Raw genomic sequence first — 54,430 nt, forward strand, 5'->3', positions numbered from 1 at the left:
GCTTTCGGCCAGCCAGGGATGATAGGACAGATCGGCGGCCTGACTGACCATGCGGTCAAAGATCAGCGTCGTCGCGGCGTTCAGGTTGGTGGCCTTGATCGGGTTGTAGGTCGGGGCGCCCACCTCGTTGGTGGCGAAGACGAAGGTCGCTTCCTGCGCCAGAACGGGGGCGCCCAGCAGGGCGGCAAGGCTGACGCTCGCGGCCAGCAGGCTTTTGCGGAAACTCATGGTCATCTCGTGGTCCTCTCTGTTGGTCGTGTTGTTATGCGTTGGATCAGCCGTCGCCGCGGGTCTTGGCGCCCGCCCCGGTATGGCCGATGAATTCTCCGTAAAGCGCCGAGACGCGGGCCATCCGTGCCTCGACCCGGGCGCCCAACTCGCGGAAGACACCGCCCACCATCAGCCCGATCAGCGAGGACATCGCCGAGGTGGTGTCCCAGAACTGGTTGAGGTCGGTCGGCACGGCAAAGACTTCGGCGGTCACCTCACGCGCCCAGTCGCAATAGGGGTCGGTGATCAGCGTCACCGGAATCCCCTCGTCATGGGCAGCCTGCGCCAGATCGCGGGTCAGCCGCGAATAGCGCCGCCCGTCGATCAGAACCAGCGCGGTATCCGCCGGATCAGACAGCAGGATTTCCGCGAAATGCCCGCCCGCCACATCGGCCAGATGCACACCGGGCCGCAGGTATTGCAGGTTGTGGACCAGTTCCGCGGCATGGCCCCGCTCGGTCTGGAACCCAGCAACCCAGACGGCACTACGATGCGACAGGCGCTGCACCGCCCGTTCAAATTCCGGGCTGGCAGCCATTTCATAGACCGCGACCAGCGCAGCCATCTCGCGCTCCAGCGCCTGCGCCAGCTCGCCCTTGCCCTCTTTGCTGCGGCGGTGAAAATCCTCAAGCCGGTCGCCAATCAGCCATGCTTTGTCACCCAGATCGGTCTGCAATGACCCTTTCAGATCCTTCAGATGCCGGTAACCGATGCTGCGGCAGAACCGCCCGACCGAGGCTTCGGACACCCCGACCTTGGCCGCCACCGCCGCCGCCGTCTCGAACGGCACTGATTGCAGATTGGTCAGGATATAGCTTGCCAGCGCCCGTTCGGTCGGCGTCCCCTCTGCCGCCGCGCGTGCCAGCCGGGCACGCAGATCGCCCGAGGGCTGCCCCTCGGCATCGGCGGGAATCTCGGGCTCGTCAGGGTTGGACAAGGGGCACTCCGGCACATCGGCAAGGCAAGCGTGACAGTAATCTTTCAATGAGTCAATCTTGCCATAAAACTGAAATTCGCCTAGCCTGCACCCACCCTTTCGGAGGACGCCATGCCCGCCACCCCCCAAACCCGCGCGCCCCTCCGCATCGAGGCGGCAGAGCTTCGGCTGGTCCGTCTGCCGCTGGTGACCCCCTTCACCATCGCCACCGGCACCATGACCGAAAAGGTTTTTCCGCTGCTGGTGCTGAAAGCCGACGGGATCGAAGGCTATGCCGAAGGGGTGATGGACCCGCTGCCGGACTATCTGGAAGAAACCGTCGCCGGCGCCATGGACCTGCTGCGCAACGTGCTGTTGCCGCAGGTTCTGGGGCAAAGCTTTGCCAATCCGCAGGCGCTGAACCACCTGCTCGCCCCTTGGCGCGGCAATCAGATGGCGCGGGCCACGGTCGAGATGGCCTTCTGGGATCTTTGGGCGAAATCGCTGAACCTGCCGCTGCAAAGCGTGATCGGTGGCACGGGTGACGCGATCGACGTCGGGGTGTCACTGGGCATCGGGCCGATTGACAGCACGCTGGAAAGGGTCGCGGCGCATCTGGATCAGGGTTACAAACGCATCAAGCTCAAGATAAAGCCGGGCCATGACATCGCCCTTGTGCAGGCTGCCCGCGATGCCTTCCCCACGGCGCATCTGACGGTGGATGCCAACAGTTGCTATACGCTGGCCGATACCGCGCTGTTGCAGCGGCTGGACGGGTTTGACCTTGACTACATCGAACAGCCGCTGGCCTGGGACGATATCCATGACCACGCCACCTTGCAGGCGCGCATGGCCACGCCGCTGTGTCTGGACGAAAGTATCCGCACGGTGGAACATTGCCGCAAGGCGCTGCAAACCGGGGCGGGGCGGGTGATCAACATCAAGGTGGGCCGCTCGGGCGGGATTCTCAATTCGCTGCGCATCCACGATCTTTGCGCCGCCTTTGCGGTGCCGGTCTGGTGCGGCGGGATGCTGGAAAGCGGTATCGGGCGGGCCCATAACATCCACCTCTCCACCCTGCCGAATTTCACCAAACCGGGCGACACCTCTTCGGCCAGCCGCTATTTCACCCGTGACATCATCGAGCAGAAACTGGAAACCAGCGGCGGCCGGATGCCGGTGCCGCAGGGCGCCGGCATCGGTGTGACGCTGGACCATGATTTCCTGCCCCATGCGACACTTTCCCATGAAAGCCTGCGCGCATGAGCCATGTGACCTTCCGCGACCTGCACGGAATGCGCGAGTTCCGCGCCGCCGAAGACCTGCAACGCGCCGTCTGGGGCGAGGGGGATCTGTGCGATCCCGCTGACCTGATGATGGTCATTCAGGCCGAGGGCGGGCTGGTCGGTGGTGCCTTCGTGGACGGGCGGCTGATGGGCTATGTCTTTGGCTTTCCCACGCGGGCGCCGGGGATACAGCATTCGCACCGGCTGGCCGTGCTGGCCGAGGCGCGGGGGCTTGGCCTTGGTTTGCGGCTGAAGCAGTTTCAGCGCCGCTGGTGCCTTGGGCGGGGGATTACCCATGTCCGCTGGACCTTCGATCCGCTGCGCGTGCCCAATGCGGCGCTGAACATACACCGGCTGGGCGCGCGGTCGAACACCTATCTGGTCGATTATTACGGCGAGATGGAGGGGATCAACCGCGGCATCCCGTCAGACCGGCTGATGGCCGACTGGCATCTGGACGATCCGCATGTGGTGGCCATCGCCGAGGGCCTGCCAAAGCCGCCACCGCTCGTTGATGCGCTGCGCATAGCGGTGCCTGCCGATATCGTCGCGCTGCTGGCCACCGATCCGGGCAAGGCCCATGCCGAACAGGCAAGGCTGCGCGCCGAACTTCAGGCCGCCTTTGCAGCGGGCTTGCAAATCGGCGATTTTGACCCCGCCACCTGCGCCTATCTTCTGACCAATCCCGGGGATTGAACCGCGCTCAGGCGGCGACCCGGCCTGCTGCGGCAACGGCTTCCCGCCGCAAGGCAATGGCGGGTTCTCCAAGGAAAGCGGGTTCACCCTGCCCCGGCAGATCGGGGCCAAAGTCCCAGCCGAGGCGGGCGGCCAGCGCGGCGGCCTCGGGCGTGTCGCCGCTCAGAAAGACTTGCGGCGCGGCAACATTGGTCCGCGCGGTCGCGCCACGGGGCAGCGCGGGCTGCGATGCCGGTGACAATAGCCGCGCCAGATCGATCAGCACCGTTTCGGCATGATCCGCGGCGGTCACAGCCAGATCGACCCGCCCGGGCGCCAATGCCGACAACAGCCGCAACACTGCGGCCAGTTTGGCCGCCCCGTGCTGCCGCAGAAGTCCGTCGCCCAGCCCGATGCGCAGGTGCCGCGTTTCCAACAGCAGCCGCGCCGCCACAATGTCGGAAGCGCCGCCCTGAGCATCGTCCAGCCAGAGCCGGTGATGACCCAGCCGCTCGGCTGACAGCGCAAGGCGGGTCAGCGCCTCAAGCTCGGGCAAGGCATCGGCGGCGGGGCATTTTGCGACAAGGCTGGTCTCGTGGGGCATGGGTCTCTCCCGCAGGGGGTGGGCGGAACAATCACGACTTACTCACTAGATTTAAGCACAGACGGGCCGCAGAGTCCTTCTTTAATTCGGCGGATAACAGGTGTTTCCTTTCCTTTTCGGAGCGATTTCCAAAAAATCTTCCACCGGGGAGAGCGTCTGCGACGCAAACCGTCAAAGATGGCCACAGTGGCATTGTGAAATCAATTTACAGAAGTATCGCCATATTCGGCCATTCTGCTTGATGAACGCCCTGTTTTCCGCATATCGTGAAAATCAATTACCGGAATGGAGCCCAGCCATGGCCGACTCGCCCGCCCACCCCCGACTGATCCGTTACGACACCGCTGATGCACAGGCGGGCGGGCAGAAACGGCCCTTTGCCAAGGCGGTGCGCGCGGGTGACTATGTGCATGTGTCGGGTCAGGTGCCCACTGTGGCGGGTGAGGTGGTCACCGGCGGGATCGTCGCCCAGACCGAACAGGTGATCGAGAATATCAAGGCGGTGCTGGCGCTGGCGGGTTGCGGGCTGGAAGATGTGATCAAGGTCACCTGCTGGCTGGACGATCCGCGCGATTTCTCCAGTTTCAACGCGGTGTTTGAACGGCATTTCGCAGCGCATCCGCCGGCCCGCTCCACCGTGCAGTCGCGGCTGATGGTCGATGCCAAGGTCGAGATTGATGCCATCGCGTGGAAGCCGCTGTGAAGGTTCTGATCCATGACGATGCCGGCAAGGCCGCCGATTGCGTTTCCGGGCTGATCACGGCGCGGTTGGCGCGGGCGCCGGCCTCGGTTCTGGGGCTGGCGACGGGCGGCACGATGGAGGCGGTCTATGCCCGGCTGATCGCGGCCCATCGCGCCGGAACGGTCAGCTTTGCACAGGCCCGCAGCTTCAACCTTGATGAATATGTCGGGCTGGCGCCGGACCACCCCTGTTCCTATTGGCGCTATATGGCCGAGCAACTTTTCGACCATGTGGATTTGCCCGCCGGTGCAGGCGCCCTTCCCCGCGGTGACGCCCCCGACCCCGAGGCCGAGGCGGCGCGTTATGAGGCCGCCATTGCGGCGGCGGGCGATATCGGGCTGCAACTGCTGGGTCTGGGCGCGAACGGGCATATCGGCTTCAACGAACCGACCTCAAGCCTGTCCTCGCTGACCCGGATCAAAACGCTGACGCGCGCCACCCGTGCCGCAAACGCCCGGTTCTTCGCACAGCCCGAAGAGGTGCCACGGCTGGCCATCACCATGGGGATCGGCACCATCCTGCGCGCCGAAGAGGTGGTGCTGCTCGCCTATGGTCCGGGCAAGGCCGAGGCGGCGGCGGCGATGATCGAGGGACCGCTTTCCGCCTCTTGCCCGGCGTCGGCGCTGCAACTGCACCGCAAGGTGACCGTGGTGCTGGACCGGGCCGCCGCCGAGGGGCTGGCGCTGCGCGAATATTATGAGGATGTTCACCCCGCAGGCCGCGACGCCGCGATCTGATCCAGCGCCTGCCGCAGCGCCCGCACGGCGGCGGCATCGGTGCCCCTTGCGCCGGGAGGCTGAAAGCCGAATTGCATCACCCGCGGGTCCGCCGCCGCAGCCAGCGGCGCCGAGGCCGAAGCGTGGATTTCCCGCAGCGGCAGACGGCCGGCGAAAAGGGCGGCATTGCCCGCATTCACCCCGCCGCCCGGCATCACCGAAACCCCCTGCCCGGCCATCGCCGCCAGCCGGTCAATCCCCGCCGCCGCCGTCAGCGCCCCGCCCGAAGACAACACCCGCCCGATGCCCAGCCGGGCGCAAAGTGCCATCGCTTCGGCCACATCCGGCGCAAGGTCAACCGCGCGGTGCAGGGTGATATCCAGCCCCCCAGCCTCTGCCACCAGTTCCTCAAGTGTGTCGCCATCCAGCCGCCCATCGGGCAGCGAAGCGCCGATCACCACGCCCGCCAGCCCCGCCGCGCGCACGGCGGCAATCTCGGCCCGCATCGCCCGCCGCTCATCCCGGGTAAAGACGAAATCCCCGGCGCGGGGCCGGATCATCGCCATCGCGTGCAGCGGCCCCTCTGCCGCCAGCGCGATCAACCCCGCCGAGGGCGTAAGACCGCCCAGCGCCAGTGCCGCACAAAGCTCGATCCGGTCAGCACCGCCTTGCGCTGCGGCGGCAATCCCCGCCGCATCGTCCACACAGATTTCCAGCGTGATCCGCGTCATCCCCGCCCCCTCTCCAACGCAACCAGCAACCCGGCCCCGGCCACGCCGCCCAGCCCGCTGATCACCGCGGCCATCGCATAGCCGCCCATGGCGGTGCCCAGTCCGAACACTCCGGCGCCCAGCGCGCCGCCCGCGAACATATTCACCGCGATCAGCGAAGCCGAAAGCCCCGGCCGGTCGCGGATCAGGTCCAGAAGATAGCTGATCGGCAGCGAAATCATCCCTGCCGCGGCAAACCCCGCAAGGCAACTGGCAAGGTAGACCTGCCAGGGCGCCGTGGCCAGCGCGATGCCCGCAAGATAGACCAGATAGAGCCCGGCACAGATCAGCAGGGCATGGGTCATCGCAAGGTGCCGCGTGGCGCGCACCCAGAACACCATGAAGATCACCTCCAGCACCGCAACCAGACCGACCAGAAGACCCACATCCTCGACCCGCCCATGGGCCGGGCCGGTCACGATCAGCGGCAGCACCGCCGAATTGATGTGCAGCATCTGGCTGATCAACGCCACGCCCAGCACCCGCGCCAGAAGGCCGGGCGCAAGGATCAGCCGCAAATCGTGCAAGGCCGGGCGGGCGGTGGCGGTCGCCGGGGTATCCGGGGTCACATCCGGTTCGAGCCAGAAGGTCACGGTCAGCAGGATACCCCCCGCCACCGTTGCCGCAATCAGATAGGCGGCAATCATGCTGGGCTGCCCCGACAGCGCCACCCCCACCGCCCCCGGCATCACCACCCAAGAAAGCGAAATCATGATCCGCATCAGCGCGTTGGATATCCGCGCCTCTTCGGCGTCAAACCGGGCGGAATGCGCCCGGACATTGCCGAACAGCATCGAGTTCAGCGCATGAAACAGCGCCAGCGGCCCCAGCGTGGCCAGCACAAAGACGGGAACCACGGGCAGCGCCCAGACCAGCCCATAACCCAGCACACCAAAGCTGCTGACAAGGATCAGCGGGCGGCGATAACTCTGGAACCTGTCCGAGATCATCCCCACCGCGACCGCCAGCAACACATTGGCCACCGACGAGGCCAGCGCCAGCGCGGCATAGGCCCGGTCGCTCATCCCCAGTTCCCGAATGGCGATCATGGATTGATAGGGCGAGGTGGCCGCGCCAGCGAAACCGTAAAGGAAAATCGCCGCCGCCGAGGCGCGCACCACCCGGTGGCGGCGCAGGATCGTCAGCCAACTGCTCATCTTGCAAAGCGGGCCGAAGGTTGGGGTGCGGCGGCAAACCCTGCATCCGCCTCAAAGGGCAAGGTGCCCCGGGGCCGGTGCAGGTTGGGCAGGCGGGCGATGTCCTGATTGACCACGCCGTCGGTCAGCGCCATCAGGTTGGGATTGGCCAGCGGCGCCAGTTCGGGCGAAAGATAGCCCGATTTCACCACCAACAACCGCACCCCGGCAGGGTCCAGCCCCAGCCGCGTGAAATCGGCAATGTCATGGTAGGGCCGCCGCCGCGCCGCCAGAACCAGCGTGATTCCCCCCAACCGGATCACCGCCTGACGCTCTGCCGCCGTGCCCGGATCGTCCAGCCGCAAGACCTCGGCTTCGCCCGTCACCGAAACGCCCGCCGGATCAAGGCTCGCCCCGATGCGCAGCGACAGGCGGGCACCCTCCCCCGCCACGAAACAGGCTTCGACTGCGGGCCGGTCGGTGATGCCCGCCACCAGCGCCCCCTGCCAGTCCCGCGCGATCAGGGCCGCCAGCACATCGGCCCGGTCGCCCACGCCGCCGCCGGTAGGGTTGTCGCCGCTGTCGGCAAGGATCACCGGCGCGGTGGTCGCGGCCTCGGCCAGCCGCAGCATGTCTTCCAGCGGGCCGGTGACCGGGCCAAAGCGGAAATCATCGCGCGCCGACCAGAAGCTTTCCGCAATCCGCAGCGCCGCCGCCGAAGCCGCCGCAAGGTCGGTTCCCGTCACCACGGCGCAGGCGGTGGCGCGCGGCTCATCGGCCCAGACGTAGCCGATCATCAGATCGGTGCGCCACACGCCCGGCCCCTCCAGCCCCGGCAGCGCGGCGTAAAGGCTGCGGCCCGGTTCATCCTCGGTCGAAGACCGCTCTCCGGGCAGCAACAGCGGCACGGGCACCCGCACCACGCCGGGCCGCGCGCCATTTTCCAGCGCGCGCAGCAGCATTGCATAGGCCGCCCGCATCGTTTCGGGCGTGTCGATATGCGGGGCGGTGCGATAGGCCGCGAAAATGTCGATCTGATCCACGATCCGCGCCGACACATTGCCATGCAGATCATAGGATGTGGCAATCAGCATGTCCGGCCCAACCGCCGCGCGCACGGCGGAAATCCAGTCGCCCTCGGCGTCAAACATGCCCTCGACCTTCATCGCGCCATGCATCGCAAGGTAAACCGCATCAAAGGGCCGGGCCGCCTCCAGCCGTTCCAGAAACTCGGCCTTGAACGCCTCATAAGCGGCGCGCGAAACAGGGCCGCCCGGGACCGCGCGGGAGTGCAGAAGGGGCGCCACCTCGGCCGGGAAATCGCGCAGGAAGGCGAAATAGTCGTGATCGGTCAGCCCCGTTCCCCGCAACACGCGGAAATCTTCGGCCTGCATCAGGACGGGGGAATAGGTCGAGCATTCGGTGTGGATACCGCCAACGGCGATGCGCATGGGTCATGTCCTTGCAGGAAAGGGGGCGGGCGGGAACACCCCGCCCGGGAAGTGTCACAAGACCGGATGCAGCCGGACCTGCGCCGCAAAGCGCAGCCAGTCCTTGTTGGCCCGCTCGGTCCAGCCGGCCTCGGCCACCGCCGACAGGCGTGGGAAGACCAGATCGTTGAACCAGCCGGTGGTGGTGAAATGCTCGCACCAGATGCAGGCTTGTATGCCGCGCATGTGGCGGCGCAGCCGTTGCGGAAAATCGCCCTCGGCCTCATAGGCATAGGTCTTTTCGGGCGGCACTGGTCCGGCCCAACCCGCACCATTCTCAAGCCAGTCCGGCCCCTGCACCATGTCAAGGTAATAGGCTTGCCCCGGCGTCATCACCACGTCATAGCCCTGACCCGCCAGTTCGATGCCGACCTGCGGATTTTCCCATGCCATCAAAAGCGTGTCCTCGGGCGGCACACCGCCGCCATGGGCAACCTCGTTCCAGCCGACCAGCACTTTGCCCCGCGCCGTCAGCATGTCCTTGATCCGTTTCAGGAACCAGCTTTGCAGCTCGAACGTGCCCGCCAACCCCTCACGCTGCATCAGGACGCGGGCGCGCGGGCTTTGCAGCCAGGCGTTCTTGGCCACCTCATCGCCGCCGATGTGGAAATGGCGCGAGGGGAAGATCGCGCACAGCTCGTCAATGATCGCTTCCAGCACGGTGAAGGTTTCGGGAATGCCGGGGTTCCACGAATTGTTCGGATAGCCCTGCACGGGGTAATAGCTGTTCGGCACCTCGTCGGGGTCCACCAGAAACGGCAGGGCGGCCACCACGCAGGCGGCATGGCCCGGCGTTTCGATTTCCGGCATCACCTCGATGCCCAAGGCGGCGGCATGGGCCACCACGGCGCGCATCTGATCCTGCGTATAAAACCCGCCCACACGCTCCGGCCCGTCGCCCAGTTGCGGCAGCATCGCGTCCGTTTCGGCGCTGCGATGGGCACCCGTGTCGGTCAGTTCGGGATAGGCTTTGATCTCGGCCCGCCAACCCTCATCATCGGTCAAGTGCCAGTGGAACAGGTTCAGCTTGTGCCAGGCCAGGATATCGACCACCCGCTTGACCTCGGCAAAGCTCCAGAAATGCCGTGACACGTCCAGATGGCAACCGCGCCAGCCATAGCGCGGCGCATCCTCGATCCGGCCGCTTGCCGGGAACAGAAACTTCTGGTCGGCAAAGGCGCCGTGCAGCATCTGCGCCAGCGACAAAAGGCCAAAGCGGCGCCCCGCCTCGGTGCTGGCGGTCAGGGTAATGCTGTCTCCGAAGTCCAGCCGATAACCCTCGGGCGGCAGCGCGGCATCCACCGCAAAGGCCAGCGCCCGCGCGCCCGGCGCCGGGGAAATCTGGAACAGCCGCCGCGCGGCGGGGAAGAGGCGCGCGTGCAGCGCATCAACCGACAGCATCAACCGCAGATCGTCGCGCCCGGTGCCGGGGGCGGCGTGCAGGATCACCGGCGCCGGGCCCGGGGTTGCTTCAATCGCATTCGGCCATGGCAGCAGGGCGAAGGGCAGCGTCAGCCGCCCCTCGGGCAGGCGCGGCGGCGGCAGGACCGGGGCACCGGAAGACTGGATCAGATCGCCCACCTGCACCGGCAGACGGGTGCCCGCCACGGTCACCCAAGCCGTCTTGGCGGCATCGTTGCGATGGAAGGGGGACCGGAACAGCCCCTCGGCGTGAAAGGTCCAGCTTGCCCCGGAGGCAAGGCTGACACCCTCCAGCGGCGCGAATTCGTGGTAATTCGCGGTGCGCCGCAGAAAACGGGCGCCGGTCACCTCATGCTCGGGCATGATGCGGGTGATCGTGGTCACCGACAGGGTGAAATCGCGCAAAACCTGATCCGACAGGTTGGTCAGGGTCAGCGTCCAGGTGCCCGCCGGAGCAGGCTCGGGCGCCCAGGCGTTTTCCAAAAACAGGGTCATGTCGGCCTCAGAAATCAGCGGATTGCGAAAAGGTGCGGGCCAGCGCGGGAATGCCCGCCGTCAGCCCGCAATCGACCGGCAGGCAGATGCCGGTGATCGCCGCCGCAAGAGGCGAGGCAAGGAACCCCACCGCCTCGGCCACATCCTCGGCCCGGGCGATGCGGCCAAGGGGGTAATGCGCGGCGGCCTCCTTGAAGATATCGGGATTGGCCGCAGCCCGCGCCTCCCACGCCTGCGTGCGGACGGTGCCGGGCGCGACCGCATTGGCGCGGATGCCGAATTTGCCATATTCCACCGCAATCAGCCGGGTCATGTGGATCATCCCCGCCTTGGCCGCCGAATAGGCCGGATGCCCGTAAACCCCCATGCCATTGACCGAAGCGATGTTCACGACCGAGCCTTGGGTTGCCTTCAACTGATCGGCCAGCGCCGAAAACAGCAGGAACACCGCATCAAGGTTCAGCGCCCGGTCCGCCTGCCAATCTGCCACGCTGGTCGATTGCAAGCTGGCGGCCTGCACCCCCCCGGCGTTGTTCACCAGCGTCTGCAACGCCCCCAGCCCCGCCACCTTCTGCGCAAAGGCTGTGCAGGCCGCAGGATCGGTCACGTCCAGTTGCAGGGCCACATAGCCCGCGCCCAAGTCTGCCGCAGCCCGTTCTGCCGCCACAAGATCGCGGTCGGCCAGCACCACCACCGCATGGTCGGCGCGCAGGCGGCGCGCGATGGCCCGCCCGATATCACCCGCCGCACCGGTCACAATGGCCAGGGATTGCCCCATGGGTCACTTCCTTTGCGGCAAGAAGAAACCGAGGGCCGGGGCGGCCGCCTGCGCCCCGCTCGGGGGTCAGTCGCCCAGAAGCTGGCGGTCGTCGCCGTCCCGGTGCTTGATCAGTTGTTCCTTGATCCCGCGCAGGATCCGGGCCGAACGCGGGCGGTCGGCATAGGCGACCAGATTGGCGATGATGTCCACCACCGCCAGAAAGGCAAAGCGCGTCGAGGAGGCGCGGAAGATGTTCTGGCCCTCGGGCAGGTTAACCGGAATGACCACATCCGCCGCCTCGGCGACCGGCGAGGCGCTTTGCGTCAGGGCGATGGTCGGAATCCCCCGGTCGCGCAGCAGGCCAAAGCAGCGCACCAGCTCTTGGTTCCGCCCGGTGAACGAGGAGCCGAACACCACGGTCCCCGGCTCTGCCGCGGCGGCGAGCATCAGGCTCATCCCGTGGTCGTTCGAGGCGGAAATCCGGGCGCCAAGGCGGAACAGCCGGTTCTGCAACTCGTTCACGATCATCGAGGAATTGCCGCCCGAGCCGAAGGCATAGATCATGTCGGCCTTGGCCAGCAGCCGCACCGCGCGCTCCACAGCGGCGAGGTCAAGGCCGCGGTGGGTCTCGAACAGGGCGTTCTGCGCCTTGGTCACGATATCTTCGGCCACCTCGGCAGCGGTCGAGGTCACCGACTCGGGTTTCAGGTAGCGCAGCCCGACATAGGCGCTGCGGGCAAGCTGCACCTTGAAATCGGAAAACGACGCGCAGCCCAGACGGCGGCAGAACCGCGTCACGGTGGGCGGCGACACGCCCGCCCGCTCGGCAATTTCGGTGATCGAGGCATTGGTGGCAAAGTTCACATCGGCCAGCACCGAGGCCGCAAGTTTCTTCTCCAGCGCCGAGAGTTTGCCTTCCTCATCACTCAGAGCGACGATCAGGTCGGGGGCACTCAGCGGCCCTGCGGAAAGGGCGGTATCCTGCAATTCGTTCATGGTGTTCCCGTGCGGCAAAGGGCATTCAGGCGGTGTTCCTCCGCCACGAAGCCTGTGATGATCGCCCGGTCAAGCATTTGCAGGAATCCAGAAATTCATTTTCGTTCCGCCTTGACATTTAGCCATATCAGCCCCGAATATTCCAGAAGATATGCAGGCTGACTGAAATTTTTTTCATGGGACACCCGGAATGACGGCAGAGCGTGATCCGTTCAAGAATCCCTTTCCCGAGGGCGACAGCGACCGTCGCGCCATCTGGGAGATGCTGGTGCCGCGCGACATCGATGCCTTTGTCAGTGCCGACTGGGCCTCGGTCGCGGGCGATTTCATTGCCGCGAATTTCACCGGCATCAGCGGCAACTTTCAGGGTGAACCGGATGGCTATACCCTCGCCTTCCCGACGCTGGACGCCTATCGCACCGAATGGCTGCGGCAGGCGGCTGAGTTTGGCGCAGCCCGCGCCGCTGGCGCCTTTGCCGGTGACCCGCGCGCCGGCATCTATGCCGCGACCCGGCTTGAGGTGATCGAGATCACCGGCGAGGCCGCCATGGTGCGCAAGAAGTTCGATGGCAGGCTTGCCAAAGCCGACGGCAGCTTTGACCGGATGAACTGGCAGACGCTGTATATCTGCCGCAAGGAGGGCGGACGCTGGAAGATCGCCGGTTTCGTCGGCTACCTGCCGCATATCAAGGAGTGATCATGGCCCCCCTTGCCCCGAAGCGGATCTTCGTTGCGGCGCTGGCGACCGAGACCAACACCTTCTCGCCGATCGTGATCGACCGGAAGGGGTTCGAGGATTCGCTTTACGCCGCGCCGGGGCAGCATCCGGTGACGCCAACGCTCTGCACCGCGCCGATCCCGGTGGGGCGGCGGGTCTGCGCCGAAAAGGGTTGGACCCTGATCGAGGGCACGGCCGCATGGGCCGATCCGGCGGGCCTTGTTTCACGCGGGGCCTATGAGGGGCTGCGTGACGAGATTCTGCACCAGCTTCGTGCAGCGCTGCCGGTGGATGCGGTGGTGCTGGGGCTGCATGGTGCGATGGTGGCGCAGGGGTATCTTGACCCCGAGGGCGACCTTCTGACCCGCGTGCGCGAAATTGTGGGGCCGGATATTCTGGTTTGCGCCGAGTTGGACCCGCACAGCCATCTGACCGCGAAACGGGTGGCGGCGGCGGATTTCTTTGTCGTCTTCAAGGAATTTCCCCATACCGATTTCGTGGAGCGGGCCGAAGACCTCTGGCGCATCGCGGTCGATACGCTGGAAGGCCGGGTGCGCCCGGTGATGTCGGTGTTCGACTGCCGGATGATCGACGTTTTCCCCACCTCGCGCGAACCGATGCGCGGCTTCGTGGACCGGATGATCGCGCTGGAGGCGACCGTGCCGGGGCTTTTGTCACTGTCGGCCATCCATGGCTTCATGGCAGGCGATGTGCCCGAGATGGGCACCCGGATGATTGCCGTCACCGATGGCGATGCCGCCCTTGGCGCCGAATGGGCCGAACGGCTGGGGCGCGAGCTTTACGCCAACCGGGGCCGCCACATGATGCCGCAGATCGACGAACAGGTCGCAGTGGCGCAGGCCATGGCCGCCCCCGCGGGCCCGGTGGTGATCGCCGATATGTGGGACAATCCGGGCGGCGGCACGGCGGGCGATGCAACGGTGGTGCTGAAGGAACTCATGGCGCGGGGGGCGCGCGGCGTGGCCGTCGGCACAATCTGGGATCCGGTGGCGGTGCAGCTTTGCTTTGCTGCGGGCGAAGGGGCCGAGATGCCGCTGCGCTTTGGCGCCAAATCCGCCCCCGAAACCGGAGAGCCGGTGGATGCGCTGGTGCGCGTGCTGCGGCTTGAGGCGCTGGCCGAGATGCGCTTTGGCGAGAGCGTGGTGCCCTTTGGTCCGGCGGCACGGATCGCTTTGCTGGACGGGACCGGGGCAGAGACCGGGATCGAGGTGATCCTGAACACGGTGCGGGCGCAAAGCTATGACCCGTCGCTCTTCACCGCGCTGGGGATCGACCCGTTGCGGCAGAAGATCCTCGTGATCAAATCGACCAATCATTTCTATGCTGCCTTCCAGCCCATCGCGGCGGAAATCCTTTACTGCGCAGCGGGCAGGCCCTATCCCAATGATCCGGCCACCACCCCCTACCGGCTGGTCCGGCGCGATATCTGGCCGCGCATGGCCGATCCTTTCGGCGAAGGTGCATGACATGGCATTCCCCTGGCCCGAGACGGGCAGCCCGCTTGACGATGTGATCACCCCGATGCCGGTGATCGACGAAGACCGGCTGGCGGCAAACATCACCCGGGCCCAAGCCTATATGAACCAGCACGGCCTTGCTTTCCGCCCGCACATCAAGACCCACAAGATCCCCGCCGTCGCCCGCCAGCAGATTGCAGCCGGCGCAACCGGCATCAATTGCCAGAAGCTGACCGAGGCCGAGGCTTTTGCCGATGCCGGGTTTCAGGACATCCTGATCACCTACAACCTTCTGGGAGCGGCGCGCATTCAGCGCCTTCAGGCGTTGAATGTGCGCCTTGCCCGGTTGCAGGCCGTGGCCGACAGCGCGGTCACGGTGGACGGGCTGGCGGCAGCCTTTACCGCTGATCGGCCGCTTACGCTGCTGGTGGAATGCGACACCGGCGGCGGGCGCTGCGGCGTGCAGACACCCGAGGCGGCGGCAGAGCTTGCCGCCCGCATTGCCGCAGCCCCGGGCCTGCGCTTTGGCGGTTTGCTGACCTATCCGGCGGCGGGCGGCGCGGCACGGGTGGAAACTTTCCTGCGGGATGCGATGGCGCTTCTCGCCGCGCGGGGGCTGGATTGCCCGGTGCGATCAAACGGCGGCAGCCCGGATTTGTGGAAGGCGCATCTGGTGCCCAGCGCGACCGAACATCGGGCCGGAACCTATGTCTACAACGACCGTTCCATGGTCCGCGCCGGGGAATGCGGGCACGGCGATCTGGCGATGCATGTGCTGGCCACGGTGGTTTCACGCCCCACACCGACGCGCGCCGTGCTGGATGCCGGGTCCAAGGCGCTGACCTCGGACCTCCTGGGCTTTGCCGACCATGGCGAGATCGAGGAACTGCCGGGCGCACGCATTGTTTCCCTGTCCGAGGAACATGCCGTGGTGGACCTGACCGACTGCACCGGCCCCCTGCCCGGGGTGGGCGCGCGGGTCCGGGTGATACCGAACCATACCTGCGTTGTCTCGAACCTGTTCGACCGGATGGTGTTTCACCGGAGCGGCGTGGTGACGCGGGTGGAAGAGGTCGCGGCGCGGGGCACGGTCTGGTAACCATGGGTGACGGGCTTTTCCACGCGGAACGGATTTTTGACGGCACGGTCTGGCATGAGGATGCCAGCCTGCGCGTTGTCGCGGGTCGCGTCGCGGGCATCGAACCCGGAGGCAAGGCGGCGGAACATCTGCCCGGCTGGATCGTGCCCGGGCTGATCGACCTACAGGTGAATGGCGGCGGCGGGGTGCTGTTCAACAATGCGCCCAGCGCCGAGGGGATTGCCACCATCGCCGCCGCCCATGCCCGGTTCGGCACCACCGCGATCATGGTCACACTGATCACCGACCGGCCCGAAGTGACCGCGGCGGCGGCGGCGGCGGTGGACGCGGTGCCCGGCCTGCTGGGCCTGCATCTGGAAGGGCCGCATCTGGACCGTGCCCGCAAGGGCACCCATGACGCCCGGCTGATCCGCCGGATGGAGGCGGAAGACCTGGCGCTGATCCTGCGCGCGGCGCAGCGGGGGCCGGTGATCTGCACGCTGGCGCCGGAATCGGTGACACTGACGCAGGTCGGGGAGCTTGCCGCCGCCGGTGTAGTGGTCAGCCTTGGCCACAGCGATTGCGACCTTGCCACGGCCCGCGCCTATGCCGATGCCGGTGCGCGGATGGTCACCCATCTTTTCAACGCGATGAGTCCGCTGACCCACCGCGCGCCGGGGCTGGTGGGGGCGGCGCTGGACGACGGGCGGCTTTGGGCCGGGCTGATCGCTGACGGGTTCCATGTGGAGGATACCGCCCTGCGGGTGGCGCTGCGGGCCAAGCAGGGGCCGGGCGGGATCTTCCTTGTGTCTGATGCCATGTCCACCATCGGCAGCGACGAGACGGGCTTTACGCTGAACGGGCGGCAGATTTTCCGGGCGGGCGGGCGGCTGACGCTGGCCGATGGCACATTGGCGGGGGCGGATATCGCGCTGATCGACGCGGTGCGCCATGTGCATCGCGCGCTGGGCCTGCCGCTGGACGCCGCGCTGCGGCTGGCATCAGAGGCGCCCGCCAAGGCCATGGGCCTGACCGACCGGGGCCACCTGCGCCCCGGCGCGCGGGCCGATTTCCTGTGCCTGACGCCAGAGATCACCGCCGGGGGAACATGGATCGGCGGAGGGCGCGTGGCATGATCCTGTGTTTCGACATCGGCGGCACCGCCATCAAGATCGCCGAGGCGTTTTCGCAGGAGGACATCCGCCCGCAGGGCCGCGTGCCCACCCCGGCGCAGGATTATCCGGCCTTTGTCGCCGCCCTGCACGGTGCGATTGCGACTGCCTCGCAGCCGCCCGAGCGGCTGGCCTTTTCCATCGCGGGGGTGGTGGCGCCAGATACCGGGCTGGCCACCGTTGCCAATATCCCCTGCCTGACCGGGCGTCGCCTTGTGGCCGATCTTGAAGCCGATCTTGGCCTGCCGGTCGATCTGGCCAATGACGCCGACTGTTTTGCACTGGCCGAGGCGGCGGTGGGCGCCGGTCGCGGGCATGAGGTGGTGTTCGGCATCATTCTGGGAACCGGGGTGGGCGGCGGCGTTGTGGTGCGCGGCCAGTTGATCAACGCCGGGGGCGGTTTTGCGGGCGAGTGGGGGCACGGCCCTGTGGCGCAGCGCATTCTGGGCGACCCTGAGGTCACCCTGCCCGCCTTTGCCTGTGGCTGCGGCCAGATCGGCTGTCTGGATGCGGTCTGTTCGGCCCGGGGGATGGAACGGCTGCACGCCCATCTGCATCCGGGGCGCGAGGCCGACAGCCTGACCATCGTTGAAGGCTGGTCCGCCGGTGAGCCGCGCGCGACCCGCACCATTGCCATCTGGCTTGAGCTGCTGGCCGGGCCGCTGGCCATGGTCGAGAATATGCTGGGCGCGGGAATCATGGCGGTGGGCGGCGGGCTGTCCAATGCGCCCGCGCTGATCGCGGCCTTGGATGTGCAGGTCCGCGCCCGCATCCTGCGCAAGCTGGACCGCCCGCTGATTGTGCCCGCGCAATGCGCCATCGAACCGGGGCTGGTGGGTGCCGCCATTCTGGGCCTTAGCCGCCGCGCGGCCTGAAATCACCCAGCGCCGTGAAAACGAATTACACAAATCAATCTTCCGTGTGAAAATTTCTTGACGTATGCCCGCATACTGACCATGATCCAGAAAAAGAATTTCTCCGCAGGGAGCGCAGAATGCGAGTCGCCATCATTGGTCTGGGCTTTCGCCTTGGCTATCTGGGTCATGTCTTTCGGGAAATGGACCCCGATTTTCAGATCGTGGGCTATCATGACCCCGCCCCTGCCGGCATGGCCGTGCTGGAAAGCCATGGGATTTCGGCGGGCAAGTCCTATGACAGCGCCGAAGCTCTGGTGAAAGCCGGCGGATATGACCTTCTGATGGTCGGCTCGCCCAATCACCTGCACCTTGACCATATCCGGCTGGGTCTGCAGACCGGGGTCAAGGTCTTCTCGGAAAAGCCAATCGTTTCCAGCATCGAGCAAACCTATCAGATGGCCGCCCTGATGGGGCAATACGGCCATGACAGCCTGCTGGTCGGCCTCGTGCTGCGCTATGCGCCGCTTTACCGCGACCTTCTGGCGGCGCGTGACAGCGGACAACTGGGCAAGATCGTTTCCATCGAAGCGGCCGAGCATATCTTCCCCTATCACGGCGCGTTTTTCATGCGCGACTGGCGCCGCTATGAAAAATGGTCGGGCAGCTTCATGCTGGAAAAATGCTGCCACGATCTGGATCTCTATAACGGCCTGATCGGCGCGCGACCCGAGCGGGTGGCAAGCTTTGGCGGCCGCAAGACCTTTGTCCCCGCCAACGATCCGCGCAACGAAGGGGTGAACGATCTCAGCCTTTATCACCGCAAGCCTTCGGGCTGGAACGGGTCGGACAAGGTGTTCGATTCGGATGGCGATATCATCGACTATCAGGTGGCGATCATCGAATACGCCAATGGCGTCGGGATGAACTTCCACACCAACCTGAACGCGCCCGACCAGTTCCGCCGCTTTGCCGTCTTTGGCACCAAGGGTCAGGCCGAGGGCGATTTCATCCGCGGTTTCCTGAAAGTCACCGATGTTCTGTCGGAAAAGCGGGTTACGGAAACCGAATACAAGGCCACCGCCCTGTCGCAGCATTACGGCGCCGATGAGAAGATGGCCGAAGAGGTCATCGCCCATGTGATGAAGGGCGGCCCGCTGCCCGTCTCGCCGCTGGACGCGCTGGAGGCCGGGATTCTGGCGCTCGCCACCGACGACGCCCGCCGCACGCGGCAGGTGGTCGATCTGCGCCCGGTCTGGGACCGTTACGACAACGCATTCGCCCGCAAGGTGGCCTGAACCATGATCAAGTCGCGCTCCAGTCTGATCTTTGCCTGGGCGCTTCTGGCCCCGGCCATTCTTTATGTGCTGGTGATCGTGGCCTGGCCCTTGGTCGAAACTTTCCGCCTTTCGTTCACCGACGCCTCGCTGCGCAAGGTGACGAACTATGTCGGCTGGCGGAACTATGACAAGATCTTCAACGAGACCTTCCTGACGGTCATCACCCGGACCTTCACCTGGACCTTCTTTTCGGTGCTGTTCAAAATGGTGATCGGCACCTTTGGCGCGGTGCTGCTGAATGCTGCCGTGCCCGGGCGCAACCTGTTCCGCATCCTGACCATGCCGCCATGGATCGTGCCGATGGCCATTGGCATCTTCATGTGGGGCTGGATGTATAACGGCCAGTTCGGCATGATTTCCGGCCTGTTGCAGCGGTTTGGCCTTGTGGACGGCCCGGTGGCTTTCCTCGCCTATGGGCGGCCCGCCTATTGGGCGACCATCGTGACCGATGTCTGGATCGGTGTGCCTATGGTGACGATCTACTTCCTTGCTGCCATTCAGGCCATTCCGCGCGACCTGTATGAAGCTGCCTGGACCGATGGCGCCAGCCGCTGGACCCGGTTCCGCCGCATCACCCTGCCGCTGATGGCGCCCGCGATTATCACCATGTCGATGCTGTCGCTGATCGCCACCTTCAACAGCTTTGACATCATCTGGATCCTCACGCAGGGGGGGCCCTCGGGTTCGACCACGACGATGATCATCGACACTTATCAGACCGCCATCGGATCAAAGAAATATGGCGAGGGCGCGGCCCGGGCCGTGGTGATCTGCCTGTTCCTGTCGCTGTTCTGCATCGCCTATTTCCGCGTCACCCGCCGCCTCGCGGCCACCGACAAGGCGTAAGGAGCCCCCATGGCCTTCAAGTCCCGCGATACCCGCGCCATGATCGACCGCTACCGCTGGTGGGAGGTGGTGGCGATCTATGCAGGCATGTTCTGCTTTCTGTTCTTCCTGCTGTCGCCCTTCATCGAAGGCTTTCTGGTCAGCCTGAAACCGCTGGCGCAGCTCTTCTCGTCGCCCTACCGCTTCTGGCCCGAGAATGGCACCTTTGCCGCCTATGTCTCGATGTGGGAAACGGTGCCGGGCTTTGCGCGCTATGTCTTCAACTCGTTCCTGATCTCAACCATCTCGACCTGCATCGTTCTGCTGCTGGTGGTGCCTGCCGCCTATGCCTTTGCCCGGTTCGACTATCGCGGCATGGGGCTGGTGCTGGGTGGTTTCCTTGCCGTCAGCATGTTCTCGGGCGCGGTGCTGCTGATCCCCTTGTTCCGGCTGATGCGGACCATGGGCCTCTTGAACACCTATTTCGCCATGATCATCCCCGGGGCGGCCTTCCTGATCCCCTCGGCGATCTGGCTGTTGCGCACCTATATGATGCGCATTCCGACCGAGCTGAACGAAGCCGCCTATATGGACGGCGCCAGCCAGTTCTACACCTTCCGCCGGGTGATCCTGCCCATTGCGCGGCCCGGCATCATCGTGGTCGCCATCGTGACCTTCATCGGCGCCTATTCGCAGCAATTCATCTTCGCGCTGACCTTCAATTCCAAGACCGAATACATGCCCCTGCCGATCGGCCTTTACGCCTATTTCGGCAAGCAAGAGGTGATCTGGAACGAGTTGATGGCCGCCAGTTTCGTGGGCATCGCCCCGGCGCTGGTCATCATCTTCTTCCTGCAACGCTATCTCGTCGGCGGGCTGACCGCTGGCGCGGTGAAACAATAAGCATCCACAACCGGGAGTAAGTGAAGTGACAACCCTGTTTCGCAAAAGCCTGATCGGCCTTGTTCTGGCCGGTTCGACTGCGCTGCCCGCGCTGTCGCAAGAGATCAGCTGGATCTATTGCGGCGACAAGATCGACCCCGTTCATGAGAAATACATCAAGGAATGGGAAGCCGCCAACTCCGGCTGGAAGATCGCGGTCGAGGTGGTGGGCTGGGCCCAGTGCCAGGACAAGGCAACCACGCTGGCCGCTGCCGGCAGCCCGGCGGGCATGGCCTATGTCGGTTCGCGCACGCTGAAGGAATTCGCGCTGAACGACCTGATCGTCGAAGTGCCGATGTCGGACGAGGAAAAGGCCGCCTACTATCCCCATATCGTGGATACCGTGACCTTCGAGGGCACCCAGTGGGGCGTTCCGATCGCCTTCTCGACCAAGGCGTTCTACTGGAACAAGGATCTCTTCACGCAAGCCGGACTTGACCCGGAAAAGCCGCCGACCACCTGGGCGGAAGAAATCGAATATGCCAAGATCATCAAGGAAAAGACCGGGATCGCCGGCTATGGCCTGCCGGCCAAGACCTTTGACAACACGATGCACCAGTTCCTGCATTGGGTTTACACCAACAACGGTCAGGTGATCGACGCCGACGGCAACATCAAGCTGGACAGCCCGCAGGTTCTGGCCGCGCTGCAAGCCTACAAGGACATCACGCCCTATTCCGTCGAAGGCGCCACCGCCTATGAACAGAATGAAATCCGCGCCATCTTCCTTGATGGCAAGGTGGGCATGATCCAGGCTTCGGTCGGCGCCGCGATGCGCCTGAAGGATACCAAGATCAACTGGGGTGTGACCACCCTGCCGCTTGGCCCCGAAGCGGGCGGCCCGGGCACCCTGCTGATCACCGACTCGCTGGCGGTGTTCAAAGGGTCGGGCGTCGAGGAAAAGGCGGTTGAATTCGCCAAATACATCACCTCGCCCGATATCCAGATCGAGTATGAACTGTCGCCCGATGCCGGTCTGACCCCGCTGCGCCCCTCGGCCAAGGTCGATGCGCTGGTGGCGGAAATCCCGTATTGGAAGCCCTTCATCGACGGCATCGCCTATGGTGGCCCCGAGCCGCTGTTCACCGATTACAAGGGCCTGCAGAACGTGATGATCGAGATGGTCCAGTCGGTCGTGACCGGCGCTGCCGAACCGCAGGCCGCGCTGACCAAGGCCGCTGCCGCGCTCGAAGAATACAAGTAAGTTCAAGGCCGGCCGCCCCATGCCGGGGCGGCCGGCCCCTTTGCCAAGGAGACCCGCATTGGGCCAGCTTTCCCTCAAGACCGTGATCAAGACCTTCGGCGATTTTCAGGTCGTGAAGGGCGTCTCGCTGGACGTGACAGAGGGCGAATTCGTCGTCTTCGTCGGCCCTTCGGGTTGCGGGAAATCGACCCTGTTGCGGATGATCGCCGGGCTGGAACACACCACTGCAGGCGATATCGTGATCGACGGCAAGCGGGTGAACGACCTGCCCCCGGTCAAGCGCGGCATTGCCATGGTGTTCCAGAGCTATGCTCTTTACCCCCACATGACGGTGTTCGAGAATATCGCCTTCCCCCTTCGGGTGGAAAAGGCGCCCGAAGAGGTGATCCGCAAGAAGGTGGCCGAGGCCGCCGCGATCCTGCATCTGGAAACCCGGTTGCAGCAAAAGCCCGGCCAGCTTTCCGGCGGTCAGCGGCAGCGGGTGGCCATCGGTCGCGCCATCGTCCGCCAGCCCGAGATTTTCCTGTTTGATGAGCCGCTGTCGAACCTTGACGCCGCCCTGCGTGCCGACATGCGCATCGAACTGACCCGCCTGCACAAGCAGCTTGGCGCCACGATGATCTATGTCACCCATGATCAGGTCGAGGCGATGACCATGGCCGACCGGATCGTGGTCCTGAACGCCGGATATATCGCGCAGGTGGGGGCGCCGCTGGAACTCTATCACAAGCCGCAGAATACCTTCGTTGCCGGCTTCATCGGCAATCCGCGGATGAACTTTCTGCCCGTCACCTGCACCGGCGTTTCGGCGGCGGGGGTTGAGGTGGACTATCAGGGCCAGCGCCTGCACCTGCCCGTTGCCCCCCGCCCCGGGATCGAAGGCGCCACCTTGTCGCTGGGCATCCGGCCCGAACATATCACGCTGGGCGCGGGCGAGGCGACGCTGCGCATCACCCCTTCGGTGGTGGAGCAACTGGGCCAGCAGACCATCGGCTATGCCACCCTGCCGGGCCGCGAGGAAACCTTCTGCTTCGTGCTGCCCGGAACCCGGGTGATCGAGGATGACAAGCCGCTCGACATCGGATTTGCCGCCAGCGAGTGCCATCTCTTCGATGCCGAAGGTCAGGCGTTCGAACGCAGCATCGACCTTGCCGCGCTGACCGTTCCCTCAGCCGTCTGAGCCTGCATCGCCGCGGGCGCGTGCCGGGGGAATGCCCCGCACCTTCTCGGCCCGATCGCGGTGCAGCGCAGCGCGGCCCAACAGCATCAGCGTCACCGGCGTGGTGATCAGGAGGAATATCCCGATCACCAGCTCGTGCAGCACGGCCCGCCCGTCAAGCGCCGAGAAGAGCAGGATCGAGGCCAGCAGCACCCCCGCCGTTCCCCAGCTTGTGCCAAGGGTCGGGGCGTGCAGCCGGTCATAAAAGCTTTTCAATTGCACCAGTCCCACGGTGCCCAGCAACGTCAGCGTGCTGCCCAGAACCAAGAGCAGACCCACCGGCACCGCGACCCACAGCGAAAGCGTGTCGAAATCGGTCATTCGATCACCTCGCCACGGATCAGGAACTTGGCCAGCGCCAGCGTGGCCACAAAGCCCAGCACGCCGATCACCATCGCCGCCTCAAAGAAGAAGGGCGTGCCCACCCGCATTCCCGTCACGATGAACAGCAGCATGGCGGTAACATAAAGCGTATCCAGCCCCAGCACCCGGTCCTGCGCGCGCGGGCCGCGCAGCACGCGCCATGCCGCAAAACAGGCCGCCAGCGCCAGCGCCAGTTGCGCATAGCCGAAGGCCAGCGACAGAACGAAGGACGCGCTCATGCAAAAGCCTCCATCAGCAGGGATTCATAGCGGTCGCGGATCAGGGTCACCCAATCCCCGGGTTCGATCAGGTCGAAGACATGCAACAGCAGGACGCCGTTTTCGCTGTCATGCTCAAGCCAGGCGGTGCCGGGCGTCGCCGTGATGATCATCGCCAGCATGGCCAATGCGGTCGGGTCACTCAGCCGCAACGGAATCTCCACAAAGCCCGAGCGGCGGCTGTTTCCGCGCCCGTTGGTCAGGATCAGCCGCGCCACCGCGATGTTCGACCGGACGATATCGCCGGCCACAATCGCGGCCAGCCGGATCAGCGGCAAGAGACGGCGGCGCCTGAGCGCAGGCGGTTCCAGCGCGCCCAGCGCCCAGCCCGCAATCAGCGCAATCGCGGTGCCCAGCAGCAGATGGCCCAGACTGAACCGCGTCAGCAACAGCCAGACGCCGACCAGCCCCAATGACAGTAGCGGATGCGGGATCAGCCGGCTCATTCCTGAATCTCCTCGACGCGGGGGGCCTGCATCACGCCTTCGGCATAGATCGCCGGGCTTTGCAGCGCGCGGGCCGTGCTTTCCATGAAGCGCAGGCTGTCATTGCCCTCCAGTGTCAGCAGGATGGTCATGCCCACCAGCGCCAGAACCGGCGCGATTTCCAGCGCCAGCACGCGCGGCACCACCCCTTCCGATGCCCAGAAGGTCTGAATCCCCACCCGGATCAACCCGATCAGCGTCGCCAGACCGGACAGCAGCATGAGAGTGACAAAGACCCAGCCTTCGGTCCCGGTATCGGCCCCCAGAACCCCGCCCAGCATGGCAAGCTTGCCCAAGAAGCCCGAGAGCGGCGGCAGCCCGGCCAGCACCAGCAGGCAAGCCCCAAAACACAGGCCCAGCACCGTCAGCGTGCCGGGAATGGCAAGGCCGACCTCGGGCTGATTGTCTTCATCCTTCAGGTCAAGCCCATAGGCATCGGCGGTCAGCGCCAGCATGGCGGCAATGCCGCCCTCTTCCCGGCTCATCGGTTCGATCAGCAGGAACAGGGCGGAAATCGCCACGGTGGAACTGACAAGGTAATAGAGCGCCCCCGCCAGCATGGCCGTTCCACCGCCTGCCAGTGCAAAGCCGGTAATGGCCAGCACCGTGCCGGAGGAAATCAGCACCAGATGCGCCGCCATCCGCCCCAGCCCCTGCGAGGCCAGCACGCCCGTCAGGCCAAAGGCCACCGTCGCCATGCCGCCCACCACCAGCACCTCGGCCCCGAACCCGGCCGAAGGGCCGGCCGCCGCCCCGAACATCAGCATCGACAGTCGCAGGATCACATAGACGCCGACCTTGGTCATGATGGCGAACATCGCCGCCACCGGCGCCGCGCCCGCCATATAGGTCGTGGGCAGCCAGAAGGACAAAGGCCAGATCCCCGCTTTCACCAGAAAGGCCAGCCCCAGCATGGTGGCGCCAAGGTGAAACAGCGGGCGGTCCGCTTCGGACAGGCTGGCGATCAGGGTGGAAAGCTGCGCCATGTTCAGGGTGCCGGTGACACCGTAGATCAGGCTGACCCCGATCAGGAAGAACAGCGAGGCGGTCAGGTTGATGGCGATGTAATGCAGCCCCGCCCGCACCTTCAACTGCCCAGACCCATGCAGCAACAGCCCATATGAGGCGGCCAGTAGCACCTCGAAGAACACAAAAAGGTTGAACAGGTCGCCCGCCAGAAAGGCCCCGGCCAGCCCCATCAGCAGAAACTGGAACAGCGCATGGAAATGCTGCCCCTGCCGATGCCAGCCCGCCGCCGAATAGATCAGCGCCGGCAGCGCCAGCAGCCCGGTCAGCACCAGCATCATCGCCGAAAGCCGGTCCACCACCAGCACGATGCCAAAGGGCGCGGCCCAATCGCTCAACAGGTAAAACCCGATGTCGCGCCCACCTGCCAGACCATGGGTCTTGGCGCGGGTCAGCAGCTCGACCGAAACGATCAGCATGGCAAAGGCCGCGCCAAGGCTGATCACCAGCTTGGCCCGGCGCTGACGATCTTCGTAGAGCAGCATCAGCGCGCCCGCGAAGAACGGAATCAGGATCGGCGCGATGATCAGGTGTTCGGTGGCAAATTCGGTCATTGGCCCCCCTCGCGCCCGTCAACATGGTCGGTTCCGGTAAAGCCGCGCGAGGCGATCATCACCACCAGAAACAGCGCCGTGGTGGCAAAGCTGATCACGATGGCCGTCAGCACCAGCGCCTGTGGAACCGGATCGGCATAGATCGTCGGATCGACGAAACCGCCCTTGGGCATGATCGGCGGGGCACCGACATAAAGCCGCCCCATCGAAAAGATGAAGAGGTTGACCGCATAGGACAACAGGCACAGCCCCACGATCACCTGAAAGGTGCGCGGCCGCAGCAAAAGCCAGGTGCCCGAGGCGGCGAGAATGCCGATGGCGGCGGACAGGACGATTTCCATCAGGCGGCCTCCTTGCTTTCGGCTTCGGGGGTGTCTTGGTCCCGCAGACGGGCCGAGCGCAGCGACTGGTGGGCAATGGCGATCAGCATAAGCACCGTGGCGCCCACGACCAGCGCATAGACCCCCAGATCGAACAGCATTGCCGTCGCGGCGGGCACCTGCCCGATCAGCGGCAGATCGACATAGCGGGCATGGGCCGTCAGGAACGGATAGCCGAAGAGCCCCGCCCCCAGCCCCGTCGCCCCGGCGATCAAAAGGCCAAAGCCCATCCAGCGGATCGGCAGCACGGTCAGCCGCGCCTCGACCCAGCGCACATTGCTGCCGAGGTATTGCACAAGAAAGGCGATGGCCAGCGTCACCCCGGCCGAGAATCCGCCGCCGGGCAGGTCATGGCCGCGCATAAAGAAATAGGCCGAAACCACGATCATCGCCGGGAACATCCAGCGCAGGATCACGCCGGGCACCGTCAGATAATCCTGTAGGGCCGCCGCCGCCTCGCCCCGCTGCTGTTCGGGTTGATTTGTGCTTTCCGTTGCCGGACGGAAGCGGCGCAGAAGGGCATAGACCGTCAGCCCTACCACCGCCAGAACGGTGATTTCGCCGAAGGTATCGAAGGCGCGGAAATCGACGAGGATGACGTTCACCACATTGGTGCCGCCGCCCTCCTTATAGGCATTGCGCAGGAACCAGTCGCCGATATTGGGGATCAGCGGCCGGGTCATCACCGCATAGGACACCAAAGCGATGCCCAGCCCCGCAGCGGCCGCGATTACAAAGTCACGCAGCCGGCGCAGCCTTGCGGACAGCATCTGATCTTCGGCAATCTCCTCGCGCCGCTTGGGCAGCCAGCGCAGGCCCAGAAGCAGGAGAACCGTGGTCACGATCTCGACCAGAAGCTGGGTTACCGCCAGATCGGGGGCCGAAAACCATGCAAAGGTCAGGCAGGTCATCAGCCCCGCCCCGCCCAGCAGAACCAGTGCGGCAAAGCGGTGATACTTGGCCTGCCAGGCCGCACCCAACGCGCAGGCCGCCCCCACCAGCCACATCAGCGCAAAGGCCGGGCTAAGGGGATTGGCCAAAGGCTCGGTCGCATAGGCCAGTTGCCGCCACAGAACCGCCGCCGCAAAGGTCAGCGCCAGCAGGACCAGAATGCGCAATTGCGGTTGCAGCTTTTCGGTGCCGATCCGCTGATGCAGCAAGCGCGGCAGACGCCAGCTCAGGGCCAGCAGCAGGCGTTCATAGATCCGCTGCGCCCGGATGCGGTGCAGAAGGGGCGGCCCCTCGGGGCCCGCCGCGATCTGGCGCGCAAAGACGAGATACAAAAGCGCGCCCATGAGCAGAGCAACAAGGCTCATCTGGAGGGGCAGGTTGAAACCGTGCCAGACGGCGATGTCGAAATGCGGCGTGTCCGGCCCCAGCACGGCCCGCGCTGCCTGGTTCAGCACCGGGCCAAGGGTGGTGCCCGGCATCATCCCCACCACCAGACAGATCAGCACCAGCGCCTCGACCGGGCGGCGCAGCCACGGCGTCGGCTCATGCGGCTCTTTGGGCAGGTCCACCGGCGGCGGGCCAAAGAACACCGTGGCGATGAAGCGCAGCGAATAGGCCACGGCAAAGATGCTGGCAAAGGTGGCAAGATAAGGCAGGCTGTTGTCCAGCCAGGTGCCGTTGTGCCAATCCACCGCCTCGGCAAAGAACATCTCTTTCGAGATGAAGCCGTTCAGCATCGGCACCCCCGCCATGGCCGCCGCCGCGACAATGGCCAGCGTTCCGGTCAGCGGTATCAGCCGCATCAGCCCCGACAGCCGCCGCATGTCGCGGGTGCCCGTCTCATGGTCGATGATGCCCGCCGCCATGAAGAGCGACGCCTTGAAGACCGCGTGGTTCACGATGTGGAAGATCGCGGCAAGGATGGCGCCCTTGCTGCCGATGCCCGCCAGCGCGGTGATCAGGCCCAGATGGCTGATGGTGGAATAGGCCAGCAACCCTTTCAGGTCATGCCGGAACAGCGCAATCACCGCGCCAAGGATCAGCGTCGCCATCCCCGTGCCGGTGACGGCATAGAACCACGCCTCGGTCCCGCCCAGCGCGGGCGAAAAGCGGATCAGCAGGAACACCCCCGCCTTGACCATGGTTGCCGAATGCAGAAAGGCCGAAACCGGCGTCGGTGCCGCCATGGCGCCGGGTAGCCAGAAATGGAACGGAAATTGCGCCGATTTGGTGAAGGCGCCGATCAGGAACAGCGCCAGCACCAGCGGATAAAGCGGATGCGCCCGGATCAGATCGCCCGAGCCAAGAACCCGGTCAAGGTCGTTGCTGCCCACGATCTGGCCCAGGATCAGCATGGCCACCATCAGGCACAGCCCGCCGATGGCCGTCACGATCAGGGCCATCCGCGCCCCGTCGCGCGCCGCCTGCCCCTGATACCAATAGCCGATCAACAGGAAGGACACGACCGAGGTCAGCTCCCAGAACACCACCAGAAGCAGGATGTTACCCGACAGCAGCATCCCCAGCATGGCCCCGGTAAAGGCCATCAGGAAGGAGTAGAACCGCGGCACCGGATCGGTTTTCAACAGGTAATAGCGGGCATAGATCACCACCAGCACGCCGATGGCCAGAACCAGCGTGACGAACAGCCACGAAAACCCGTCCATCCTGAAACTGAGGTTCAGTTGCAGCGCAGGCACCCATTGCACCACACCGCGCAGGATGCGCCCCTCTGCGACCGGGGCATGGAACACCGCCATAAGCGCCAGCCCGGCCGCCAGAACCAATCCCGAAATCCAGGCCGCCGCATTATGGGCGTTGACCGGAAGCGTCGCCGTGATCACCGCCCCCAGAAACGGCAGCATCACAAGGACAAGGATAAGGTTCTGCTCGATCATGCCTTAGGGCTAACTCGCTTTGCGTTATGGATGGCGTCCCTGCCCCGAGGGGGTGCAGCACGGGCGTCCGAAATGAGTTGGACGGGCAGCGCATGTTTCCATGGGGGGAGCCGATGCCCCAAATGAAAGCGAATTGATCAGGATTTCAACCCCATGGCGGACAAAAACGCCCGCCAGATGTCGAATTTCGACCGTATCGGCCCTTGGGGTCTCGCACGCGCGCCCGGCTTGACTGAATGTGCATAATGATTAAAAACATTTCAAGCTGGAGAGCGCCATGCCGATCACCCCCATCCTGCAATTCGGCACCAGCCGGTTTCTTCAGGCCCATGCCGATCTGTTCCTGTCCGAAGGGCCCGACGCGATTGGTCCGGTGACGGTGGTGCAATCTTCGGGCGATGCCGGGCGGCGCGGGCGGCTCGCAGCGCTGGCCGCTCCCGAAGGCTTTCCGGTGCGGGTGCAGGGCATCGCCGACGGGCAGGCCGTTTCCTTCGAAACCCGCGTCACCTCGGTCCGCCGGGCGCTGACCACGGCGTCAGATTGGCCGGAAATCTGCCGCATCGCCGTGGAGGAGGCAGAGATCATCCTGTCCAACACCTCGGACTCCGGCTGGGTGCCGCAGCCTGCCGATGATGGTGTGACGTTCGATCAGGCGATGTCCTATCCCGCCAAGCTGACCCATCTGCTGCGCGCCCGCCACGCCGCCGGGGGCCGCCCGTTGCAGGTGATGCCGACCGAGTTGGTGGCCCGCAACGGCGACACCTTGCGCGCGCGGGTGCTGGAACTGGCCACGGCCCTTGATCCGGCGCTGGCAGAGTGGATTGCACGTGAAGTGCGTTTCGTCAACGCGCTGGTGGACCGGATCGTTTCTGCCCCGCTGGAGCCTGCCGGGGCGGTGGCAGAACCCTATGCACTTTGGGCGATCGAGGATTGCCCCGGTCTGATCCTGCCTTGCCGCCACCCGGCGTTGCAGGTGGTGGCCGATCTTGACCGGACCGAAAAGCTCAAGCTGCATATCCTCAACCTTGGCCATACTTGGCTGGTGGCCGACTGGCAGGCGCGGGGCAGCGCGGAAACCTTTGTGCGTGAAGTGATGGCCGATCCGGCGATCCGCGCCCGGCTTGAGGCGCTTTATACGGACGAGGTTCTGCCCGGTTTCGCCGCCCGTGGCTTTGCCGAAGCGCCGGCCTATGTCCGGACCACGCTGGACCGTTTTGCCAACCCGTTCCTTGACCACCGGCTGACCGACATCGCCCAGAACCATGCCGAAAAGATCCGCCGCCGGATCGGCGCCTTCCTGCACTGGTCGGGCAGCGACGGCCCGCAACTGCGCGCCCTAGCCCAGATGGTTGACCCGTAACGAGGCGATCAGCGTTTCCTTCGATGTCGCCAGATGCGCCTGCACCGCCGCCTGCGCGGCATCGGCATCGCGCGAGCGCATTGCGGCAATGATCCGGCGATGTTCGCCGATGGCCGCCTTGTTGCGGTCGCGCTCAAGCTGTTTGTCCCATTGATAATGGTAGTGGAAAATCAGCGAGATCACCTTCTGGAAATCGGTCACGAAACGGTTCTTCACCACAGCATTGATCGTGCCATGAAAGGTTTCGTCCAGCCGTGAGAAATCGCGGAAATCGGTGTCGATCCGCGCCAGAAGCTGCACATGCTCGCGGTCCAGCGCGTCGATGGCGGCCCAGACCGGGTGGGTTTCGGGCAGGCGCGTTACGGTACGGGCCGCATTCACCTCAAGCAGGGTGCGGAACTCGGACAGCTCAACCGCATAGTCGGCGGTGAACCCCAACAGCCGCCAACCGCCGCGTGGCCGCCGCTCGACCAGCCCGAAATGGCCAAGGCTGGCCAGAAATTCTTGCAGCAGATGCGGCGGGACCGAGAACTGCTTGGCCAGTTGCGCCACGTTCAGCGGCGTATCGGCGGGCACATCAAACCGCAGCACCCAGTCAAGGAACCTGCCCTCCAATTCCCGCAGCGAGATATAATCCTCGCGCTCGGGCAGACGGTCAGTCTCGGTCGCCGCACGCAGCAGGGGTTTGCTGCGCCCGTCCAGCCCGATGATTCCCGCCTCGGACAGCCGCTTCAGCACGGCGCGCACCACGGTCCGGCTGACCTTCAGCACCTCAGCCAGCTTCAGCTCGGACGGCAGGTCATCCCCCGGAGACAGACCAACCATTTGATCCAGCGTCTGATTATAGGCGGCACGAAAGCGGGCATCGGTCCGGGCCATGGCATCCTGTTCTTTTGTATTGATCCGATTAAAAACAGTTTACACCCGCCGCAAACGCCGTCTAGTGTTCTTTATGATAAAAGCCCGAAAGCGCGGGGAGGCGCCGGAATGGCCGAGATGATGCTCTGCGGCACCTGCATTGCGCCGGGTCGATTTGAACTTGTGGCGGCGCCCGTGCCGCAATCGGCACCGGATGGCTGGGTGCTGGTCGATATCACTGCGGCGGGTATCTGCGGCACCGACTATCACATCTACGAAGGCAAGCACCCCTATCTGAACTATCCCCGCGTCATCGGGCATGAGCTTGCCGGGCGGGTGGCCAAGGCGGCGCCGGGCTGGGCGGCGGGCGTGGCGGTGGTGATCAACCCTTACGTCTCTTGCGGGGCCTGCCGGGCCTGCCTGCGTGGCAAACCGAATTGCTGCACCCGGATCGAGGTGCTGGGCGTTCACCGCGACGGCGGCATCTGCGCCCGCATCGCAGTGCCTTCGGCCAATCTCTATCCGGCGGGCGACCTGCCCCCCGAGGCAGCGGCGATGGTGGAGTTTCTGGCCATCGGCGCCCATGCCGTGCGCCGGGGCGAAGTGATGGCAGGTGACAAGGTTCTGGTCACCGGCGCCGGGCCCATCGGCCTTGGCGCGGCGCTATTCGCCAAGGCGCGCGGCGCCGAGGTGCATCTTCTGGACACCACCCCGGCGCGGCTGGAGCAGGCGGGCGCCCTTGGCTTTGCGCATCTGCATTCGTCCATCGGCCCCGACCATGCCGAAGGGTTCGACGTGGTGTTTGACGCCACCGGCCATGCGGCGGCGATGGAGGCAGGCTTTGCCCATGTCGGCCACGGCGGCTCTTATGTGCTGATTTCCGTGGTGCAGGACCGCATCACCTTCTCTGACCCCGAGTTTCACAAACGCGAGGCGCGGCTGATCGGGTCACGCAATGCCACGGCCGAAGATTTTGAAACGGTGATGGCGGCGCTGCGGTCAGGCGCGGTGCAGGCGGGGGCGCTGCTTTCAGAGCGCATCGCGCTGGCCGATCTGCCCGCCCGGCTGCCAGAGCTTGCGGCGGATCGCGGGCGGCTGATCAAGGCCATCGTCACGTTGGAGGGCGCCGCATGACCGAAGTCATCCGCATGACGGCCATCGAGAAACGCTTTCCGGGGGTTCACGCCCTGCGTTCGGCGCAGTTCGACCTGCGCGCGGGCGAGGTTCACGCGCTGATGGGCGAAAACGGCGCGGGCAAATCCACGCTGATGAAGATTCTGTCGGGCATTTATGCCCCCGATGGCGGCAGCATCCATGTGAACGGTGCCGAAGTGCGCATTGCCGGGCCACGGGCGGCACAGGCGCTGGGCATCGGCATCATCCATCAGGAACTGGCGTTGATGCCCGATCTGACCGTGGCGCAGAACATCTTCATCGGGCGTGAACCGCGCAGCCGCTGGGGCGTGCTGGACGAAGCGCAGATCAACCGCGATGCGGAAGCGATCTTTGCCCAGATGAAGGTGCCGCTTGATCCGCGGGCAGAAGTGCGGCGCCTGACCATTGCAAAACAGCAGATGGTGGAAATCGCCAAGGCGCTGTCCTTCCGGTCGCGTATTCTGATCATGGACGAACCCACCGCCGCCCTGAACGAGGCGGAAACGGATGAGTTGTTCGCCATCATCCGCCGCCTGAAATCCGAAGGCGTGGCGGTGGTCTATATCAGCCACAAGATGGACGAAATCCGCCGGATTTCCGACCGGGTGACGGTGATGCGCGACGGCGCCTATGTGGGCACTGTGGCCGCCGCCGATACCCCGATTGAAACCATCATCGCCATGATGGTGGGGCGCGAGCTTGACCAGAGTGCCGCGGTGATCCCCGACCTGTCCGCCGCCCCGGTGGCGCTTGAGGTGCGGGGCCTGACCCGGGGCCGCATGGTGCGCGATGTCGGCTTTACCCTGCGCCGGGGCGAAATTCTGGGCTTTGCCGGGCTGATGGGGGCTGGGCGAACCGAGGTGGCCCGGGTGATTTTTGGCGCCGACCCGCGCGAAAGCGGTGAGATCGTCGTGCGTGGCCAGCCCCGCGCCATCCGCAGCCCGCGCGATGCTGTGGCGGCGGGCATCGGCTATCTGTCGGAAGACCGCAAGCATTTCGGGCTGGCGCTGGGAATCGACGTGCGCGGCAACATCGCCCTGACCTCGCTGGAACGGTTTTCCGACCGCTTCGGACGGGTGGATGAGCCGGCGCTGGCCAAGGTGGCCGCCGATTACATCGCCAGCCTTGCCATCCGCACCCCTTCGGACAAGCAGGAGGTGCGCCTCTTGTCAGGCGGCAATCAGCAAAAGGTGGTCATTGCCAAATGGCTTCTGCGGGATTGTGACATTCTGATCTTTGACGAGCCGACGCGCGGCATCGACGTGGGCGCCAAGGCCGAGATTTACCGCCTGCTGCAAAGCCTGGCCGAAGCGGGCAAGGCGATCATCGTCATCTCCTCGGAACTGCCCGAGGTTTTGCGACTGTCGCACCGCATCGCCGTGATGTGCGAGGGGCGGCTGACCGGCATCCTGCCCGGCGGCCCCGGCACCAGCCAGCACGACATCATGCGTCTGGCCACCCAGCGCGACCCCGCCCCCCAAGATATGGCCCGTCAAGGAGCATCCGCATGACCGCCCTTCCCGCCGCCAAGCCCCGCCTTCTGGCCGGAGGCGCGCAACAGAAGATCCTCGCCTTTGCCAGCCTGATCGTGCTTTTGGTGTTCTTCTCGCTCGCCTCGCCGAATTTCCTGCAAACCGCCAATATTCTGGCGATCCTGCAGGCGACCAGCGTGAACGGTGTGCTGGCCATTGCCGCGACGCTGGTGATCATCACCGGCGGGATCGACCTGTCGGTCGGCACGCTGATGACCTTTACCGCCGTGATTGCCGGGGTGGTGCTGACCTTCTGGGGGCTTGCGATGCCCTTCGGGATTGTCGCAGCCATCGCAGCGGGGGCGGGTTGCGGCTTCATCTCCGGCTCGCTCATCGCGCGGATGAAGATTCCGCCCTTCATCGCCACGCTGGGGATGATGCTGATCCTGAAAGGGCTGTCGCTGGTGATTTCCGGCACTAAGCCGATCTATTTCAACGATACACCCAGCTTTCCGCAGCTTTCCACTGGCTCGCTGATTGGCGCCGTGGTGCCGGGGTTGCCGGTGCCCAACGGGGTGGTGATCCTGTTCCTGCTGGCGCTGGCCATTTCCTGGGTGCTGACCCGCACGACGCTGGGGCGCTATTGCTTTGCGCTGGGGTCCAATGAAGAGGCGGTGCGGCTGTCGGGGGTCAATGCCGATGGCTGGAAGGTGGCGATTTACGCGCTGGCAGGCGGCATCTGCGGCATTGCCGGGCTGCTGATCGCCAGCCGCCTGAACTCGGCCCAACCGGCACTGGGGCTGGGTTATGAGCTGGACGCGATTGCCGCCGTGGTGATCGGGGGCACCTCGCTGGCCGGTGGGCGGGGTTCGATCCTGGGCACGATCATCGGCGCGCTCATCATGTCGGTCCTGCTGAACGGGCTGCGCATCCTGTCGGTGGCACAGGAATGGCAGACCGTGGTGACGGGCGTCATCATCATCGCCGCCGTTTACGCAGACATGCTTCGCCGGCGCCGTGCCGGTTAAGCGAGAGAGAACGGACAACGTTCCGAAAATCATCACGCATCCCAACCTGGAGGAGATCAAGATGCTGACCAGAAGAACCCTTATGGCCGCGCTGACTGCCGGTTCCCTTCTTGCCACCAGCGGCATGGCGCTGGCGCAGGACAAGCTTTACATCCCGCTGATTTCCAAAGGCTTCCAGCACCAGTTCTGGCAGGCGGTGAAGGCAGGCGCCGACAAGGCCGCGGCAGAATTCGGGGTGGAAGTCACCTTCGAAGGCCCCGACACCGAAGCGCAGGTTGACAAGCAGATGGACATGCTGGCCGCCGCGCTGGCGAAGAAACCCGCCGCCATCGGCTTTGCCGCGCTGGACAGCCAGGCGGCAACCCCGCTGTTGAAACAGGCGCAAGAGGCCGGCATTCCGGTGATTGCGTTCGACTCGGGCGTAGACAGCGACATTCCCGCGACGACCGTGACCACCAACAACGTTGCCGCCGCAGCACTCGCCGCCGACAAGATGGCGGAGCTGATCGGTGGCGCGGGCAAGGTGGCGCTGGTGGTGCATGACCAGACCTCGCGCACCGGGATCGACCGCCGCGACGGCTTTGTGAACCGCGTCAAGGAAGCCTATCCGAATATCGAGATCGTCGATATCCAGTATGGCGCTGGCGACCAGTTGCAATCGACCGAGATCACCAAGGCAATCCTGACCGCCCATCCCGATATCAAGGGCATCTTCGGTGCCAACGAAGGCTCGGCCATCGGGGTGCTGAATGCGGTCAAGGAAACCGGGACCACCGGCGTTGTGGTGATCGGCTATGACTCGGGCAAGCTGCAAAAGGACGCGATCCGCGCCGGTGAAATGGCAGGCGCCATCACCCAGAACCCGGTCGGCATCGGCTATGAAACCGTCAAGGCGGCCATTGCCGCGGTTAAGGGCGAAACGCTGCCCGCCACCATCGACTCGGGCTTTGCGTGGTATGACAAGACCAACATCGACGCGCCGGAAATCGCGGCGGTTCTCTACGACTGATCCTGGACTGATCTGATTTGAAACCAGCCGGTCCCGGGGTGCCGGGGCCGGTTCTTTGACCAAGGAAGGCTGCGATGGAACTGGGGCTGACGGGCAAGGTGGTGATCGTAACGGGGGGTGCCGCGGGCATCGGCGGCGCGATTTCGGAACTTCTGGCCGCCGAGGGCGCGGTGCCGGTGATCTTTGCCCGCCGCGCACCGGAGGCTGGCTGGCTGGCCGGGCTTGGCCCCAAGGCGGGTTGGGTGCAGGTGGAGCTGTCCGACGACGAACAGTGCCGCGCGGCGGTGGACGAGGCGCGGGCCCGGTTCGGCGCGGTCTACGGGCTGGTCAACAACGCGGGCGTCAATGACGGCGTAGGGATCGAGGCGGGGCCGGCAGCCTTTCGCGCCTCTCTCGAGCGCAATCTGATCCATTATTACACGCTGGTTCACCTCTTGGCCGATGACATCAAGGCGGCCTCGGGCGCGATTGTGAACATCAGTTCGAAAACCGCCGTAACTGGACAGGGCAACACCTCGGCCTATGTGGCGGCAAAGGCGGCACAACTGGGGCTGACGCGGGAATGGGCGGCTGCCTTTGCACCGGATGGCGTGCGGGTGAACGCGGTCATTCCGGCCGAGGTGATGACGCCGCTTTACGAACGCTGGATCAAAACCTTTGACGACCCTGCCGCGAAACTGGCCGAAATCACCGCCCGCATTCCGCTGCAACAGCGGATGACCGATGCCGCCGAGATTGCCGCGATGACAGTCTTTGCCCTTTCAGACAAGGCGCGGCATCTGACGGGCCAGTGGCTGTTTGTCGATGGCGGCTATACCCATCTGGACCGCGCGCTTGCCGGGGTGGGCAAATGAAACCCGATCACATCATCCTGTCGCCAGAAGATGATGTGGCGATTGCGCTGGCCGATCTTCCTGCGGGCGCCGAAGTGGCGGGCGTCGTCCTGCTGTCGGCAGTGCCGCGCGGCCACAAATTCGCCCGCCATGCCCTTGCCGAAGGGGCCGCCGTGCGACGCTATGGCCAGATCATCGGGCAGGCCAGCCAGCCTATCGCCCCCGGCGCCCATGTGCATGTGCAGAACCTTGGCATGTCGGCCCATGCGCTGGAGCATGACTTCGGCGCCGATCTGCGCGCCCTGCCGTCGCAGCCGCCCCGCACCTTTCAGGGCTATCGCCGCGCCGATGGCCGGGCGGGGACGCGGAATTATCTGGGCGTGCTGACCTCGGTCAACTGTTCCGGCTCGGTCGCGCGTTTCATCGCGGAAGAGGCGGAAAAGACCGACTGGTTCCGCGCATTGAAGAACGTCGATGGCATCGTGCCGATTGCGCATTCTTCCGGCTGCGGCATGGCAGGGGACAATGAGGGCTATCAAACCCTGTTCCGCACCCTGCAAGGCTATGCGAAAAATCCCAATTTCGCCGGCATCCTGCTGGTGGGTCTGGGGTGCGAGGTGATGCAGATTCCCGCGCTGATCGGCAAGGCGCGGCTGCGCGCCGATGGCCAGTTTCAGCATATGACCATTCAGGACGAAGGCGGCACCCGGCGCACAGTTGAGCGTGGCGTGGCCGCCCTGCGTGAACTGGCCGCGGTGGCCGAGACCTGCCGGCGCGAGCCGGTGCCGGTTTCCGAACTGGTGATCGGGATGCAATGCGGTGGATCGGACGGCTATTCGGGGATTACGGCCAACCCGGCGCTTGGCGTGGCCTCGGATCTGTTGGTGGCGCATGGCGGCACCACGATCTTGTCGGAAACCTCGGAAATCTACGGTGCGGAACATCTCTTGACCCGTCGCGCCATCAGCCCCGAGGTAGGCGAGAAACTGCTCGGCCGCATCCGCTGGTGGGAGGATTACACCGCCCGCAACAAGGGTGAGATGAACAACAACCCCAGCCCCGGTAACAAGCGCGGCGGGCTGACCACGATCCTTGAGAAGTCGCTGGGCGCCGTGGCCAAGGGTGGCTCTGCGCCGCTGTCGGGCGTCTATCTCTTCGCCGAACCGATCGACACCAAGGGTTTTGTCTTCATGGACAGCCCCGGATACGATCCCTGCTCGGTCACGGGCCAAGTGGCTTCGGGGGCCAATCTGATCGTCTTCACCACCGGGCGCGGGTCGGTTTCGGGGTATAAGCCGGTTCCCTGCATCAAGGTCGCCACCAATTCCGAGATGTTCACCAAGATGGCCGAGGATATGGACCTGAACACCGGCGACATTCTGGAAGGCGTCACGCTTGAGGAGAAGGGCCGCGAGATGTTTGAGTTGTTCATCCGCGTCGCCTCGGGCGAAATCACGAAATCGGAAGGGCTGGGGTTCGGCGGCGCCGAATTTGTGCCGTGGCAGATCGGGGCGGTGATGTGATGCAGCGCATGGGAATGATGATCGGGCTGCGGCCCGAAAAGATCACGGAATACAAGGTGCTGCACGCAGCCGTATGGCCGGACGTTCTGGCACGGATTTCCGCCTCGAACATCCGCAACTACACGATTTTCCTGCGCGAGCCGGAGAATATCCTGTTCGGCACCTGGGAATATCACGGCAGCGATTTCGCCGCAGACATGGCCGCGATTGCCGCCGATCCGGTGACGAAGGACTGGTGGGCGCTGACCGATCCGTGTCAGGTTCCGCTGGACAGCCGGGCCCCGGGCGATTGGTGGGCAATGATGGAAGAGGTGTTTCACCATGACTGACAGGTTGAAGGGCAAGCGCGCGCTGGTGACGGCGGCGGGACAGGGGATTGGCCGGGCAAGTGCCCTTGCCATGGCCCGCGAAGGTGCATCGGTGCTGGCAACCGATGTGAATGCCGCGACGCTGGAAAGCCTTGCCGCCGAGGGGGTGGAGACCCGCCTGCTGAACGTGCGCGACCCGGCAAGCATCGCCGATGCCGTGGCAGCGGCGGGGCCGGTGGATGTGCTGTTCAACTGCGCGGGCTTTGTCGCCAACGGCACCATTCTGGACTGTGACGAGGATCAGTGGGCCTTCAGCCTTGATCTGAACATGACGGCGATGTTCCGCATGTGCCGCGCCTTCCTGCCCGGGATGCTGGAGCGGGGTGGTGGGTCTATCATCAACATGGCTTCGGTCGCCTCTTCGGTCATCGCGGCGCCGAACCGCTTTGTCTACGGCGCGACCAAGGCCGGGGTGATCGGGCTGACCAAATCCATCGCCGCCGATTTCATCCTGCGCGGCATCCGCTGTAACGCGATCTGCCCCGGCACGGTGGAAAGCCCGTCGCTGGAAGACCGGCTGCGCGCCACCGGCGATTACGAGGCAGCCCGCCGGGCCTTTGTCGCGCGCCAGCCCATCGGCCGCATCGGCCGCGCCGACGAGATTGCCGCACTTGTGGTCTATCTCGCGTCGGACGAATCGTCCTATACCACCGGCGTCGCGCATGTGATCGACGGCGGCTGGTCCAATATCTGAGGAATTGCGATGAAACTTCTGCGTCACGGCCCTTCGGGGGCCGAAAAGCCCGGTTTGCTGCATGAGGACGGAACCATCCGCGACCTGTCGGGGCTGGTGGCCGATATCGGTGGCGGCGTGCTGTCGGATGCCGGGATCGCCATGCTGCGCGGCATCGACCCGGCCAGCCTGCCCGTTGTGGCGGCAGATACCCGGCTTGGCCCCTGCGTGGCTGGAACCGGCAAGTTCATCTGCATCGGTCTGAACTATGCCGACCACGCCGCCGAAAGCGGCCACGCCGTTCCGCCCGAGCCGGTGATCTTCATGAAGGCCACCTCTGCCATCTGCGGCCCGAACGACCCGATCATCATTCCCCGCGGTTCGGTCAAGACCGACTGGGAAGTGGAACTGGCCGTCATCATTGGCACCAAGGCGAAATATGTGACCGAGGATCAGGCGCTGGCCCATGTCGCAGGCTATGCGGTGGCCAATGACGTCTCTGAGCGGTCGTTTCAGGCAGAACGCGCCGGCCAGTGGACCAAGGGCAAAAGCTGCGACAACTTCGGCCAGCTTGGCCCCTGGCTGGTGACGCGCGACGAGGTGGCCGACCCGCAGGCCCTGTCGATGTGGCTGACGGTGAACGGCGCCAAACAGCAGGACGGCTCGACCACCACAATGGTTTACGGGGTGGCGCATCTGGTCAGCTATCTGTCGCAGTTCATGACGCTGCACCCCGGTGACGTGATTTCCACCGGCACCCCGCCCGGAGTGGGTCTGGGGCAAAAGCCGCCGCGCTTCCTGAAAGCAGGCGATGTGGTGGAACTGGGCATCGCGGGCCTTGGCCAGCAGCGTCAGGATGTGATCGCCGACTGACCCCATCCCATGGCCGAACCGATTCGCAAAAGGCCCGGCGCGACTATCGCGCCGGGTTTTGCTTTTGCCCGGCGCGGCCCGTTGCCCGGAGCCACTTTGCTGCCGCACGCGCCGCTGTAGCGGGTGCAGGTGTGCGTTGACACGAGAGTCTGCATAGAAGCGGGAATATCTGGGAACAGGTGGGAATATCTGAAAAGTGGTGCGAGAACATGGGGTTAGCCGGGCGGTGGCGGTGGCTTGGGGAGCGCGCGGAGAATCCTGCATAAACGCTAAAAAGCGGGTTTCCGGGGGCGGTAGGCCCATCTGGCGCCTCAGGTGGAGCGTTCTGCAAGGTGGCGTTTAAAGGGCTGAAAACGCGAGATTAAATGCCCTGATATGGCCTTAGGCACCTTCGATCAGGCGCCGGAAGTAGCCCCGGAACTGGGAAGTCGGGCGATTTTGCGGAAAATCACTTCCCAGAAGGCGAATAGTGAAAGAATATCATCCTGTTAGCTTAGACGTGGCCGCAGAAATCCGGGCCTCAAACTGGGAAGCGATCTTGCGATAGATCACCGCATAGCCAGGCCACATCCTGCAACCGTACCGCGAAAATCACTTGTGCAGCGGATAGGAATCGAGTTCGTTGACTGCGCCTAAAGCCAGCGGAGCAGAAACATGCCAGCATTGATTATGGCCGCCTATGTCGCCTTCGGCTTCTCGGCGATCGGGTTGCTGACGGCAATATCGCTCGAGTCTGTGGTAATGATCGTTGGTGCCGTCCAGCTCTGCGCCGTAGCTGTTTTCTTTCTTGGGATGTCCCGTATCGTCGAACTGCTGAGCGACATCAGGTCGGCCCTCTCACCGGCCGCGACGACTTCACCCGCGGAGAGTCCGCCCAATCTCCCCTCCCCTCTGCCCCGTTCGGCTACCGAAATCGCTGCCGACATCGAAAGAATGCGTAGCCGAACGTGATCAGGGCTTCGGCAGCAGGCCAATCCAGACCACTCGGCCAAGCATCCTGAAGGTGCCTGGCGATTTGCGGTCTACTATCCTTGCCTCACCATCTTCGGCACCCGGAAGCAGCACGATTACTTCACCGCTAAAAGCCGCCCGGCTAATGCCAAGTTCAGTGCCATCGCGGTAACACCAGAGGGCGCCAGCACCCTTCTGCAGGGCATCTGTTTCCAGTATCGCAACGGTGTTTTTCGCCTCCGATAACGAAAATGCAACCCTTGTAGGTATAACTGCCGTCAAAGCTTCGGGTGAGAACCCCTCAGACGCGAGCCATGACGCATGAAATGCAACCGGGGCGGAACCTCGCCGCAAGGCTTCTTGGTGCCATGGAATAGGCATGTACCCGTTCCGGATTCCATCGACTCGAGATAGCTCAGGTGCTTCGCCGGTCTCGGAAAACCCGCTCAGTTCTCGTCTCGGTCCGAAGTAGCATTCGAGGCCAAGTACACGGGCAAGCGCTTGAAGGGACTGAAAAGAATAGCGTTTATCCTCGCCGCGATCGGCACGCATGTTCTTGAGAAGCGAGTAGTTTCCGACCGCCAGCTTTGATGCCGCCGCATCCGTTAGGCCGGTGCGGGCAAGGGCTTGGTCTATGACTGCAAGAACGGGGTCCATAGGTCTCTCTAGCCCAATATGGCTAATCCGACAATATTAGCCATTTTGGGCTTGATGGTTATGGCCCATTATGGCTATATCTGGCCATGGACACGAAATCCGCCCTCCTCACCCTCTCGGAAGCGATGGCCGCCCATCAGGGCGTGACGCATTTCGCAATCTCAATGCGGCTGTTCGGCAAAGGTGATTTCTTCAAGCGGCTTTCCCGTCCGGGTGCGGACTGCCGCACTAAAACTGCTGCCCTCGCACTCGAGTGGTTCAACCAAAACTGGCCCGCCGACCTCGAGTGGCCTTCCAGCATTTCCCGCCCCCCCAAAACCAAGAAGGAGGCCGCATGATGGCCCGTATTTTGCGCGCCGCCCGCGCCCTCGACGATCACTGGTTAGGCGACCTTCTGGGCGCCGTCAGCCTGTTCGCTCTTGGGTGGATGTGGCTCGCTATCGGATGGGTGCTGCAGTGACCGCCGCCACCCTGTTCAAACCGGCTGACCTCGCGGAGCGGATGCAGTTAGCCCGGGATTGGGCCAAAATCGCCCAAGCCGAACGCACGGCAAGTGATGCATTGAACCCCCGCTTTGATGCTTGCGAAATCGAGGCTGATGAGGAGTTCCACCACGAGCTTCATCAGCGCTTTGCCTCCGAAATGGAAGCGGTTGACGCGCTTATCGCCCTTCTGACCGCCCCCGAGATGCAGGCCGAAATCCACGCGCTGAAAGGCGGTGCGTGATGGCCAATGTCCATGTGCCGAAGCCCAAGCCTGTTTTCTCGATCCGCTGGCTGCCGCGCATCAAGTGCTATGTCGTGATCGATCCCCAGGGGGCGGTCTGTTCTGCGCCGACGTCGAAGGACGGGGCCGAGCGCCTGCGGGATGCCAAGCAGGCAGAAGCCGACCGGAAAGCCAAGCGCGGGGTGAGGCCCTGCCTGCGGTGTGGCCACGATTTCCTGAGCGAGGGCTTCCACAACCGGATGTGCCAGCCCTGCCGCGGCGCCAGCAGTGCCGAGGGTATGTCGAACCCCTACTGCATGGGCGCGATGACCGGACGGAGGAAGTCTGCGTGATCCGCGCCGCCGCCCTGTCCTCGCCCCGTCTGCAGCGCGTGTTGGCGCTGCTGGCCGATGGCCGGCCGCATACGACGCGGGACATCGTGCGCAGGGCGCGGGTCATGGCGGTGAATGCCTGCATCTCCGAGTTACGCCACCACGGCGCCGAGATCACCTGCGCCCAGCAGGTGATCAACGACGAACGCCGCTTTTTTTACACCATGACGAAAGCACCTGCCCCGAAATGAAAGCCCCTACCCTGCAGATGACCGGCCTTGTGCCGGTGGCGGATATCGACACGCGCAACCGGCTGCGTCCGGTCAGCGCCGCCGGGGTGGAGAGCATCATCGCCTCGATCGGTGAGGTCGGGGTGATGAAAGACCCGATCCATGTGCGGCGCAAGAAGGGCGGCCAGCTGGTGCTGATCGCGGGCGGCCACCGTCTTGAAGCCGCCAAGCGGCTGGACTGGACCGAGATCGAGGCCAAGGTCTGGGGCGACGTGACCGACGACTGGTCGCGGATGATGGAGATCGACGACAACCTTGCCGGGGCCGAGCTGAACCCGCTGGATACGGCCCTGTTTCTGGCCGCACGCAAGGAAGTCTATGAGCGGCTGCATCCGGAGACGCGCGCACTCGCCTTCAAGGGTAATCGCCATACCGGCAGTCTAGCGACGGACATGATGTCCGTCGCTAGCTTTGCCACCGCCACCGCCGAAAAGTTCGGCATGACTGACCGTCATGTCCGCCGCCTGATCGCCGCTGGAGCCGCGCTGAAGCCCGGTCATGTCGAGCAACTGCGGCAGTCGGCGCGGCCGGTTTCGCTGGCCGATCTGCAGGTGATCGCCAAGGCTGATCCGGATCAGCGGGTGGAGATCGTCGGTGCCATCGCGGATGGCAAGGCCAAGTCCGCCGCCGAGGCGTTCTCGGGGCTGAAGGCCCGCGCGCGGGGCGTTGAAGTGCCCGTTAAAGACCCTGTTGAAGAGGCGTTTGCCGCCCTGTCGAAGACATGGACCCGCGCGCCGGTTGCTGCCAAGCGCCGCTTTCTGGACGAGCACTTCGGGGTGCTGAGCCTCCTGCTGAATGAGGTGGCGGCGGCGCGGAAGGCGGGCGGGAAATGACCCCCAAAAACCTGCCCATCCTCTACCAGAATGTCATGTTCGGTCTGAAATCGGAGATCGGGCGGGCGGCCTTTCTGTGGGCAACAGAACGCCCCGGCGAAGGGGAGTTGTGCTATCGCGCTGAGGCGTTTGCGCACGAGGTCGAGTGCCTTTTCGAAACGATAACTGCACTGATCCACATCGGCGAGTATCAGGCGTTTCTTCAGCGGTCGCGACCGCTGATGGACCTGGCAGCCGAAACAGACCTGCTGCACTACATCCTTGCGCGCCACGCGAACGAAAGGTTCAGCGGGAACCTGAAGCCGACCTATTTGAACCTGCTTGATGGCGGAGGTGACGCATGACGCGCCTCGCCCCCGATCAGGAATGGTGGACAGCCGAGGAGATTGCCGCTGCGGCGCTCCCCGACATGCCCGGTACCAAGCGGGGGGTGAACCTGCATATCGACGCCAATGACTGGCGCAGTCAGGCGGCGTTTGCACGGCGCAGGGCGGGCAAGGGTGGCGGCTGGGAATACAGCTGGCGGCTGCTCCCGGCGCGGGCGCGGCGCAAGCTGCTGTCAGATGTCGCCCCGCCCCGCGCCGCCGGGCCGCGCAGCCGCGACGAGGTCTGGGCCTGGTATGAAAAGCTGCCCGCCTCGGTGCAGCAAAAGGCGCAGGATCGGCTGACGGTGATCCAGGAGGTCGAGGCACTGGAACGGGCTGATGGCAAGCATGCGGCCATCGCCGCCATAGCCGCCGCCCGCGTCATCGGGGCCCGCACCATCTGGGGTTGGTTCGCCCTCATCGAAGGGGTGCGCGCTGATGACCGCCTGCCCTATCTCGCGCCCCGCAACCGTGCGGCTGAACAGCGGGGCAGCAAGCCCAAGGACTGCGATCCGGAGTTCTTCGATCTGATCAAGAGCGACTATTTGCGGTCGGGTCCGCATGGTTTCACAGACAGCTATCGTCTGGCTGTCGGCGTGGCTGAGAAGAGGGGCCTTGCGATCCTGCCTGAGCGAACGATGCGGCGCAGGCTCGATGCCGCCGTGTCCAGACCCATGCAGGTTCTGGCGCGCGAGGGCATTGACGCGCTGAAGCGGATGTATCCGGTTCAGGTGCGCGACAAGACTGCGCTGGGTGCAATGGAGGCGGTGAACGCCGACTTTCACAAGTTTGACGTCTTTGTGCGCTGGCCCTCCGCCCCCGGCGAGAAGCCGCAAATCCTGCGGCCCCAGCTGGTCGCGTTTCAGGACATTCACTCTGGCCGAATCCTGTCATGGCGGGTTGATGTCAGCGCCAACAGCACGGCAGTTCTGCTGGCCGCTGGTGACATGATCAGCACATGGGGGATTCCGGAGCATGTGCTGCTCGACAACGGGCGCGAGTTCGCAGCCAAGTCGATCACCGGCGGCGCTTCCACCCGCTATCGCTTCAAGGTCAAGGAAGACGACATTCCCGGCCTCTTCACGCAGCTGGGATGCGCGATCCACTGGGCCACGCCCTACTCCGGCCAGTCCAAGACGATCGAACGGGCGTGGCTCGACCTGTCCCGGACGGTGCCTGGTGATCCGCGCCTTGCCGGGGCCTGGACGGGCCGCAGCGTGGACAGCCAGCCTGAAGACTATGGCAGCCGCGCCGTTGATCTCGACTTGTTCCTGACGGTCGTCGCCGAGAAGATCGAAGAGCATAACACGCGGCAGGGCCGCAGGTCGGAGGTCGCCTTCGGCCGGTCCTTTGCGGAAGTCTTTGACGAAAGCTATGCCCAGCGCCCGATCAAGAAGGCGACCGAGGCGCAGCGTCGGTTCTGGCTGATGGGCGCTGAGGGCGTGCGGGCTGACACCAACACCGGTGCTGTCTGGTTCCAGCGCAATGAGTTCTGGGCAGACTGGATGCATGAGATCGCCGGGGAGCGCGTGGTCATCCGCTTTGACCCTGCGGCGTTCTGGGATGGCATCCACGTCTACAGCGCCGACAACCGTTATCTCGGCCATGCGCCGGTGCGTCAGAAGGCAGGCTTCTTCGACATGGACGAGGCACGGACCCATACCCGCGCCCGCGCAGCATGGATTAAGGCAGAGCGGGAGCGGCTGGCTGCACATCGCCGCCTGTCTGCGCTGGAACTCGGCCAGGCGATCGAGGGCATTGCCGCCCCTGCTCCCGCGCCGGTGGAAGCCAAGGTGGTTCGCCCGACCTTCGGCAAACCGGCAGCAAAGGCAAAGGGCGCCCGCGCGACCCAGCCCGCAGGGGTCTCGGCTGAAGAACTCTCGCGCGCTCAGGATCGTGTCGTGGCCGATCTGGCTGCACGACGCGCGCCTAAGCCCGCCGAAGAAACCGATCGTGAGCGTTTCCGGCGCGCCCTGCAGATCGAAAACGCCCTGAAAGCCGGTGAGGCGGTGACGCCGGAGCAGCAACGCTGGGCCTCGATGTTCCTGGCCTCGCCCCCCGGCAAGGCCGAGCGCCAGCTCTGGGATCAATTCGGCAACGAGATTTTTGGATGAGGCGCTGGCAGGGGCGGTCGAGACCCCACGCCAGCATGTGACGAGCACAGGAGAATAACAATGACACAGTTTGAGGAGCCGGTCTATGGGGTCGCCCCCCTGGACAATGTCAGCCGCCTCTCGGCGCTGATTATGCGCTGCCAGGATCGCCACGATGGACTGCCCGGCATGGGATGTCTGTATGGCCGCTCAGGGTTGGGCAAGACCACGGCAGCGATCCATGCGGTGAATGCCTATAACGCCTGCCACATCGAGGCGCTGCCGGTCGGCGGCACCAAGAGCCTGATGAACATGCTTGTGATCGAGATGGGTCTGAAGCCGCAGCCCACCACCGAAAAACTGTTCATGCAGGCCGTCAGCCACTTGTTGAAGTCGCCGCGGACGGTGCTGATCGATGAGGCCGACCAGGTCCTGAATGACCGCAGCATCGAGCTGATCAGGCGCCTGCATGACATGACGCAGGTGCCGGTCATCCTGCTCGGTGAGGAGATGCTGCCGCAGAAGCTGCAGCGCTGGGAGCGGGTATCATCCCGCATTTTGGGATTTGTCGGCATGGCCGAGGCCACGGCGCGCGATGTTGACCATCTGGCGCGCATCTATGCCAAGGGCCTCGATCTTTCCGCCGAACTCAAAGCCCAAATCCTGCGCGCCAGCCGCGGGTCGATCCGTAACGTCGCCACCAACCTGGCCGGTGTCGCGGAATATGCGATGGTGCGGGGCCTGTCGCGGCTGGACGGGGATGCTCTTGGCGGACAGCCGCTGCATACCGGCGAGGCCCCCGCCCCGCGATATGTGGCCTCGAACCGCCCGTTGCGGCGCGGAGCGGCAGCATGAGCCCGCGCCAGCGCATGTCTGTTCAGGCACAGGTTGCCGATGACTGCTGGGCTGCGGCCCTGCGGCTGCGGGTGTTCCGCACCGCCGATCTGGCCGCCGATGTGGGTATCGGTGCCCAAACTGCCCGCAAGATGATCCACAACTGGCTCGCTGAAGGGGCTGTGCATCCGCTGGGCGATGCCCGATCCGACCAGACGGTTTACCGCGTAGACACTGACTTCGTGCGATTGCCCGGCCCTCGGAGCGCCGAACAGAACCTTTGGGATTCGATGCGCAAGAAGGGGGGGCAGGCATTCACGCCGACCGACCTCTCCTGCCATGCAACAACCGATCACTTGACGGTCAGCTCTGCCGAAGCCGCCGCATATTGTCAGGCGTTGCTTAAGGTCGGCTACCTCCGCGTCAAGCGCCGCGCCGCCCCGGCGATGGGGCGCGAGGCCCTCTATCAGCTGGCCAATTTGACCGGGCCGAAAGCCCCGGTGATCCGCCGCGTCCGGGCGATCTGGGATCAGAACACCGATGCCCTGTTGGTTCTGGAGGATCGGAAATGATCCAGACCCCCATCGACATCGCCCGGGCTGCCTATGGCAAGGATTTGCCCGATTGGGTCGAGGCGCTGGCGCTGGCCTGTGGCCGCAGCAGCCAGGCCGCTGTCGCGCGCCAGCTGGACCGCTCCGGTGCGGTCGTCAGTCAGATCCTGCGGGCCATCTATCCGGCCAAGACCACGCAGATCGAGGAGCGGGTGCGTGGCGTCCTCATGAACGGGACGGTCGAGTGCCCGGCGCTTGGCCTTTTGCCGATCCAGATTTGCCAGGATCACCGCCAGCGGGCGCGCGAGTCCGTAATCACCAATTCGCACCGCGCGCGGATGCAGCGCGCCTGCAGCAACTGCTCCCGCAATCAGAAGGAAGGCCAGGAATGAACCTTCAGAGACCCGCGCCCACGGCGGGCGCAGTTGGCCGCCGTATCCGCATCCAGATCGAGCGTTACGGGCTGACCGTCGCCCGCGCTGCGCGCGAATGCGATATGTCGGTGCCGAGCCTTGAAACCTACCTCTACGGCAAGAGCCTGCCCGGCGCGTTCGCCCTCGCCAACCTCGCCAATGGCCTGCGCTGCAGCGCGGATTGGCTGCTGTTCGGGGATGCAGATGCCTGATCCCGCCCGCTGGACCATGGATGAGATGCGCCGCCTCGCCGCGCGGGGCGTCCTGAAGGTGGACCTGCTCGGCCATCGCGGCACCACGCTGGTGACCTGTGAGGAGGTAGCGGCCATGGCGGCCGTCATCATCGCGGCCGGCGCGCTGCCGCCCGGCCTCCTGAAACCCGAAAACATCAAGAGGGAAACCGAATGACCTCCTATCCCCCGGCCACTATCCCGACCGGCCGTGTCACCATCGACGGTGTCGAACGCATCGTTGACGGCGACGGCGGCCTGATCCCCGTCTCGGCCGTCAAGCCCCAGCACCTGCTTGAGGATGATCTCGTCCGGCAGGAGATCGGCCATGCGGTCGCGCTGTCGGAGCAGCTGTCGCGCTTCCTCGGCCATTTCGTGGAGAACCTGACCGCCTACGAGCAGCTGGTTGCGGAGCGTTATGGCGCTCGCGTCGGTGGCAAGAAGGGCAACAAGACCCTGATGACCTATGACGGCCTGTTCAAGGTCACGGTGCAGGTTGCTGACAACGTGGTGTTCGGCCCCGAGCTGCAGATCGCCAAGTCGCTGGTGGACGAGTGCCTGACCGACTGGACGGCCTCTGCCGGGGCCGAGCTGCAGGCGGTCATTCAGCGGGCCTTTAACACCGACAAGGAAGGCCAGATCAACCGCGCAGCGCTCTACAGCCTGCTGCGTCTCGATATCGCCGACGAGCGCTGGAAGAACGCCATGCAGGCGATCCGCGATGCCATGCGCGTGGTCGGATCAAAGTCCTACGTCCGGTTCTACCGGCGCCCGGCCGCCGATGCCGCCTGGCAGGCAATCACCATCGATCTGGCAAAGGCGTGATCATGTCCGACAACCCCTCCTCCGTCCAGTATGCCCTTGGCGTCAGCATCGGGCACCTCCTGTCGAAAGCCCTGAGCGAGGGCGCAAGCTATGATGAGGTGATCGCCACGCTCCAGAACTGCCTCGGCATCTGTAGGTTCAACGCGGCGATCTCCGCAGAGCGCGCTATCACCGGCAAGCCCGCAGGGAGAGCATAATGCTCGTCCGGCTGGATATCACCCTCAGGGGCGGCGCCTGGGAGTTCGGCGCGACACGCGCCGATGCGAGCAGGGAGTTGGCTGCTACTCTCCGAGCTTTTGCGGACCGGCTCGAAGCCTCGAACGACGACAATGCTTGTGGCGAGATCGTCGACGATCTGTCCGAAGCCATCATTGGTCATTTTTCATTTTCGATCAGGGATGGGGAGGCGGGATGATGGTCGCCTACAGCTTCAACCGGCGCTTTGAGCTGGCCGTCCGCGAGGGCTGGAAGACCCAAACCATTCGGGCAGGCCGGTTGCGCCATGCGCGGCCTGGCGAGCTGATCCAGCTCTTCGTCGGGATGCGGACCCAGCATTGCCGGAGGATCTGCGACGATGTCCGTTGCACCGATGTGATGCAGGTTTGTATCAGCTTCGATGCCGAGGGCGAGATCGACCGGATCGAGACCGACGGCGTCCCGGTGCGTGACCTCGATGCCTTTGCCGTCCGCGATGGTTTTGTCGGCGCTTCGGACATGGCCGCCTTCTGGCGCGCGCAGAACGGCCAGCGACCGGGCAGCACCTTCAGTGGCTACCTGATCGAATGGGCCACCCCCAGCACCGAGAAGGCCCGGCAGCGCCACCCTGCCACCGGCATTGGGGAGTGACGCTGTGGCGATCAGAGCCAACCTTTCGGTCGCGCTGCGCGAGATCGACCGCGACCCCCGCGGCCAATGTCTGGCGACGACTGAGGGCAACGTGAATGGCCTGCCCTTCGATGTGACCGTGACCGAATACGAAATGCACTTCGCCTTCGCTGATCGCGCCGGGCCCAGCTTTTCCGTCAGCCTCAATGACCTCGCCCGGCAGGCGACCACCGCCATCGAACTGCTGATCACCGGCAAACGCCCGATGCTTTGACCCCAGAAGGAGACCGCCATGAGTGGCAAGATTTCCGACCCGATCCTCTCTCTGGTGGCCGCAGAATGACCGCCCTCCTGAAAACCATCCACGTCGCCTGCCGCCAACTCGGACTGGACGAAGACACCCGCCGCGATCTGCAGGTGGTGACCACCGGCAAGGCGAGCCTGACGGAAATGACCCCGGCGGAGCATGAGGCGGTGCTGTCTGCGCTCAAGGCCCGCGGCTTTCGTGCGGTCCCGGCATCGCGCGGCAAGAAAGGCTGGCGCAATCCGGCCTCGCGCGCCGATGTGCGGATGTGCCATGTGCTTTGGGGCAAGCTCGTTAAGGCCGGAGCCGTCGAGCTGCCCGGCGCGACTATCCGACCTTTCAACGCTGTCTTTGCTGGCGATTGAACAGGCCCTTAAACGACGCGAATGCCTTTCGATCGAAATGCGCAATGTTCCCGGCAAAGAGCAGAAGATGGTGGTCGATGCCGTCATGGCGCATCTGCGCGGGCGGATCGTCGGCGCGGCCTTTGACGCCACCGGCATGGGCTGGACCGTGGCCGAAGACATGGGTCGCAAATACGGCCTGCGCGAAGACCCGCAAGGCGCGGGCGTCGTCATGGCGCTGAAGTTTACCGAAGAGTGGTATCGGCTGGAAATGCCGCCCCTGAAGGCCGCTTTCGAAGACAACAGCCTCGCCCTGATCCGTGACGTCGAGCATGTCGGCGATTTGCGCATGGTCAAGGTGATCCGGGGCATCCCGCGGGTGCCGCCGGTGCGCGAGGGCGAGACGGGCAAGAAGCGCCATGGCGACTATGCGATCGCTCTGGCTCTGGCCTATTGGGCCAGCCGCATGCGCTGGACCGAATACAGCTATGTCGCGACCGGCGCCGCCGTCCTGCCGGATGGTCCCATCGGTGCCGACGATGACGATTCCTATGAGCGCTACGATTCGCTGACGCATGCGCTGCGGAGGATCTTCTGATGCGGCGGAAGTTGGCGATGAACCGCTGGCGCCCACGTTTTGCGATCCTGCCGACGCGAATGGACAATGGACGCCTCGTCTGGCTCCGCCATTTCGAAGAAATGAAGACACAGCTTCGCGACACCGAATACGACGACATGCCGTACATCGTCACCCGCCGTCGCCTGCAGCCTGAACGGATGATCCCATGAGCCGCACACCCCAGCTCCTCGACGCCTATGGCCGCCCAATCAACCGCATGACGGTCTCGCAGCCGGTTGGCGGAGCCACGCTTGGCGGGGTCCGCAGCCCGATCACCGGCTATCCAGGCGATGGCCTGACGCCAGCGCGGCTGGCCAACATCCTGCGCGAGGCCGACATGGGTGACCCGCTGCGCTATCTGGAACTGGCCGAGACGATCGAGGAGCGCGATCTGCACTACCTCGGCGTTCTCGGCACCCGTCGCCGCGCGGTCAGTCAGATCAAGGTCACCGTCGAGGCCGCGTCCGAGTCGGCGGAGCATGAGGCCCATGCAAAGATGGTCCGCGATTGGCTGGACCGTGATGAATTGCAAGAGGAGCTGTTCGACATTCTGGATGCCATCGGCAAGGGCTACAGCCTGACCTCGGTCACCTATGAGCATTCGTCCGGCCAGTACCTGCCGCGCCTTGATCGCCAGGACCCGCGCTGGTTTCGCTTTGACCGCCGGGACCTTGCAACGCCTCTTCTGCTGGATGACCAGGGCGTCGAGAAACCGCTCGATCCCGGTCGCTGGATATTCGCCCGCCTTCAGGCGAAGTCGGGGCTGCCGATCCGCTCGGGCCTGGCCCGGGCTGCGATGTGGGCCTATCTCTTCAAGATGTATACCCAGCGTGACTGGGCAATCTTCAGCCAGACCTATGGCCAGCCTGTCCGCGTCGGCAAGTTCGGACCCGGGGCAAGCGCGGAGGACAAGCAGACCTTGTTCCGGGCCGTCGCCAATATTGCCGGTGACATGGCGGCGATCATCCCTGAAAGCATGATGATCGAGTTCATCGAGAGTGGCAACGTCGGGGCCGGTCATGCAATGTACAAGGAGCGTGCAGACTGGCTGGATCAGCAAGTGTCCAAAGCGGTGCTTGGCCAGACGGCGACCACAGATGCCGTGACTGGCGGGCTTGGTTCAGGCAAGGAGCACGGAGATGTCCGTTCGGACATCAAGAAGGCTGATGCGCGTGCGCTCGCGGCGGTGCTGAACCGCGATTTGATCCGGGTTTGGGTGCAGCTGGAACACGGTCCACAATCTGCATTTCCGCGCCTGAAGATTGAAGAGGAAGAACAGGAGGACCTCAAGGCGCTGGCTGATGCCTTGGGGCCACTTATCGATCGGGGTCTGGAGGTCGAGCAGCAGGAAATCCTTTCGCGGTTCGGACTGCCTGAAGCCAAAGCTGGCGCCAAATTGCTCCGTCCGGCGGTCGCTGTTGCCAAGGAAGCCGACCAGCCGCCGCCATCTTCGGAGATTAAACGCAAACCCGGCGATATTAAACGGGTCGGCGCCTTGGCGGGCATCGGTGCCGCCCTGCAGTCCGAAGACGCGCTGGCGGCCCGCAAATCGACGTCCGGGCCGGAGGAGCTTTTGACCGATCGCATGTCAGAAGACGCTCTTGGCCCGACCGAAGCGCTGCTGACCCGGATCGAGGCGATGGTCGGCGCCGCGGGCAGCCTGGAAGAGTTGAGGCAAATGCTGGTCGAGGGCTTCCCCGCCCTCGACGTCGGCGATCTGACCGAAGTGATCGCACAGGGGCTCATGGCAGCCAACCTCGGAGGGCGGGTGGCTGTCGAGGATGAAGCGACGTGAAGCCTGCTGTCCTTGCTACCTTCCGCCAGCCGTTTCGCTTCCAGGTAGCCGCCTGGCGGCTTCGGCTAAACCAGCTGCAGCCGACGCGCGACTGGCAGGATGTCTGGCAAGCGCAACACGATCGGGCGTTCATGGTTGCAGGTGCGATGCGCGCGGACATTCTTGCCGATCTTGCGGCGGCGGTGGACCGGGCCATTGTTCAGGGCGGAACCATTGAAGACTTTCGCCGGGACTTCCGCGCAATCGTCGCGGCCAAGGGTTGGCAGATTTCAACGGCGGGTCAGGGGACAGAAAAAGGCGAGGCATGGCGGACGAGGGTGATCTACAAGACCAACCTCGCCACAAGCTATGCAGCCGGCCGCTGGGCGCAGCTGCGAGAGGCGGGATATCCATACCTGGTCTATCGCCATGGCGGCAGTCTCGAACCACGCCCGCAGCACCTCGCCTGGGATGGTCTGGTCCTCGAGGCAGATCATGCATTCTGGGCAACACATGCCCCGCCGAACGGCTGGGGCTGCAGCTGCTACATCAACGGTGCCCGGTCGCTGGATGCCTCCCGCCGCCTGGGTGGAAAGCCGGGCAAGGTCCTGCCTCAAGGCTGGGAACGGCACGACCCGAAGACCGGTGCCCCTGTTGGCATCGACAAGGGCTGGGCCTATGGACCGGGTTCCAGCGTCATGCAGGAGGTCTCCGGGCTCGCCGCAGCGCCAGCTCGCTGGCCCTATGGTATTGCGAAAGCCTATATGGAGTCTGTGCCGATCGGCATCCGCGATGACTTCGCTCGCGCCTATAGGGCAGCGCCATCTACGGCAGATGCGGTCCAGCGATTTGTCGATGCGGTCCCGAAGACTGGGTCGATCGATGACGCCGTCCAGATGATCACCTTGGGACAGCTGACCTCGGCCGATGCGGAGCGCATCTTCAGTCTGACTGGCGAGACGGTGACTGGCTTTGATTTCGCGCTGGACGCAACCGGCGTGCGGCATGCCTTCAATCAGCATGGAAATTCGCAGTCCGAAGAACTGCGAGGGCAACGGGCGATCACCGCAGCCGACTTTGCGAGCGTGCCTCTGACCCTGAATGTCGCCGATCCCGCTGGCATCAGCTATGTCGGCCTGAACAACAACATCCATCTCATCAGTTGGCGGCGCGATATTGGCGGCGAGGCTGTGACTGTTCTGTTCGAACTGCGAAAGAAGCGTCGGCGCCTGTCGCTCTTGACGATGTGGGTCAAGGCTGCAACTGGCAGGCCCCCTCCCTTGTCGCCCT

General features: G+C 64.7%; 65 protein-coding genes (2 of these 65 cut by a window edge). 48 read left to right on the plus strand and 17 right to left on the minus strand.

Features of this window, described 5'->3' with window-relative positions:
* Nucleotides 1-234, minus strand: the 5' portion of a protein-coding gene (locus tag HS053_RS13185) for an ABC transporter substrate-binding protein (protein ID WP_174211709.1). Its footprint begins 1,341 nt before the window's first position; 234 of the gene's 1,575 nt are visible here — the first part of the coding sequence; it begins with the start codon at nt 232-234; its stop codon lies off the left edge, out of view.
* A gap of 40 nt (nt 235-274) precedes the next feature.
* Entirely contained in the window at nt 275-1,207 is a 933-nt protein-coding gene (locus HS053_RS13190; RefSeq protein ID WP_206677605.1) for a MurR/RpiR family transcriptional regulator, read from the minus strand.
* A 111-nt stretch (nt 1,208-1,318) separates the two neighbouring features.
* Here HS053_RS13190 and menC point away from each other — a divergent pair, with 111 nt between their 5' ends.
* Both menC and HS053_RS13200 read left to right on the plus strand, forming a co-directional pair.
* On the plus strand, nt 1,319-2,452 hold the full coding sequence (gene menC, locus HS053_RS13195) for an o-succinylbenzoate synthase (RefSeq protein ID WP_174211710.1): 1,134 nt from the start codon (nt 1,319-1,321) through the stop codon (nt 2,450-2,452).
* A complete protein-coding gene (locus HS053_RS13200) occupies nt 2,449-3,168 on the plus strand; it encodes a GNAT family N-acetyltransferase (RefSeq protein WP_174211711.1) in 720 nt (239 codons plus the stop codon). Before menC ends, HS053_RS13200 begins: the two co-directional genes overlap by 4 nt.
* Before the next feature lie 7 nt (nt 3,169-3,175).
* Here HS053_RS13200 and HS053_RS13205 read toward each other — a convergent pair whose 3' ends face one another.
* The gene (locus HS053_RS13205) at nt 3,176-3,751 is read right to left on the minus strand and encodes an LLM class oxidoreductase (protein ID WP_174211712.1); all 576 of its coding nucleotides are present in this window, start codon (nt 3,749-3,751) and stop codon (nt 3,176-3,178) included.
* Between the two features lie 298 nt (nt 3,752-4,049).
* Between HS053_RS13205 and HS053_RS13210 the strand changes: the two genes are divergently transcribed.
* Both HS053_RS13210 and nagB read left to right on the plus strand, forming a co-directional pair.
* A complete protein-coding gene (locus HS053_RS13210; RefSeq protein ID WP_174211713.1) occupies nt 4,050-4,454 on the plus strand; it encodes a RidA family protein in 405 nt (134 codons plus the stop codon).
* A complete protein-coding gene (nagB, locus tag HS053_RS13215; protein ID WP_174211714.1) occupies nt 4,451-5,230 on the plus strand; it encodes a glucosamine-6-phosphate deaminase in 780 nt (259 codons plus the stop codon). Before HS053_RS13210 ends, nagB begins: the two co-directional genes overlap by 4 nt.
* Here nagB and HS053_RS13220 read toward each other — a convergent pair.
* The 6 genes from HS053_RS13220 to HS053_RS13245 form a co-directional block, all read right to left on the minus strand.
* Complete coding sequence (locus tag HS053_RS13220) at nt 5,200-5,940, minus strand: copper homeostasis protein CutC (protein WP_174211715.1); 741 nt, start codon at nt 5,938-5,940, stop codon at nt 5,200-5,202. The genes nagB and HS053_RS13220 overlap by 31 nt on opposite strands.
* A complete protein-coding gene (locus HS053_RS13225; protein ID WP_174211716.1) occupies nt 5,937-7,136 on the minus strand; it encodes an MFS transporter in 1,200 nt (399 codons plus the stop codon). The genes HS053_RS13220 and HS053_RS13225 overlap by 4 nt, the downstream gene beginning before the upstream one ends.
* Nucleotides 7,133-8,566, minus strand: coding sequence for a M81 family metallopeptidase (locus HS053_RS13230; protein ID WP_174211717.1), 1,434 nt, complete (start codon nt 8,564-8,566; stop codon nt 7,133-7,135). Before HS053_RS13230 ends, HS053_RS13225 begins: the two co-directional genes overlap by 4 nt.
* 54 nt (nt 8,567-8,620) lie before the next feature.
* A complete protein-coding gene (locus tag HS053_RS13235; RefSeq protein WP_174211718.1) occupies nt 8,621-10,522 on the minus strand; it encodes a beta-N-acetylhexosaminidase in 1,902 nt (633 codons plus the stop codon).
* A 7-nt stretch (nt 10,523-10,529) separates the two neighbouring features.
* Nucleotides 10,530-11,300: an SDR family oxidoreductase gene (locus HS053_RS13240; RefSeq protein ID WP_174211719.1), complete on the minus strand. Its 771-nt coding sequence runs from the start codon at nt 11,298-11,300 to the stop codon at nt 10,530-10,532.
* A gap of 66 nt (nt 11,301-11,366) precedes the next feature.
* The gene (locus HS053_RS13245; protein WP_174211720.1) at nt 11,367-12,278 is read right to left on the minus strand and encodes a MurR/RpiR family transcriptional regulator; all 912 of its coding nucleotides are present in this window, start codon (nt 12,276-12,278) and stop codon (nt 11,367-11,369) included.
* A gap of 190 nt (nt 12,279-12,468) precedes the next feature.
* Here HS053_RS13245 and HS053_RS13250 point away from each other — a divergent pair, with 190 nt between their 5' ends.
* From HS053_RS13250 to HS053_RS13295, 10 genes are all read left to right on the plus strand, one after another.
* On the plus strand, nt 12,469-12,975 hold the full coding sequence (locus HS053_RS13250; protein WP_174211721.1) for a hypothetical protein: 507 nt from the start codon (nt 12,469-12,471) through the stop codon (nt 12,973-12,975).
* Between the two features lie 2 nt (nt 12,976-12,977).
* On the plus strand, nt 12,978-14,483 hold the full coding sequence (locus HS053_RS13255; protein ID WP_174211722.1) for a M81 family metallopeptidase: 1,506 nt from the start codon (nt 12,978-12,980) through the stop codon (nt 14,481-14,483).
* A gap of 1 nt (nt 14,484) precedes the next feature.
* Nucleotides 14,485-15,573 carry a D-TA family PLP-dependent enzyme gene (locus HS053_RS13260; protein ID WP_174211723.1) on the plus strand — a complete coding sequence of 363 codons (1,089 nt, stop codon included), beginning with the start codon at nt 14,485-14,487 and terminating at the stop codon, nt 15,571-15,573.
* Nucleotides 15,574-15,575: 2 nt separating this feature from the next.
* The gene (nagA, locus tag HS053_RS13265) at nt 15,576-16,688 is read left to right on the plus strand and encodes an N-acetylglucosamine-6-phosphate deacetylase (protein ID WP_174211724.1); all 1,113 of its coding nucleotides are present in this window, start codon (nt 15,576-15,578) and stop codon (nt 16,686-16,688) included.
* Complete coding sequence (locus HS053_RS13270) at nt 16,685-17,599, plus strand: ROK family protein (RefSeq protein WP_174211725.1); 915 nt, start codon at nt 16,685-16,687, stop codon at nt 17,597-17,599. Before nagA ends, HS053_RS13270 begins: the two co-directional genes overlap by 4 nt.
* Before the next feature lie 119 nt (nt 17,600-17,718).
* A complete protein-coding gene (locus HS053_RS13275) occupies nt 17,719-18,876 on the plus strand; it encodes a Gfo/Idh/MocA family protein (RefSeq protein WP_174211726.1) in 1,158 nt (385 codons plus the stop codon).
* A gap of 3 nt (nt 18,877-18,879) precedes the next feature.
* A complete protein-coding gene (locus HS053_RS13280) occupies nt 18,880-19,764 on the plus strand; it encodes a carbohydrate ABC transporter permease (RefSeq protein WP_174211727.1) in 885 nt (294 codons plus the stop codon).
* A 9-nt stretch (nt 19,765-19,773) separates the two neighbouring features.
* Complete coding sequence (locus HS053_RS13285) at nt 19,774-20,646, plus strand: carbohydrate ABC transporter permease (RefSeq protein WP_174211728.1); 873 nt, start codon at nt 19,774-19,776, stop codon at nt 20,644-20,646.
* Nucleotides 20,647-20,671: 25 nt separating this feature from the next.
* Nucleotides 20,672-21,889: an ABC transporter substrate-binding protein gene (locus HS053_RS13290; protein WP_347233327.1), complete on the plus strand. Its 1,218-nt coding sequence runs from the start codon at nt 20,672-20,674 to the stop codon at nt 21,887-21,889.
* A 58-nt stretch (nt 21,890-21,947) separates the two neighbouring features.
* Nucleotides 21,948-23,069: an ABC transporter ATP-binding protein gene (locus tag HS053_RS13295; protein WP_241699853.1), complete on the plus strand. Its 1,122-nt coding sequence runs from the start codon at nt 21,948-21,950 to the stop codon at nt 23,067-23,069.
* Here the strand turns inward: HS053_RS13295 and mnhG are convergent.
* The 6 genes from mnhG to HS053_RS13325 are packed head-to-tail and all read right to left on the minus strand — an operon-like array spanning nt 23,058 to nt 29,043.
* Nucleotides 23,058-23,429 (minus strand): monovalent cation/H(+) antiporter subunit G, encoded by a 372-nt coding sequence (gene mnhG, locus HS053_RS13300; RefSeq protein ID WP_174211730.1) that lies wholly within the window; start codon nt 23,427-23,429, stop codon nt 23,058-23,060. The genes HS053_RS13295 and mnhG overlap by 12 nt on opposite strands.
* On the minus strand, nt 23,426-23,710 hold the full coding sequence (locus HS053_RS13305; protein ID WP_174211731.1) for a K+/H+ antiporter subunit F: 285 nt from the start codon (nt 23,708-23,710) through the stop codon (nt 23,426-23,428). Before HS053_RS13305 ends, mnhG begins: the two co-directional genes overlap by 4 nt.
* Complete coding sequence (locus tag HS053_RS13310; RefSeq protein WP_174211732.1) at nt 23,707-24,195, minus strand: Na+/H+ antiporter subunit E; 489 nt, start codon at nt 24,193-24,195, stop codon at nt 23,707-23,709. Before HS053_RS13310 ends, HS053_RS13305 begins: the two co-directional genes overlap by 4 nt.
* The gene (locus HS053_RS13315) at nt 24,192-25,814 is read right to left on the minus strand and encodes a monovalent cation/H+ antiporter subunit D (RefSeq protein ID WP_174211733.1); all 1,623 of its coding nucleotides are present in this window, start codon (nt 25,812-25,814) and stop codon (nt 24,192-24,194) included. Before HS053_RS13315 ends, HS053_RS13310 begins: the two co-directional genes overlap by 4 nt.
* The gene (locus HS053_RS13320) at nt 25,811-26,155 is read right to left on the minus strand and encodes a Na+/H+ antiporter subunit C (protein ID WP_174211734.1); all 345 of its coding nucleotides are present in this window, start codon (nt 26,153-26,155) and stop codon (nt 25,811-25,813) included. Before HS053_RS13320 ends, HS053_RS13315 begins: the two co-directional genes overlap by 4 nt.
* On the minus strand, nt 26,155-29,043 hold the full coding sequence (locus HS053_RS13325; protein ID WP_174211735.1) for a monovalent cation/H+ antiporter subunit A: 2,889 nt from the start codon (nt 29,041-29,043) through the stop codon (nt 26,155-26,157). The genes HS053_RS13320 and HS053_RS13325 overlap by 1 nt, the downstream gene beginning before the upstream one ends.
* A 277-nt stretch (nt 29,044-29,320) precedes the next feature.
* On the opposite strand from HS053_RS13325, the gene HS053_RS13330 reads away from it, so the two are divergent.
* Nucleotides 29,321-30,403: a mannitol dehydrogenase family protein gene (locus HS053_RS13330; protein WP_174211736.1), complete on the plus strand. Its 1,083-nt coding sequence runs from the start codon at nt 29,321-29,323 to the stop codon at nt 30,401-30,403.
* Here the strand turns inward: HS053_RS13330 and HS053_RS13335 are convergent.
* The gene (locus HS053_RS13335; protein ID WP_174211737.1) at nt 30,380-31,282 is read right to left on the minus strand and encodes a GntR family transcriptional regulator; all 903 of its coding nucleotides are present in this window, start codon (nt 31,280-31,282) and stop codon (nt 30,380-30,382) included. The genes HS053_RS13330 and HS053_RS13335 overlap by 24 nt on opposite strands.
* A 108-nt stretch (nt 31,283-31,390) precedes the next feature.
* Here HS053_RS13335 and HS053_RS13340 point away from each other — a divergent pair, with 108 nt between their 5' ends.
* The 10 genes from HS053_RS13340 to HS053_RS13385 all read left to right on the plus strand — a co-directional run bounded on the left by HS053_RS13340 (nt 31,391) and on the right by HS053_RS13385 (nt 41,146).
* Nucleotides 31,391-32,395, plus strand: coding sequence for a zinc-binding alcohol dehydrogenase family protein (locus HS053_RS13340; protein WP_174211738.1), 1,005 nt, complete (start codon nt 31,391-31,393; stop codon nt 32,393-32,395).
* Nucleotides 32,392-33,927 (plus strand): sugar ABC transporter ATP-binding protein, encoded by a 1,536-nt coding sequence (locus HS053_RS13345; protein ID WP_174211739.1) that lies wholly within the window; start codon nt 32,392-32,394, stop codon nt 33,925-33,927. The genes HS053_RS13340 and HS053_RS13345 overlap by 4 nt, the downstream gene beginning before the upstream one ends.
* Complete coding sequence (locus HS053_RS13350) at nt 33,924-34,916, plus strand: ABC transporter permease (protein WP_174211740.1); 993 nt, start codon at nt 33,924-33,926, stop codon at nt 34,914-34,916. Before HS053_RS13345 ends, HS053_RS13350 begins: the two co-directional genes overlap by 4 nt.
* 61 nt (nt 34,917-34,977) lie before the next feature.
* Nucleotides 34,978-35,925, plus strand: a complete 948-nt coding sequence (locus HS053_RS13355) for an ABC transporter substrate-binding protein (RefSeq protein ID WP_174211741.1) — start codon at nt 34,978-34,980, stop codon at nt 35,923-35,925.
* A gap of 74 nt (nt 35,926-35,999) precedes the next feature.
* Nucleotides 36,000-36,779, plus strand: a complete 780-nt coding sequence (locus HS053_RS13360; RefSeq protein ID WP_174211742.1) for an L-fucose dehydrogenase — start codon at nt 36,000-36,002, stop codon at nt 36,777-36,779.
* Nucleotides 36,776-38,281 (plus strand): UxaA family hydrolase, encoded by a 1,506-nt coding sequence (locus tag HS053_RS13365; RefSeq protein ID WP_174211743.1) that lies wholly within the window; start codon nt 36,776-36,778, stop codon nt 38,279-38,281. Before HS053_RS13360 ends, HS053_RS13365 begins: the two co-directional genes overlap by 4 nt.
* Complete coding sequence (locus HS053_RS13370) at nt 38,257-38,610, plus strand: L-rhamnose mutarotase (RefSeq protein ID WP_347233328.1); 354 nt, start codon at nt 38,257-38,259, stop codon at nt 38,608-38,610. The genes HS053_RS13365 and HS053_RS13370 overlap by 25 nt, the downstream gene beginning before the upstream one ends.
* Nucleotides 38,603-39,343 (plus strand): SDR family oxidoreductase, encoded by a 741-nt coding sequence (locus tag HS053_RS13375; RefSeq protein WP_174211744.1) that lies wholly within the window; start codon nt 38,603-38,605, stop codon nt 39,341-39,343. Before HS053_RS13370 ends, HS053_RS13375 begins: the two co-directional genes overlap by 8 nt.
* Before the next feature lie 9 nt (nt 39,344-39,352).
* Nucleotides 39,353-40,195, plus strand: coding sequence for a fumarylacetoacetate hydrolase family protein (locus HS053_RS13380; RefSeq protein WP_174211745.1), 843 nt, complete (start codon nt 39,353-39,355; stop codon nt 40,193-40,195).
* Nucleotides 40,196-40,849: 654 nt separating this feature from the next.
* Nucleotides 40,850-41,146, plus strand: a complete 297-nt coding sequence (locus HS053_RS13385) for a hypothetical protein (RefSeq protein ID WP_174211746.1) — start codon at nt 40,850-40,852, stop codon at nt 41,144-41,146.
* On the opposite strand, the gene HS053_RS13390 is transcribed toward HS053_RS13385, so the two are convergent.
* A complete protein-coding gene (locus HS053_RS13390) occupies nt 41,147-41,803 on the minus strand; it encodes a hypothetical protein (RefSeq protein WP_174211747.1) in 657 nt (218 codons plus the stop codon). It abuts the gene before it with no gap.
* An 86-nt stretch (nt 41,804-41,889) separates the two neighbouring features.
* Between HS053_RS13390 and HS053_RS13395 the strand changes: the two genes are divergently transcribed.
* From HS053_RS13395 to HS053_RS13500, 23 genes are all read left to right on the plus strand, one after another.
* Nucleotides 41,890-42,141 (plus strand): hypothetical protein, encoded by a 252-nt coding sequence (locus tag HS053_RS13395; RefSeq protein WP_174211748.1) that lies wholly within the window; start codon nt 41,890-41,892, stop codon nt 42,139-42,141.
* Nucleotides 42,138-42,263, plus strand: coding sequence for a hypothetical protein (locus HS053_RS22530; RefSeq protein WP_277817062.1), 126 nt, complete (start codon nt 42,138-42,140; stop codon nt 42,261-42,263). Before HS053_RS13395 ends, HS053_RS22530 begins: the two co-directional genes overlap by 4 nt.
* Nucleotides 42,260-42,529, plus strand: a complete 270-nt coding sequence (locus HS053_RS13400) for a hypothetical protein (RefSeq protein WP_174211749.1) — start codon at nt 42,260-42,262, stop codon at nt 42,527-42,529. The genes HS053_RS22530 and HS053_RS13400 overlap by 4 nt, the downstream gene beginning before the upstream one ends.
* The gene (locus HS053_RS13405) at nt 42,529-42,861 is read left to right on the plus strand and encodes a hypothetical protein (protein ID WP_174211750.1); all 333 of its coding nucleotides are present in this window, start codon (nt 42,529-42,531) and stop codon (nt 42,859-42,861) included. Before HS053_RS13400 ends, HS053_RS13405 begins: the two co-directional genes overlap by 1 nt.
* A complete protein-coding gene (locus tag HS053_RS13410; protein WP_174211751.1) occupies nt 42,858-43,091 on the plus strand; it encodes a hypothetical protein in 234 nt (77 codons plus the stop codon). The genes HS053_RS13405 and HS053_RS13410 overlap by 4 nt, the downstream gene beginning before the upstream one ends.
* Nucleotides 43,088-43,963: a ParB/RepB/Spo0J family partition protein gene (locus tag HS053_RS13415; protein WP_174211752.1), complete on the plus strand. Its 876-nt coding sequence runs from the start codon at nt 43,088-43,090 to the stop codon at nt 43,961-43,963. Before HS053_RS13410 ends, HS053_RS13415 begins: the two co-directional genes overlap by 4 nt.
* On the plus strand, nt 43,960-44,307 hold the full coding sequence (locus HS053_RS13420; RefSeq protein ID WP_174211753.1) for a hypothetical protein: 348 nt from the start codon (nt 43,960-43,962) through the stop codon (nt 44,305-44,307). Before HS053_RS13415 ends, HS053_RS13420 begins: the two co-directional genes overlap by 4 nt.
* The gene (locus tag HS053_RS13425) at nt 44,304-46,442 is read left to right on the plus strand and encodes a transposase domain-containing protein (RefSeq protein WP_174211754.1); all 2,139 of its coding nucleotides are present in this window, start codon (nt 44,304-44,306) and stop codon (nt 46,440-46,442) included. Before HS053_RS13420 ends, HS053_RS13425 begins: the two co-directional genes overlap by 4 nt.
* Nucleotides 46,443-46,502: 60 nt before the next feature.
* Nucleotides 46,503-47,276 (plus strand): AAA family ATPase, encoded by a 774-nt coding sequence (locus HS053_RS13430; protein WP_174211755.1) that lies wholly within the window; start codon nt 46,503-46,505, stop codon nt 47,274-47,276.
* Nucleotides 47,273-47,827, plus strand: coding sequence for a hypothetical protein (locus HS053_RS13435; protein ID WP_174211756.1), 555 nt, complete (start codon nt 47,273-47,275; stop codon nt 47,825-47,827). Before HS053_RS13430 ends, HS053_RS13435 begins: the two co-directional genes overlap by 4 nt.
* Nucleotides 47,824-48,198 carry a hypothetical protein gene (locus HS053_RS13440; protein WP_194245564.1) on the plus strand — a complete coding sequence of 125 codons (375 nt, stop codon included), beginning with the start codon at nt 47,824-47,826 and terminating at the stop codon, nt 48,196-48,198. The genes HS053_RS13435 and HS053_RS13440 overlap by 4 nt, the downstream gene beginning before the upstream one ends.
* Entirely contained in the window at nt 48,195-48,431 is a 237-nt protein-coding gene (locus tag HS053_RS13445) for a helix-turn-helix domain-containing protein (protein ID WP_174211757.1), read from the plus strand. Before HS053_RS13440 ends, HS053_RS13445 begins: the two co-directional genes overlap by 4 nt.
* Nucleotides 48,424-48,627: a hypothetical protein gene (locus HS053_RS13450; protein ID WP_174211758.1), complete on the plus strand. Its 204-nt coding sequence runs from the start codon at nt 48,424-48,426 to the stop codon at nt 48,625-48,627. The genes HS053_RS13445 and HS053_RS13450 overlap by 8 nt, the downstream gene beginning before the upstream one ends.
* Nucleotides 48,624-49,274 carry a DUF3164 family protein gene (locus tag HS053_RS13455; protein ID WP_174211759.1) on the plus strand — a complete coding sequence of 217 codons (651 nt, stop codon included), beginning with the start codon at nt 48,624-48,626 and terminating at the stop codon, nt 49,272-49,274. The genes HS053_RS13450 and HS053_RS13455 overlap by 4 nt, the downstream gene beginning before the upstream one ends.
* A 2-nt stretch (nt 49,275-49,276) precedes the next feature.
* Nucleotides 49,277-49,471 (plus strand): hypothetical protein, encoded by a 195-nt coding sequence (locus HS053_RS13460; RefSeq protein ID WP_174211760.1) that lies wholly within the window; start codon nt 49,277-49,279, stop codon nt 49,469-49,471.
* A complete protein-coding gene (locus tag HS053_RS13465) occupies nt 49,471-49,689 on the plus strand; it encodes a hypothetical protein (protein ID WP_174211761.1) in 219 nt (72 codons plus the stop codon). Before HS053_RS13460 ends, HS053_RS13465 begins: the two co-directional genes overlap by 1 nt.
* Nucleotides 49,686-50,120, plus strand: coding sequence for an ASCH domain-containing protein (locus HS053_RS13470; protein WP_174211762.1), 435 nt, complete (start codon nt 49,686-49,688; stop codon nt 50,118-50,120). Before HS053_RS13465 ends, HS053_RS13470 begins: the two co-directional genes overlap by 4 nt.
* A 4-nt stretch (nt 50,121-50,124) precedes the next feature.
* Nucleotides 50,125-50,373 (plus strand): hypothetical protein, encoded by a 249-nt coding sequence (locus HS053_RS13475; protein WP_174211763.1) that lies wholly within the window; start codon nt 50,125-50,127, stop codon nt 50,371-50,373.
* Nucleotides 50,374-50,438: 65 nt separating this feature from the next.
* Nucleotides 50,439-50,768 (plus strand): regulatory protein GemA, encoded by a 330-nt coding sequence (locus tag HS053_RS13480; RefSeq protein WP_174211764.1) that lies wholly within the window; start codon nt 50,439-50,441, stop codon nt 50,766-50,768.
* 37 nt (nt 50,769-50,805) lie between these two features.
* Nucleotides 50,806-51,345, plus strand: a complete 540-nt coding sequence (locus tag HS053_RS13485; protein WP_206677606.1) for a hypothetical protein — start codon at nt 50,806-50,808, stop codon at nt 51,343-51,345.
* Between the two features lie 17 nt (nt 51,346-51,362).
* Entirely contained in the window at nt 51,363-51,536 is a 174-nt protein-coding gene (locus tag HS053_RS13490) for a hypothetical protein (protein WP_174211765.1), read from the plus strand.
* Nucleotides 51,533-53,161 carry a DUF935 domain-containing protein gene (locus HS053_RS13495; protein ID WP_174211766.1) on the plus strand — a complete coding sequence of 543 codons (1,629 nt, stop codon included), beginning with the start codon at nt 51,533-51,535 and terminating at the stop codon, nt 53,159-53,161. Before HS053_RS13490 ends, HS053_RS13495 begins: the two co-directional genes overlap by 4 nt.
* Nucleotides 53,158-54,430: the 5' portion of a phage minor head protein gene (locus tag HS053_RS13500; RefSeq protein ID WP_174211767.1), read on the plus strand. Its footprint extends 2 nt past the window's final position; the window shows 1,273 of its 1,275 coding nt (coding positions 1-1,273); the start codon lies at nt 53,158-53,160; only part of the stop codon is in view: it crosses the right edge, with 1 base visible at nt 54,430. The genes HS053_RS13495 and HS053_RS13500 overlap by 4 nt, the downstream gene beginning before the upstream one ends.

This window comes from Tabrizicola fusiformis, assembly GCF_013328815.1.
Classification (GTDB): Bacteria; Pseudomonadota; Alphaproteobacteria; order Rhodobacterales; family Rhodobacteraceae; genus Fuscibacter.

Coding starts and splice junctions, on each gene's coding strand:
- HS053_RS13220 (WP_174211715.1), bottom strand. CDS start 5,940: ATGACGCGGATCACGCTGGAAATCTGTGTGGACGATGCGGCGGGGATT.
- HS053_RS13490 (WP_174211765.1), top strand. CDS start 51,363: ATGAACCGCTGGCGCCCACGTTTTGCGATCCTGCCGACGCGAATGGAC.
- HS053_RS13255 (WP_174211722.1), top strand. CDS start 12,978: ATGGCCCCCCTTGCCCCGAAGCGGATCTTCGTTGCGGCGCTGGCGACC.
- HS053_RS13395 (WP_174211748.1), top strand. CDS start 41,890: ATGGACACGAAATCCGCCCTCCTCACCCTCTCGGAAGCGATGGCCGCC.
- HS053_RS13330 (WP_174211736.1), top strand. CDS start 29,321: ATGCCGATCACCCCCATCCTGCAATTCGGCACCAGCCGGTTTCTTCAG.
- HS053_RS13355 (WP_174211741.1), top strand. CDS start 34,978: ATGCTGACCAGAAGAACCCTTATGGCCGCGCTGACTGCCGGTTCCCTT.
- HS053_RS13335 (WP_174211737.1), bottom strand. CDS start 31,282: ATGGCCCGGACCGATGCCCGCTTTCGTGCCGCCTATAATCAGACGCTG.
- HS053_RS13415 (WP_174211752.1), top strand. CDS start 43,088: ATGAAAGCCCCTACCCTGCAGATGACCGGCCTTGTGCCGGTGGCGGAT.
- HS053_RS13270 (WP_174211725.1), top strand. CDS start 16,685: ATGATCCTGTGTTTCGACATCGGCGGCACCGCCATCAAGATCGCCGAG.
- HS053_RS13460 (WP_174211760.1), top strand. CDS start 49,277: ATGTCCGACAACCCCTCCTCCGTCCAGTATGCCCTTGGCGTCAGCATC.
- HS053_RS13230 (WP_174211717.1), bottom strand. CDS start 8,566: ATGCGCATCGCCGTTGGCGGTATCCACACCGAATGCTCGACCTATTCC.
- HS053_RS13435 (WP_174211756.1), top strand. CDS start 47,273: ATGAGCCCGCGCCAGCGCATGTCTGTTCAGGCACAGGTTGCCGATGAC.
- HS053_RS13205 (WP_174211712.1), bottom strand. CDS start 3,751: ATGCCCCACGAGACCAGCCTTGTCGCAAAATGCCCCGCCGCCGATGCC.
- HS053_RS13450 (WP_174211758.1), top strand. CDS start 48,424: ATGCCTGATCCCGCCCGCTGGACCATGGATGAGATGCGCCGCCTCGCC.
- HS053_RS13385 (WP_174211746.1), top strand. CDS start 40,850: ATGCCAGCATTGATTATGGCCGCCTATGTCGCCTTCGGCTTCTCGGCG.
- menC (WP_174211710.1), top strand. CDS start 1,319: ATGCCCGCCACCCCCCAAACCCGCGCGCCCCTCCGCATCGAGGCGGCA.
- HS053_RS13465 (WP_174211761.1), top strand. CDS start 49,471: ATGCTCGTCCGGCTGGATATCACCCTCAGGGGCGGCGCCTGGGAGTTC.
- HS053_RS13245 (WP_174211720.1), bottom strand. CDS start 12,278: ATGAACGAATTGCAGGATACCGCCCTTTCCGCAGGGCCGCTGAGTGCC.
- HS053_RS13375 (WP_174211744.1), top strand. CDS start 38,603: ATGACTGACAGGTTGAAGGGCAAGCGCGCGCTGGTGACGGCGGCGGGA.
- HS053_RS13235 (WP_174211718.1), bottom strand. CDS start 10,522: ATGACCCTGTTTTTGGAAAACGCCTGGGCGCCCGAGCCTGCTCCGGCG.
- HS053_RS13345 (WP_174211739.1), top strand. CDS start 32,392: ATGACCGAAGTCATCCGCATGACGGCCATCGAGAAACGCTTTCCGGGG.
- HS053_RS13250 (WP_174211721.1), top strand. CDS start 12,469: ATGACGGCAGAGCGTGATCCGTTCAAGAATCCCTTTCCCGAGGGCGAC.
- HS053_RS22530 (WP_277817062.1), top strand. CDS start 42,138: ATGATGGCCCGTATTTTGCGCGCCGCCCGCGCCCTCGACGATCACTGG.
- HS053_RS13240 (WP_174211719.1), bottom strand. CDS start 11,300: ATGGGGCAATCCCTGGCCATTGTGACCGGTGCGGCGGGTGATATCGGG.
- nagA (WP_174211724.1), top strand. CDS start 15,576: ATGGGTGACGGGCTTTTCCACGCGGAACGGATTTTTGACGGCACGGTC.
- HS053_RS13485 (WP_206677606.1), top strand. CDS start 50,806: ATGCGCAATGTTCCCGGCAAAGAGCAGAAGATGGTGGTCGATGCCGTC.
- HS053_RS13275 (WP_174211726.1), top strand. CDS start 17,719: ATGCGAGTCGCCATCATTGGTCTGGGCTTTCGCCTTGGCTATCTGGGT.
- HS053_RS13315 (WP_174211733.1), bottom strand. CDS start 25,814: ATGACCGAATTTGCCACCGAACACCTGATCATCGCGCCGATCCTGATT.
- HS053_RS13305 (WP_174211731.1), bottom strand. CDS start 23,710: ATGAGCGCGTCCTTCGTTCTGTCGCTGGCCTTCGGCTATGCGCAACTG.
- HS053_RS13440 (WP_194245564.1), top strand. CDS start 47,824: ATGATCCAGACCCCCATCGACATCGCCCGGGCTGCCTATGGCAAGGAT.
- mnhG (WP_174211730.1), bottom strand. CDS start 23,429: ATGACCGATTTCGACACGCTTTCGCTGTGGGTCGCGGTGCCGGTGGGT.
- HS053_RS13455 (WP_174211759.1), top strand. CDS start 48,624: ATGACCTCCTATCCCCCGGCCACTATCCCGACCGGCCGTGTCACCATC.
- HS053_RS13225 (WP_174211716.1), bottom strand. CDS start 7,136: ATGAGCAGTTGGCTGACGATCCTGCGCCGCCACCGGGTGGTGCGCGCC.
- HS053_RS13405 (WP_174211750.1), top strand. CDS start 42,529: ATGGCCAATGTCCATGTGCCGAAGCCCAAGCCTGTTTTCTCGATCCGC.
- HS053_RS13425 (WP_174211754.1), top strand. CDS start 44,304: ATGACGCGCCTCGCCCCCGATCAGGAATGGTGGACAGCCGAGGAGATT.
- HS053_RS13340 (WP_174211738.1), top strand. CDS start 31,391: ATGGCCGAGATGATGCTCTGCGGCACCTGCATTGCGCCGGGTCGATTT.
- HS053_RS13200 (WP_174211711.1), top strand. CDS start 2,449: ATGAGCCATGTGACCTTCCGCGACCTGCACGGAATGCGCGAGTTCCGC.
- HS053_RS13260 (WP_174211723.1), top strand. CDS start 14,485: ATGGCATTCCCCTGGCCCGAGACGGGCAGCCCGCTTGACGATGTGATC.
- HS053_RS13390 (WP_174211747.1), bottom strand. CDS start 41,803: ATGGACCCCGTTCTTGCAGTCATAGACCAAGCCCTTGCCCGCACCGGC.
- HS053_RS13480 (WP_174211764.1), top strand. CDS start 50,439: ATGACCGCCCTCCTGAAAACCATCCACGTCGCCTGCCGCCAACTCGGA.
- HS053_RS13380 (WP_174211745.1), top strand. CDS start 39,353: ATGAAACTTCTGCGTCACGGCCCTTCGGGGGCCGAAAAGCCCGGTTTG.
- HS053_RS13210 (WP_174211713.1), top strand. CDS start 4,050: ATGGCCGACTCGCCCGCCCACCCCCGACTGATCCGTTACGACACCGCT.
- HS053_RS13310 (WP_174211732.1), bottom strand. CDS start 24,195: ATGAGCCGGCTGATCCCGCATCCGCTACTGTCATTGGGGCTGGTCGGC.
- HS053_RS13360 (WP_174211742.1), top strand. CDS start 36,000: ATGGAACTGGGGCTGACGGGCAAGGTGGTGATCGTAACGGGGGGTGCC.
- HS053_RS13445 (WP_174211757.1), top strand. CDS start 48,195: ATGAACCTTCAGAGACCCGCGCCCACGGCGGGCGCAGTTGGCCGCCGT.
- HS053_RS13420 (WP_174211753.1), top strand. CDS start 43,960: ATGACCCCCAAAAACCTGCCCATCCTCTACCAGAATGTCATGTTCGGT.
- HS053_RS13280 (WP_174211727.1), top strand. CDS start 18,880: ATGATCAAGTCGCGCTCCAGTCTGATCTTTGCCTGGGCGCTTCTGGCC.
- HS053_RS13470 (WP_174211762.1), top strand. CDS start 49,686: ATGATGGTCGCCTACAGCTTCAACCGGCGCTTTGAGCTGGCCGTCCGC.
- HS053_RS13365 (WP_174211743.1), top strand. CDS start 36,776: ATGAAACCCGATCACATCATCCTGTCGCCAGAAGATGATGTGGCGATT.
- HS053_RS13320 (WP_174211734.1), bottom strand. CDS start 26,155: ATGGAAATCGTCCTGTCCGCCGCCATCGGCATTCTCGCCGCCTCGGGC.
- HS053_RS13430 (WP_174211755.1), top strand. CDS start 46,503: ATGACACAGTTTGAGGAGCCGGTCTATGGGGTCGCCCCCCTGGACAAT.
- HS053_RS13350 (WP_174211740.1), top strand. CDS start 33,924: ATGACCGCCCTTCCCGCCGCCAAGCCCCGCCTTCTGGCCGGAGGCGCG.
- HS053_RS13325 (WP_174211735.1), bottom strand. CDS start 29,043: ATGATCGAGCAGAACCTTATCCTTGTCCTTGTGATGCTGCCGTTTCTG.
- HS053_RS13495 (WP_174211766.1), top strand. CDS start 51,533: ATGAGCCGCACACCCCAGCTCCTCGACGCCTATGGCCGCCCAATCAAC.
- HS053_RS13285 (WP_174211728.1), top strand. CDS start 19,774: ATGGCCTTCAAGTCCCGCGATACCCGCGCCATGATCGACCGCTACCGC.